Consider the following 55,090-nt stretch of genomic DNA (forward strand, 5'->3'; position numbering starts at 1 on the left):
GTCCCGGCTTTCGCGCAGAACGCGACCGCGCCGACCGATGGCTCCGGTGCCGTCACAGTCGAAAGCGCCCCCGTTATCGGCGACAGCATCGAACAGCCCTCGGCGCCCTCGGCCAGCGGCGGGACACCCGCAGCGCCTCGGACGACCGATGATGCCGCCCCCGCTGCGCCGGCTGCCAGCGACCTTCCGGCAGAGCCTTCGGCCCCGGCAAGCGGTACTGATACGCAGGCCGCGCCGGGTTCCGTCGCAGAAAATGCGACATCGGCGGAAATTGATCCCGAGACCGCTCCGGCTGATGGCGCCGCACCTGTTGCCGCAGAGGACGCCACTCCCCCGACCGAGGCGCAACCATCCGTACCGGAAGCGCCGCAAACCCTGACCGGAATGGTTTCGGATGCCTCCGATCGGGGTATGGAGTTCCTGATCAACGGCGGCCCGGCGATCTGGGCCATCGCGGCCCTGTCGGTGGTGACCGTGGCGTTGATCCTGTGGAAAGTCTGGCGCCTGGTGCTGGAAGGGGCCTGGTCGCGCCGCACCTCGCGCCGCGCCGTCGCCGCCTGGGAACAGGGCGAAGCCGCCGTGGCCATCGCCACCGTCCGCGACCGCAAGGGGGTGCGTTCCCGCATGGTCCATGCCGCGATGCGCGCCCGCCTGACTCTTGAAGAGGACGCCGCGCGCGAGGAAACCGCGCGGGTGGCCAAGCGGCTGCTTGGCGCCCAGGGGTCGGCCCTGCGGGCGCTGGAACTGATCTCGACCATCGCGCCACTGCTGGGTCTTCTGGGCACGGTCATGGGCATGATCTCGGCCTTCCAGGCCCTTCAGGCCGCAGGCTCCAACGCCGATCCCTCGCTGCTTGCCGGCGGGATCTGGGAGGCCCTGCTGACCACCGCCGCCGGCATGGCGGTGGCGATCCCGGCCTCGGCGGCACTGACCTGGTTCGAAGCCGTGGTCGAACGCCTGCGCCAGGATCTCGAGGACCTGGCGGCGCGGATCTTCATCGCCGACCTGCCGGGCGAAGGCATGGGGGCGGGCGACACCCTGTCGAAACTGGCCGCGCAATAGGCGGGGGCAGGTACCGGATAGATGAGCTTTCTTGCCACCACCCCAAGGCCGCGCCGCAAGCCGAGCCTCACGCCGATGATCGACGTGGTGTTCCTGCTGCTGGTCTTCTTCATGCTGGCCTCGCGGTTCGGCGTGGACCAGGTGTTGCCGCTGCCGCTGGCCTCTGCGGGGCAGGGCTATGAAGGGCCGCCACGACTGGTCGACATCTTGCCCGAGGGACTGCGCGTGAACGGCCGCGATATCGCTCCGGGCGCGCTGGCGACGGAGATCGGCGGGCTGACTTCCGCGCCGACCGACACGATCATCCTGCGCGGTGCCGAGGGCGCCGAACTGCAGCGCGTCGTCGATGTGGCCGCTGCCCTGCGCACGGCGGGCTATGCCAATCTCGTGCTGGTGGAGTGACCATGGCAACCGATTTTTCATCCCCCGCACGCCGACCGCAGGGCGAATCCATCGTCCCGATGATCAACGTGGTGTTCCTGCTGCTGATCTTCTTCCTGATGACTTCGCGCCTGACCCCGCCTGAACCCTTCGAGGTGGCCCCCCCCAAGGCCGCCGAAGGCGCCGAAGCCGATGAGACGGCGGTGCTGTTCGTCTCGGCCGAAGGCGAAGCGGGCTTTCGCGACCTGCGCGGCGCCGAGGCGGTCGCGGCCTATGTCGCGGACAACGACGGGCGCGAAGGCGCGCCCCAAATCCGAGCGGATGGCAAGACCGAAGCCGCCGTCGTGGCCCGTCTGCTGGGCGATCTGACAGCGGCGGGGATGCAGAACGTCGCGCTGGTGGTGGCGCCGCAATGAAACGACTTGCTGAAATCGCGGCCTTTCTGGCCCTCGCCATCGGCCTTCACGTGGCTTTCGCGATCCGCATTCCGTCGAAGGACGGCGCGGATGCAGGCGGGCAGGGCGGGGCTGCGCTGGTGACGCTGCAAGGCGCGCCTCCGGGCACGGTGGACATGGTGGAACGCTGGGAAACCCCGCCCGAGATGGTGAGCGAACCCGTGGTCGAGGAAATGGTGCAGGAGGCCGCGCTGACCCCGCCGACCCCGACCCGCCCGGTCACGCCGGTCGCCCCGCGCCCGGCCTTCCCGATGGTGACCCTGCCGGACGCGATGCCCGAAACGGCTGCCCTGCCAAAGGTTGAAACCGATGTGCCCCCGCCCCCGGAGCCTGAACCCGAGGTCGAGCCTGATCCCGAGCCAGAGCCAGAGCCAGAGGAAGTCGCCGAGCCGCTTCCAGAGCCGGAACCCGAAGTGACCCCTGAACCCGAACCCCAGGTGGCCGAAGAAGCGCCGTCGGAGATGGTGCCCGATACCTCGCGCCGTCCACAGGCGCGGCCGCGTGATTTCACGCCCAGGGTCGTCGCCCGCGAGGAGCCCCGCCCGGAAAAGGCCGAAGACGGTCCGCGCCAGCAGGCCGCCCGTGCCGGTGGCAGCGGTGGGGCGACGCAACAGGCCGCAGGCTCTGGCGGATCGCAGCAGGCGGGGCAGAACAACGGTCAGGTCCGGGCCGGTGCGGGCAAGGATGCCGCCCGGCTGGAAGCCGTCTGGGGCGGGCAGATCCGCAACCGGATCGAACGGCGCAAACGCTTTCCGGGTGGGATGCGGGGCAAGCAGGGCCGGGTGGTCGTGCGCATCACCGTGTCGCGGGACGGCAACGTGATGGGTGCCCGTGTCGTGCGTTCGTCCGGGGAGGCCGTCTTTGATCAGGAAGCGATGAAGGCGATCCAGCGGGCCGGGCGCATGCCCTCGGCGCCCGCCGGGCTGAGCCAGGCAAGTTATACCTTCACCCTGCCGATGGACTTCAGCTGAGGGTCTGTTTCAGCTGAGATTTGGCGGCGCGGGGGGCCCTTGCGCCGCGTGTGGTCAGGATCGGGCCTGCCGAAGGCCGAGGCCCCAAAGGCGGATGTTCAGAATACCGCTGTTCAGAAAACCGGGCCGAACATCGCCACCGTGTTGTGCCACAAGCGCCACCAGAAGCCCCAATGCGTGACCTCCTCGATCGTCATGACATGGGAGGCGTCGATATAGCTTTGCTGCCGGGCGCGCAGTTCGCCGGTCAGCTCGGCATCTTCGAGCAGGATGTTGTTCTCGTAGTTCAGCTCGAAACTGCGCCGGTCTAGGTTGGCCGAGCCGATCAGGGCGGCGCGCCCGTCGAAGGTCAGGCTTTTGGCGTGCAGCAGGCCCAGCGGGTATTCACAGATCTTAACGCCGGCCTTCAGCAACTCGTAGTAATAGCTGCGGCTGGCGGCGGCGACGATCCAGCTGTCGTTGCGCGCGGGCATGACCAAGGTGCAATCCACCCCGCGCCGCGCCGCGATGCAGAGCGCCGATTGCATGGCCTCGGTTGGCACGTAATAGGGCGTGGTCAGCACCAGTTCGCGGCGCGCCGCATGGATCAGCAGGTCGAAAAGTTCCGGCATGGTCTCGGCGTGGACCGTGGGGCCGGTGCCGATGACCTGCGCGAGGATGCCGCCCGTGGGGAAATCGGGCCGCGGCTGGGTCAGGATCGGACGCAGGTCGTCCTTGCGATGCGCCATCCAGTCGGAGATGAACAGCGTCTGGTTCTGCACCGCGATCGGGCCTTCGAAGCGCACCATCAGGTCGACCCAGGGGGCATATTTCGACTTTACGGCGAAAGAGGCATCGGCGCAGTTCTGGCTGCCGCAATAGGTGATGCGATTGTCGATCACCACGATCTTGCGGTGATTGCGCAGGTCGATGCGGCCCCGCACGGGATGCACCAGAGGATTGCTGACCGGCAGGGCGCGGGTCAGCTGTACCCCGGCATCCGCCATGCGCTTCCAATGGGCCGAGCGGATCAGGCGGCGCGATCCGATATCATCCGCCATGGCCCGGACGGCGACGCCGCGCCGGGCGGCGCGGATCGCAGCCTCGGCCATGCGGATGCCGCTGTTGTCGTCGAGCCAGATGTAGAACAGCAGGTGCACGTGATCTTCGGCCGCGTCGATATCGGCGGTCATGGCGTCGATGGTCGCCTCTGAATCCGCCAGCAGACGCGCCCTGTTGCCGCGCAGGGGCACCACGCCGCAGACCGCTTCGACATATTGGAACAGGTGACGCAGGTCGGGCGAGGCAAGCTCGGTCCCGGCCTCGACCTCCTTGGCCTGACGATGCGCCCCGGCGCGCATGTCCGACTGGATCTGGCGATAGCGCGCCGCACGGCGTCGCCCGATATTGGTTTCCCCGAACAGCAGGTAGCCCAGCATGCCCAGGGCCGGCAGCGCCAGCATGACCAGTACCCAGGCCACGCGGGACGAAGGCGCGCGCCCCGGCCGGATCAGCGCCCGGATCAGGAAATACCCCTGCGCCAGCAGGTAGCAGACCGCAAAGACCGCTCCGAAGGGAAAGGATTCCATTGTCTTTTACTCCGGGGTTCAGACGTTGCGTTACCTCTAGCCGCTTGGGGCGGCCCAAAGAAGACGCAAAGACCCCGGCACCAGGCCTTTGTGGGATGCGGGCCACGCCGGACGGCTTGCGAAGCCGGGTGATTTTGCGCTGGTCAGACCGCCCCCGGCTGCCTATGGAAAAGGAATGAACGACAGCTTGCCCCCATGCCCCCAATGCGCCTCGATCTATGCCTATCAGGTCGATGCGTTGCTGATCTGCCCCGAATGTGGCCATGAATGGTCTGCCGAGGCCGCGCCGGACGACGAGACGGCGGTGCGCGACAGCGTGGGCAATATCCTGGCCGATGGCGATACGGTGACGCTGATCAAGGATCTGAAGCTGAAGGGAACCTCTTCGGTCATCAAGGTCGGCACCAAGGTGCGCGGCATCCGGCTTGTGCCAGGCGATCACGACATTGACTGCAAGATCCCCGGCGTCGGTCCGATCGGGCTGAAATCCCAATTCGTCAAGAAAGTGACCGGCTAGGGCCGACACCCCACCGGCCAAGCGTTGACGACCTGACCGGGCAGCCGGTCGGGTCCTGCCATCCCCCCGATTCCCGCCTTTCTGCCCGCGACGTGGTTTCCGCTGCTTCGCAGGGGTCCCCTGCGCGCGCATGGGGTCCCCTGCTTTGCGGACAGGCAACATCTGGCGGTGTCCCCAGCTATATCCACAAGAAATCGTATTTATCCCCAAGAATTGTCTTTACAGGTCCTCCCCCGCACACCACCATATCTGGTATAGGACACGGGAAATCGCCCTGTCCTTCGAGCAGGCACCTAGCGCTTGGGGCGCTGCCAGCCCCACGCGCTACACAAAAAAGAGGTGGCGCCATGGCCTTGTCCGAATCCTTCATTTCCGAAGATCTGCACCCTATCGACATCGTCGAGACCCTTGCCGAATTCAACGACTGGGATTTCGACCGGATCGGCGACGACCAGATCGCCATGGCGGTCGAAGGGCAGTGGCGGACCTATTCCATCACGCTGGCCTGGTCGGGCTACGACGAGACGCTGCGCATGGTCTGCACCTTCGAGATGGAGCCCCCCGCCGAGACCCTGCCGGGCCTTTACGAACTGCTGAACCTCGTCAATGACCAGCTCTGGGCGGGCAGCTTTACCTACTGGGAAGAACAGAAACTGATGGTCTTCCGCTACGGCCTTGTGCTGTCGGGGGAACAGATGGCCAGCCCGGAACAGATCGACACACTGATCACCGCGGCGGTGACATCCTCGGAACGCTATTACCCCGCCTTCCAGATGAATGTCTGGGGTGGACGCTCGGCGCGGTCGTCGCTGGAGGTCGCCATTGCAGAGGCCTACGGGCGGGCGTAACACTGGCCCCCGAATGACATTGGGGGACTTATGGCACTGGAAAACGTGGCCGCGAAGGGGCTCGTGCTTCTTGGATGCGGCAAGATGGGCAGCGCGATGCTGGAAGGCTGGCTCAAGGGCGGTCTTCCGGCCGGATCGGTCTGGGTCCTTGACCCCAATCCCTCAGATTGGCTGAAGGCGACCGGCGTCCATCTGAACGAAGAGATCACCATTACACCCGCCGTCGCCATCGTCGCGGTGAAACCGCAGATGATGGGCGCCGCCCTGCCTGCGCTGCGCGCGCTTGGCGGGGGCGACACGCTGTTCATCTCCATCGCCGCGGGCACGCCAATCAGCGCCTTCGAAAAGGCCTTTGGCGCGACCAGCCCGATCATCCGCGCCATGCCCAACACGCCTGCCGCCGTCGGCCGGGGTATTTCCGCCATCATCGGCAATGCCCACGTTGGTGAGGCCGGGCTGAACCAGGCCGAGGAATTGCTGTCCGCTGTCGGGCAGGTGGTCCGACTGGAAGGCGAAGAGCAGATGGATGCGGTGACGGCCGTTTCCGGCTCGGGCCCCGCCTATGTCTTTCACCTGATCGAAACGCTGGCCGCCGCCGGTGTCGCCCAGGGCCTGCCCGAGGCGCTGGCGCTGCAACTGGCCCAGGCGACCGTCGCCGGGGCAGGGGCCCTGGCCGAAGGCGCGGCAGAGGACCCCTCGCAGTTGCGGGTCAATGTCACCAGCCCCAATGGCACCACGCAGGCCGCGCTTGAGGTCCTGATGAACGAAGACGACGGGTTTCCCGCCTTGCTGAAACGCGCCGTCGCCGCAGCGGCGGACCGGTCGCGGGAGCTGGCGAATGGCTGAGCCGATTGCCTTTGACGATTTCCTCAGGGTCGATATCCGCGCCGGGCGGGTGATCCGCGCGGAACCCTTTCCCGAGGCCCGCAAACCGGCGATCAAGCTCTGGATCGATTTTGGCCCCGAGATCGGGGAAAAGAAGACCTCGGCCCAGATCACGGCGCATTACACACCCGAATCGCTGATTGGCAGGATGGTCATGGCGGTGGTGAATTTCCCGCCCCGCCAGATCGGACCCTTCATGTCCGAGGTGCTGACGCTCGGCCTGTCCGATGGGGACGGCGGGATTGTGCTGATCGCACCGGATCAGGACGTGGCTGCAGGGGAGCGGATGCATTGAAACGGATCCTGCTCAGCCGCCCGATGCCCCCTGCCACGATCCGCGCCGCCGAGGCGCTTTTCGAGGTCGAGATCCGCAACAGCATCAAGCCGATGACCCCGGCCGAGATCCGGTCGGGTCTGGCTGTCTTCGATGGCATGATGCTGACCCTTGGGGATGTGGTCACCGCCGAAGCCCTGCAGGATTTCGGTCGCCCGCGCTGCAAGATGCTGGCCAATTTCGGCGTCGGCTACAACCATATCGACACCGAGGCCTGCCGCGCCCACGGAGTGACCGTGTCCAACACGCCGGGGGCCGTGACCGATGCCACGGCGGATGTCGCCCTGACGCTGATCCTGATGACCTGCCGCCGGGCCGGCGAGGCAGAGCGCCTTGTGCGGTCGGGCAAATGGGAGGGCTGGCACCCGACGCAGATGCTGGGCACCCACGTCTCGGGGCGCAAGCTGGGTGTGATCGGCATGGGCCGGATCGGGCAGGCCGTGGCGCAGCGCTGCCATTTCGGTTTCGGCATGGAGGTCGGCTATTTCAACCGCTCGGCCAAGGATCTGGCGCTGCCTGCGCAACGTTTCGACAGCCTGACGGATATGGCCGGTTGGGCGGATGTGCTGGTGGTCGCGGTGCCGGCCAGCGACGAGACCCATCACCTTGTCGATGCGGCGGTTCTGGGCGCGATGCAGCCCCATGGGGTGCTGGTCAATATCGCGCGCGGGGATATCGTCGAAGAAGCCGCCCTGATCGCGGCGCTGCAATCGGGGCAGATCGGCGGCGTTGGTCTGGATGTCTATGAATTCGAACCCAAGGTCCCCGCGGCGCTGATCGCGCAGGAAAACGCGGTGCTGTTGCCGCATCTCGGGACCGCCGCGCTGGATATCCGCGAGGATATGGGCGCCATGGCGGTCGAAAACCTGCGCGCCCATTTCGCCGGGGAAGCGGTTCCCAACCAGGTGAACTGAGTTTTTGTCGGGCCGATCTTCGGATTGGCCCGGCTGCGGATTGGCCCGACTGCGGATTGGCCCGGCTGCGCTTCAGGTCGGGCCGTCGCCCATTTCCTCGCGCCAGTGGCGGCGGCATAGCGAGACGTAGGTTTCGTTCCCGCCGATCTGGATCTGGTTGCCTTCGCGCTGGGCCGTGCCACCGGAATCGCGGCGCACCACCATGGTGGCCTTGCGCCCGCAGTGACAGATGGTGCGCACTTCGCGCATCTCGTCAGCCAGCGCCAGCAGGGCCGAGGAGCCCTCGAACAACGCGCCCCGGAAATCCACCCGCAGCCCGTAGCACATGATCGGCACACCCAGATCATCCACCGCGCGGGCCAGCTGCCAGACCTGGGCGCGGGTCAGGAACTGGGCCTCGTCCAGAAAGATGCAGGCACAGGGGCCGGTCTCCAGCCGGGCGTGGATCTTGGCGAAAAGGTCGTCGGTCTCATCGAAGGTATCCGCCGCGACGCCGATGCCGATGCGGCTGGCGATGCGCCCCTCGCCGGCGCGATTGTCGAAACGCGCGGTCAGCAGATAGGTCTGCATGCCCCGTTCGATGTAATTGTGCGAGGCCTGCAAGAGAACGGTGCTCTTGCCGGCGTTCATGGTGGAGTAATGAAAATAGAGCTTGGCCATGGGGCGTGAAATACCCGCGGCGGGCCGGGCGGGCAAGTCGGGGACGGGGGCTTTCAAGACAAAGGGGGCGCCCGCAAGCGCCCCCGTCAACTGGTCGAGCTTATCCGCCTCAGAAGGTCAGATGTTCATGCGATCCAAGGTCCGGGGTCGCGTCGGTTGTCACGGATTTGGCCATTTCATAAAGGAACTTGGCCCCACCATCGGTGAACCAGATCTCGGCATTTGCGGGGCGCAACCCGATCAGGCGCACATCGGGGTCCTCGCGGCCTTCTTCGAACCAGGCTGCGGCGACACGGCTCCAGATCTCGTCCAGCTTGGCGGGATCATTGACCTCGGACAGGGTGCCGCTGACATGGGCGTAGATCTTGGCATCCCGTTCGGCCACCAGGAAATGGCTGTCGCGCTTTTCCATCGCCGCCTTATGGGCGGTGGTGCCCTTCGAGGTGATGAACCAGAGCATCCCCGCCTCGGGGTCGACCTGGTGGCTCATGGGGACGAAATCATGGGCCTCGGTCAGCAGCATCCCGGCGGTGACGTCTTCCATCCGTTTCCAGAAGGTCTCGGCGGTTTCGGTGCGGGTCTGATGGTCTTTCATGTCACGATCTCCTTCGCGTTTCGCGGTGGGTCTGGTGACATAACGTGGGGCTGGCGTCCCGGTTCCTGTGCCCCTGCTCCTGCGCGGTACGGGGCCGGCCTCTATCCGCCGGGGCGGGGGCGTAGGACTGATGCGCCAAAGAAGGCGGCAGGCAGATGTGAAACCGCCGCCCCGGATGTCTTCGGCGCGGCGGTGGGGGTCAGATCAGCGGGACAAGCGGCACATTGCAGCCCGCCAGAAGCGCAAGTGTACCCAGCAGGGTGAGGCGGATCGCGAGACGGTTCATCATGGGAAAACCCCTTTGCGCGCTGCTCAGCTTACCTGCAGCGCTTCGACTTCAAGTTCGCCCTCTTCGCGCGCCTGAATGGCGCGGACCGCGGCCATGGCCCCGGCGGCTGTCGTATAATAGGGGATCTTGTCGTAAAGCGCGATGTTGCGGATCGCCCGGCTGTCATTGACGGACTGTGCGCCCTCGGTCGTGTTCAGAACCAAGGCAATGGCATCGTCCTTGAGTTGATCGACGATGTTCGGGCGCCCTTCATAGACCTTGTTGACCCGCGTGCAGCCCAGACCGGCGGCGTCGAGCCAGGCGGCCGTGCCCTTGGTCGCCGCGATCTCGAAGCCGAGGCCCAGCAGGGTGCGGGCGGCATCCAGCATCGCGTCATGCTTGTCCTCGTCACGAATCGACAGGAAGACGCGGCCCTCGCGCGGCAGTTCCGTTCCGGCGCCCAACTGGGCCTTCAGGAAGGCGCGGGCAAAGCTCTTGTCATAGCCCATGACTTCGCCGGTCGAGCGCATTTCCGGGCCAAGGATGGTGTCCACGCCGGGGAAGCGGGCGAAGGGCAGCACGGCTTCCTTCACCGCGTAGCCTTCGATCTGCGGATCGACCAGGTCGAAGGCGGTCAGCTTTTCGCCTGCCATGATCCGTGCCGCGATGGAGGCGATGGGGCTGAGCACAGCCTTGGCGACGAAGGGCACCGTGCGGCTGGCGCGCGGGTTGACCTCGATCAGGTAGATGTCGTCACCCTTGACGGCGAACTGCACGTTCATCAGGCCGACGACGCCCAGTTCCAGCGCCAGGGCGCGGGTCTGGCGTTTCAACTCGGCGATGATCTCGGGGGACAGCGAGTAGGGCGGCAGAGAACAGGCCGAGTCGCCCGAGTGCACGCCGGCTTCCTCGATGTGCTCCATGATGCCTGCGACATGCACGTCCTCGCCGTCGCAAAGGGCGTCGACGTCGACTTCGGTCGCGCCGGCCAGGTAGTTGTCGAGCAGCACGGGACTGTCCCCCGAAACCACGACGGCTTCGCGGATGTAGCGCCGCAACCCGTCCATCTCGCGCACGATTTCCATGGCGCGGCCACCCAGCACGTAGGACGGGCGGATCACCAGCGGGAAGCCGATTTCCTCGGCGATCTCCAGCGCTTCGGCGTCGCTGTGGGCGATGCCGTTGTGCGGCTGCTTCAGGCCGAGGCGGTTGACCAGGTCCTGGAACCGCTCGCGGTCCTCGGCCAGGTCGATGGCGTCGGGCGTGGTGCCAAGGATCGGGATCCCGGCCTCCTGCAGCGCGTTCGCCAGCTTCAGCGGGGTCTGCCCGCCGAACTGCACGATGACGCCGTGCAGGGTGCCGTTGGACAGCTCGACCCGCAGGATCTCCATCACGTGTTCGAAGGTCAGCGGCTCGAAGTACAGGCGGTCGCTGGTGTCGTAGTCGGTCGACACGGTCTCGGGGTTGCAGTTGACCATGATGGTTTCATAACCGACGTCGGTCAGCGCGAAACAGGCGTGGCAGCAGCAGTAGTCGAATTCGATCCCCTGGCCGATCCGGTTGGGGCCACCGCCGAGTATCACGACCTTCTTGCGGTCGGAGGGCCGTGCTTCGCATTCCACTTCGCCCATCATCGGGGCTTCGTAGGTGGAATACATGTAGGGAGTCTGGGCTTCGAATTCCGCCGCGCAGGTGTCGATGCGCTTGAAGACGGCCGTGACGCCCAGGTTGTGCCGCGCCCGGCGCACCTGGTCTTCATCGCGCGCCGACAGGGTGGCCAGGCGGGCGTCCGAGAAGCCCATCATCTTGACGCGGCGCAGGCCCTCTTCGCTGACCGGCAGGCCGGAGGTGCGGATTTCGGCTTCGGCATCGACGATCTCGCGGATGCGGGACAGGAACCATGGGTCGAAGCTGGTCGCGCCCTGGATCTGCAGGTCCGACAGCCCGTGGCGCATGGCCTGGGCGATGACGCGGATGCGGTCCGGGGTCTGCTGCGACAGGGCCTTGATGACCGAGGCTTCGTCCGGCGCGCCGGGGATCTCGATTTCGTCGAGGCCGGTCAGACCGGTTTCCATCGAGGCCAGCGCCTTTTGCAGGCTTTCGTGGAAGGTCCGGCCGATCGCCATGACTTCGCCCACGGATTTCATCGCGGTGGTGAGCTCGGGCTTGGAGCCGGGGAATTTCTCGAAGGCAAAGCGCGGGATCTTGGTGACGACATAGTCGATGGTCGGCTCGAAACTGGCGGGCGTCACCTTGGTGATGTCGTTGTCGAGCTCGTCGAGCGTGTAGCCCACGGCGAGCTTGGCGGCGATCTTGGCGATGGGGAAGCCGGTCGCCTTGGAAGCCAGCGCCGAGGAGCGCGACACCCGCGGGTTCATCTCGATCACGACCATGCGGCCGTCTTCGGGGTTCACCGCCCATTGCACGTTGGACCCGCCGGTTTCGACGCCGATTTCACGCAGCACGGCAATCGAGGCCGCGCGCATCGCCTGGTATTCCTTGTCGGTCAGGGTCAGGGCAGGGGCCACGGTGATCGAGTCGCCGGTGTGCACGCCCATCGGGTCGACGTTTTCGATCGCGCAGACGATGATCGCGTTGTCCGCCTTGTCGCGGACGACTTCCATCTCGAATTCCTTCCAGCCCAGAAGGGATTCGTCGACCAGGATCTGCGCCATCGGCGAGGCTTCCATGCCCGAGCGGCAGTAGTATTCGTAATCGTCGCGGTTGTAGGCGACGCCACCGCCGGTGCCGCCAAGGGTGAAGGCGGGGCGGATGATGGCGGGCAGGCCGATGTCGTCCAGCGCGGCCATGGCATCGGCCAGACCGGCGTTGATGTCGAAGCGCCCGTCGGCCTTCTTCGGCGCGGTGACGATGGTCGCCTTGGGGTTTTCCAGACCGATGCGGTCCATCGCTTCGCGGAACAGCTTGCGGTCCTCGGCCATCTCGATGGCCTGACGGTTGGCGCCGATCAGCTCGACGCCGAATTTCTCAAGCACGCCAAGGTCATCCAGCGCGAGGCTGGTGTTCAGCCCGGTCTGCCCGCCCATGGTGGGCAGCAGCGCGTCGGGGCGTTCCTTTTCGATGATCTTGGCGACGATCTCGGGGGTGATGGGCTCGATATAGGTCGCGTCGGCCATGTTCGGATCGGTCATGATCGTCGCGGGGTTCGAGTTCACCAGGATGACCCGGTAGCCTTCCTCGCGCAGGGCCTTGCAGGCCTGGGCGCCGGAATAGTCGAACTCGCAGGCCTGTCCGATCACGATGGGGCCTGCTCCGATGATCATGATGGATTTGATATCGGTTCTTTTGGGCATGGCAGGACCTCTTCGCGGGACAGCACGCGACGGTCATCTGACCTCGCGCAAATTGTCGCGGTTATATCCATGCGGCGCTGGGGTTCAACCCCCATTGGCGTTCAGGATGCCGGGGGCGGACCTGGGGCCCCACAGGTGCCGGACCGGGGCTGCGGAGGCGCCGCCGCTACTGCGCGGCGGTCGCCTGGGCCGCGTCTTCTGCGGCGGGGTTGTACAGGTAGTCGCGGGTCAGCGGGACGGCCTTCTGGTCGCGGGCCAGCTGGAACTGGAACACCACCTGGTCGTTCAGCCGGAAGGTCAGCTCGCTGGCGATCAGGTAGAGCCGCCACATCCGAACGAAACGCGCGTCGTACAGCGCCTCGGCCTTGTCGGCGTTCGCCATGAAGCGGTCGTACCAGGCCTTCAGGGTCTCGGCATAATGCAGGCGCCAGACCTCGACATCCGTGGTGACGAGGCGTTCCTTTTCCACCGCCGACATGGCTTCGGACATGGCGGGCACATAGCCGCCGGGGAAGATGTACTTGGTAATGAAGGCGGCGGTGGTCGTGGGCGGGTCGCTGCGCCCGATTGTATGGATCAGCGCGATGCCGTCGGGTTTCAGGCATTGCTTCACATGATGGAAGTATTCCCGGTAATGCGGCACGCCCACATGTTCGAACATCCCGACCGAGACCACACGGTCGAAGGTTTCGGTGACATGACGGTAATCCTGCAGGCGGAAGTCGACGCGATCCTCCAGCCCGGCCTGCCGGGCGCGTTCGACCGCAATGGCGTGCTGTTCCTTCGACAGGGTCACGCCGACCACCCGCGCCCCGTAATCGCGCGCCAGCGTCAGACCCATGCCGCCCCAGCCGCAACCGATGTCCAGCACGGTCATCCCCGGCTCGATCAGCAACTTGTCCGCGATATGCGCTTTCTTGGCCGCCTGCGCCTGTTCAAGGGTCATCCCGTCACGGGGGAAATAGGCGCAGGAATATTGCCGGTCCGCATCGAGGAACAGATCGTAGAGCGCCCCGGACAGGTCATAATGCCGGGCCACGTTTTCCTGTGCCTTGCCGACCGGGTTGAATTGCGCCAGCCGCCGCAACGCAAGGCGCAGCCCCTGCACCGGCTTCTGCCACCATGCGGGATCCTTGCCGCGCAGGTTCAGGATGCCCAGGCTGATCAACCCGTAGAGGTCATCGTCTTCGATGGTCAGGCGCGCGTCCATGTAGGCTTCGCAGACCGCCAGTTCGAGATCCCAGATCAGCTTGCGCGGTAACGTCGGATCATGCAGCGTGATCGCCACCTCGGGCGCCCCGGGTCCGGGGCCGAAGGTCCTGTGGCTGCCATCCGCATAGGTCACGCGCAGACGACCTTTCGTGATGGCGCGTTCAAGAAATTTGCTGAGCAGGCTTTCCCACATCGTCGTTCTCCCCACCCCGGGATCTTGTTCATCAAGCGAGGACAGGGGGCAGCGGATGCATGCGTCAGTCAGGATCCGCCATTCCCCGAACTTTCGCGTCTGGACAGAATGCCAGCACCGGACGGAAAGTAAATTGCACTGGTGCAGAGAAGGCTGTGCTTCACCGCACTTTTGGCGCTTTTGCGGTCAGGTTTCGTTGAATTTGCAGGCAATTTTTCGGTCACGCCGGTCAGATGGCGGTCTGGGGCGTGTCGAGGCCCCCGCGTGAATGTGCCCCGAACGCTCGCGACAGCGCCGCCGGCGGGGCCGCGCGGTAGCCTGTCGGACCCACAGGCGGGTGCCAGGACGGGTGTGCGCCGGACAAGCCGCGGCCCCGCTTCCCTTGACTTTCGCGCACCTCCATGTGATCCGGCGCAGGTTCACGCACCTGTCCGATCTCCAGAGGAAACGAAGTACCATGCACCAGTATCGCAGCCATTCCTGCGCAGGCCTGACCAAGGCCGATGTCGGCGACACTGTTCGCCTTTCCGGCTGGGTACATCGGGTCCGCGATCACGGCGGCATCCTGTTCATCGACCTGCGCGACCACTACGGCACAACGCAGGTCCTGTGCGACCCCGACAGCCCGGTCTTCGCCGAGGTCGAGAAGGTGCGCTCCGAATGGTGCATCCGCATCGACGGCACCGTGAAGGCCCGCGACCCCGAGCTGGTGAACGCCAAGCTGCCGACCGGCGAAATCGAGGTCTTCGTGCGCGACATCGAGGTGCTGGGCGCGTCGAAGGAACTGCCGCTGATGGTCTTCGGCGATCAGGAATACCCCGAGGAAACCCGCCTGCGCTATCGCTACCTCGATCTGCGCCGCGAGCAGATGCAGAAGAACATGATCCTGCGTTCCGACGTCGTCAGCTCGATCCGCAAGCGGATGTGGGACCTCAGCTTCAAGGAATTCCAGACGCCGATCATCACGGCCTCCAGCCCCGAAGGCGCGCGCGACTTCCTCGTGCCGTCGCGCCTGCACCCGGGCAAGTTCTATGCCCTGCCGCAGGCCCCGCAGCAGTTCAAGCAGCTGCTGATGGTCTCGGGCTTCGACAAGTATTTCCAGATCGCGCCCTGCTTCCGCGACGAGGACCCGCGCGCCGACCGTTCGCCCACCGATTTCTACCAGCTCGACATGGAGATGTCCTTCGTCACCCAGCAGGACATCTTCGACACGATCAGCCCGGTCATCGGCGGCATCTTCGAGGAATTCGGCGGCGGCAAGTCCGTCGACGCGCCGGCAAGCTGGCCGCAGATCTCCTACAAGGACGCGGCGCTGAAGTACGGTTCCGACAAGCCCGACCTGCGCAACCCGATCGAGATGCAGGTCGTGTCCGAGCATTTCGCCGGCTCCGGTTTTGCCATCTTCGCCAAGCTGCTGGAACAGGACGGTACCGAGATCCGCGCCATCCCCGCGCCCAAGGGCGGTAGCCGCAAGTTCTGCGACCGCATGAACGCCTTTGCCCAGAAGGAAGGTCTGCCCGGCATGGGCTACATCTTCTGGCGCGAGCGGCAGGAGCCGAATTCAACCGCTAGGGAGTTGAAGAAATGGATCGGCAACCGGATGGTGGATGAGGTCAAGCTGCAGGAAATCAAGGAAGCTGTGGTAAAAAATGGGTTCGAAGAGGCCGTTGAGGTAATCGAGCAGATCGCAGCGTTGATCCGCGACGGTGACCCACTGGATATCAAGATCGCGGAGGCCAAGCAGCGGCTTTATTATCCCGGTGCTGGAGAATTGGAAGCCGCCGGTCCCTTGGCCAAGAACATCGGCCCCGAGCGGACCGAGGCGATCCGCCAGCAGCTGGGTCTTGGTGTCGGCGACGCGGCCTTCTTCCTGGGCGGCAAGCCCAAGCAGTTCGAAGCCGTCGCGGGCCGTGCCCGCAACGTCATCGGCGAGGAACTGGGCCTGACCGATCAGAACCGCTTCGCCTTTGCCTGGATCGTCGATTTCCCGATCTACGAAAAGGACGAGGAAACCGGCAAGCTGGACTTCGAGCACAACCCCTTCTCCATGCCGCAGGGCGGGATGGAGGCGCTGCAAGGCGATCCGCTGGACGTGCGCGGCTACCAGTATGACCTGGCGTGCAACGGCTATGAACTTGTCAGCGGCGCGATCCGGAACCACAAGCCCGAGATCATGTTCAAGGCTTTCGAAATCGCCGGTTACGGCAAGGACGAAGTCACCAAGCGCTTTGGTGGCATGGTCAACGCCTTCCAGTACGGCGCCCCGCCGCACGGTGGCTGCGCGGCCGGTATCGACCGGATCGTCATGCTGCTGGCCGAGGAACAGAACATCCGCGAAGTGATCCTGTTCCCGATGAACCAGCGTGCCGAGGACCTGATGATGTCGGCGCCGTCCGAGCCGCTGTCCGAGCAACTGATGGAACTGCATCTGCGGGTCATCCCGCAGGAGTGATCCTGACGATTTTCGCGATTGAAACGCCCGGACCGCAAGGCTCGGGCGTTTTGCTTTGGGAAGGTCGTGCCTGCAAGCAAGGCGCGGTGGCATTGAATACGACCGTTTGCCGGGCGAGCATGGGCAGGCACAATGCTCTTGGCTGGCTGCGGATTTGAAAGGGACAATACATGGGACGGTTGGGGCGACCCTTGGCCATGGAGGCCGAGGAACGGCGCGAAAAGATCTTTGCCGTCGCCGAGGCGCTGTTCTGCGCCCATGGCTATCGCGCGGTCTCCATGGCGCAGATCGCTGCGGCGGCGGGCATGTCGAAACGCACGATCTATGGCGCCTTCATGTCGAAAGAGGACCTGCTGAACGGGTTGATCGCCTCGTCCCTTGTCTGGGATGACAGCGTCGAAAGCCTGCCTGCCGATCCCGTCGACCGCCTGCGCCTGCAGGTCCGGCGGGTGACCCGGCGCGTCTTGTCAGAGCGTCACATCAACCTTTGTCGTCTGGCGATTTCGGAAAGCATGGACAAGGAAACCCTGGCGCATAGCTTTCTGGAACATGGCATCCTTCGCAGCCGCCGCGCGGTGATCGAAACGCTGTCGCAGGTCGACCCAGCCCGCTGTCGGGTCGACCTGCCCGCTGAAACAATGGCCAGCATGTTGTTCGGGGCGGGCAGTGCAGTCAGCCTAGTAACGGCACTGATGGGCGGGCCGATGCCGGATCTCGACCATCAGGTCGCACTGGCCGAGGCCGTGGTCACGGCGCTGTTCCTGCCTGCCTGACCTGCGCCGACCTCTTTGGTGCGTGCAGGCCGAGCAGCTCAGTCTTCCAGCGCGTCGGCGCGCTTTTCCTCGATGATCCCGGCTTCCTTGTCCTTGCGGGCCAGGAACTTGTCGCCATAGGCGTCGTTTTCCTCGGCCCCGATCACTTCCTTGGCGCGGGCAAAGATGTCTTCTTCTTCTTCGTCCATGTGGTGTTCGTAATCGTGCTTCAGCACCCGGAACCGTTGCAGCCATGCGGGCGAGCTCATATCGGTGTCGCGCAATTCCTCGAGGATCTCGTCCATCTCGGCATGTTCCTGCACCGAATGGCGGGCGGCGTCCTGTCCCCAGGTCTTGCTCATCAGCTTGGAATAAAAGGTCTCTTCCTCGGCGGCCGCGTGGCTTTTCACATCGTGATAGAATGCATCCCAGGCCTCGCGACGCTCGGCGCTGTCGCCTTCGGTCCCGTCGATCTTGCCCAGAAGGGCGCGGTGGCGGTCGTGGTCCTGCTTGATGGCGTCATAGATCGAAGGCATGGGACATTCCTTTCCTGCTGTCTCGGCCGGTGCTGTGGCCTTGCTGGCTGTGCTGCCTAAACGCATCGGGGGGCTGCGGGTTCCCCACTGGACCCATGGGGTGCGCGGCTCTGGCCTTTGCGGAGGCGGGGTGGGGGCCGCTATACGGGTGTTCGGGCCCACCGTCGGCGCCCCTCCTGTTGCGAAGGAAAGATCATGACCACTTCCCGCCCCATCGGACCTGTCGTCCCGGGTTGGCGCCCGGCAATGGTGCCGCCTTCCGACCTTGTCCTGACCGGCAGGCTGATCCGTCTCGTGCCGCTGCGCGCCGACCGTCATGCGGCGGCCCTGCATGGGGCCTATGGCGGCGCGGGCTGGATCTGGGATTACATGCCGGTCGGCCCCTTCGCGACAGAGGCGGAGTACGCCGCCTGGGTCAGGTCCACGGAAACCGACCCCGCGACGGTCTTTTTCGCGATTGAATCTCTGGCGGACGGGGCCCCGGTGGGGGTGGCGAGCTATCTCAACATCGCGCCCGCCAACGGGTCGGTCGAGGTCGGCAACATCGCCTTCGCCCCGGTCCTGCAGGGCCGCCCCGAAGCGACCGAGGCCATGGTGCTGATGATGCGATGGGCCTTTTCCAACGGCTATCGGCGATATGAATGGAAATGCAATGCGCTGAACCTGCCGTCCCGGCGGGCGGCGCAACGGCTGGGTTTCAGCTTCGAAGGGGTCTTTCGTCAGCACATGGTGGTGAAGGGGCGCAATCGCGACACGGCCTGGCTGGCGATCACGGATGCGCAATGGCCTGGGCTGTCGCAACGGTTCGACGCCTGGCTGGCACCGGAGAATTTCGACGGGTCAGGGCGTCAGATCACCCGGCTAAGCGTGCTGACCTCGCCGCTGCGGGTCGCCTCCGACCCCGCGCTCTGACACCCTTGCCCACTGTGGCCGCCTGGGGTGGGCCGCCGAAAGGAAAACCCCCCGGTTCTGAGACCGGGGGGGAATTGGTGCTGAAAAGGGCTTGGGGGGAGTAATTTCCGCGCCGGTTCCGCCTTGGGGAAGTCAGTTCCGACGGCCTTCGGGGAAAACTCTAGGCCGGGTTTGAATCGCGCATGTGACCGGGGCGAAACGACTTCGTGACAAGTCCGGTTTCTGACCCGGCAGGCGGGATCCTGCACGGGTCAGGTGGTCAGCGGCGCCTCGGCCAGCAGGGCCTTCAGGTCCAACGGCGCATTGTACATCGCCAGCGACCCGTCGGGCTGGCGCGGCCAGTCCTTCATCGGGCGGTCGCGGTAAAGCTCGATCGCATTGCCATCCGGGTCGGTGAGGTAGAGCGCCTCGCTGACCCCGTGATCCGAGGCCCCGTCAAGGGCAATGTCCGCCTCGTTCAGACGGCGCAGGGCATCGGCCAGAGCGGCCCGGGTCGGGTAGAGGATGGCGGCATGGTACAGCCCGGTACAGCCCGCCGGGGCTGCGCAGCCATCGCGCGATTCCCAGGTGTTGAGGCCGATATGGTGATGATAGCCACCAGCGGACAGGAAGGCCGCCTGTTTGCCGAATTCGGCCTGAAGCTCGAACCCCAGGACGCCGACGTAGAAATCCAGCGCCCGGTCGATATCGGCGACCTTGAGATGGATGTGACCGATCGAGGTCTCGGGATGGATTGGGATACTTGGGCGCAGGGTCATTGCGGTTTCCTCCGGGTTACCTCCCCAGATAGGTTCCCCGGTTCCTGCCTGAAAGGTCAGGCTGCGCAGAGTGGCTGTGCAATCATGCTATGGCCGTCCCGTCGGGGACGGCCATCCGAAGCGGATCACCGCCCCCTTTATCAGTGCTGTCAGCTCTGGATCATGCCGACGATTTCGTAGGCGTCCTTCAGGACCGGCGCGGCGATGGCGCGGGCCTTTTCGGCGCCCTTTCCGATGATCGCGTCGATCTCGTCCGGGACCTGCATCAGCCGCGCCATCTCGGTCGAGATCGGCGACAATTTGGCCACGGCCAGGTCCGACAGCATCGGTTTGAACTCCGAGAACTGCTTGCCGCCGACATCGGCCAGCACCTGGTCGATGCTCTGATCCGACAGGGCCGCGAAGATGTTCACCAGGTTGCGCGCCTCGGGACGGTCATCGAGCCCCTTGGGTTCGCAGGGCAGGGCATCGGCATCGGTGCGGGCCTTGCGGATCTTGTTCGCGATTGTATCGGCGTCGTCGGTCATGTTGATCCGCGCCATGTCCGAGGGGTCGGATTTCGACATCTTCTTGCTGCCGTCCCGCAGCGACATGACACGGGTCGCCGCCCCTTCGATCACCGGTTCGGTCATCGGAAAGAAGTTCACCCCGTAGTCGTGGTTGAACTTGGCGGCGATGTCGCGGGTCAGTTCGACATGCTGTTTCTGATCCTCGCCCACCGGCACATGGGTGGTCTGATAGATCAGGATGTCGGCGGCCATCAGCGCGGGATAGGCAAACAGCCCCAGCGAGGCATTCTGCTGGTTCTTGCCCGCCTTGTCCTTCCACTGGGTCATCCGCTGCATCCAGCCCACGCGGGCGACGCAGTTGAAGATCCAGGCAAGCTGGGCATGTTCTGGCACCTGGCTCTGATTGAACAGGATCGACTTGGCCGGGTCGAGGCCCGAGGCGATATAGCCGGCGGCCAGTTCGCGGGTCTGGCGACGCAGGGCGTCCGGGTCCTGCCAGACGGTGATCGCATGCAGGTCGACCATGCAGAAGATCGTCTCGAAGCCTTCCTTCAGGCCCCGGTCCTGCCAGTCCACGAAGCGGCGCATAGCCCCAAGGTAATTGCCTAGGGTAAGCCCGCCCGAAGGTTGGATTCCGGAAAAGGCACGGGGTGTGAAAGCCGCCTGGGTCGCTTCGGTCGCGTCGGTCATCATTCCCTCCTCGGGACGGGTCTCTGGCAATTCGCTACGCGCTGGATTACCCATGGCCCGAAGGGGCGTCAACCGCCCCGGCAGGCGTGATACAGGCGTTGCACGCGGTTGTTGCAACAGAAAGGCCCCCGAATGCAGGACCCCAACATGACACGCCCCGAAGGGCCGGTGAATGCCGTGCCGCCGGTGATCGTGGTGATCTTCATCGCCATCATCGGGATCGAGGGGATCTTTTCCCTGGCCAATGCCGGCCTTGTCGGCGGACCGCAATCGGTCGGCTGGCGGCTGGCTGCATTGCAGGACTACGGGTTCTTCCCCGCCTATCTCGATTTCATGCTCCAGACGGGGCAATTTCCCCTGGATGGGCTGATGCGCTTTGTCACCTACCCCTTTGTCAACGGTGCCTTCACCCAGGCCGTGATCGCCGGTGTCATGCTGCTGGCCCTCGGCAAGTTCGTCGGAGAGGCGATGCGTCCGGTCGGTCTGGCGGTCCTGTTCTTTGCCAGTTCCATCGTCGGAGCCCTGGTCTTTGGCCTGATCGCCCCGCCGCAGCAGGCCCTTTTCGGAGCCTTCCCGGCGGTTTACGGTTTTATCGGCGCCTATAGCTACATGTTGTGGATCTTCTACCGCGTCGCCGGGGAACGCCAGATTGCGGCCTTCCGGCTGATCGGGCTGCTGATGGGTATCCAGCTGCTGTTCGCGATCTTCTTTGACGTCGGCCTGACCTGGGTGGCCGAGCTGGTAGGCTTTGCGGCCGGTTTCGCGCTGGCCCCGCTATTGCTGCCTGGCGGCCTGGCGCGGCTGCGGGCAAAGCTTCAGCGGCGCTAGGCCCGGCCGGTCCGCCTAACCGATCGGGCCGGCTCAGAACATCTCGGCCGGCAGGATCGGGACCGGGCGGGCAAAGCGTCGGTTGCGGGCCTCGGGCCAGGGCAGGATATAGGCCTCGCGGTCCTCGGGGTCGCGCGCGGCTTCTTCCTCTGCAATCCGGGTCCAGTCGGCGGCGCGGGTCGGGTCCATGCCCTTTTCCCGGCCACGAAGCCAGTTCGACATCAGCTTCTGACGCATCGCCTGCACGTCGCGTTCACCGTGAAACTGCAGCGATGCCTCGGTGTCCCACCGCATCGAGCGTCCGTTGAGGTTGGCCGACCCGACGATGCCGATATGGTCATCGACCAGCGTCACCTTCGAATGCAGATAGACGATGCCGGCCGAATGCAGCGGCATCGGCGTATGTTCCGGCGCACGGCGGGGCTGCGCCGGGGCGACCACCGCAAGGCGGTCCCCGAAGGCGCGGCGCAGCACCGTCAGGCAGGATAGCTGCAGCGCCTGGGCGTGGCGCACATCCATGCCGTCATGGCCATCGAAGATCACCCGCTCGGGTTCGGTCGGCAGGACCAGGATGACCTGAAGGCGGGGCGCGGATGCGGCCATGCTGGCAAGCGACCGGGCCAGCGGCAGGTGGCGAAAGAACTGGGTCTCGATATAGATCAGCCGCCCGGCGCTTTCGAAAGCCGCGATATGGGCGTCTTCGTGTTCCGTGACCTCAGGGACGGGGCCGATGCGCCAGCGTCCCTTGGCCGCATGGGACTGCGTGCGCAGCAGGCGGGGGCCGGTGGCGATGCGGCGTTGCTTGTCCAGCGCGCGGGTCTCGGCCACGGGGCTGGGCTCTGCGCCGAAGCTCACGGCATCTGCCGCGATCGAGCGATCCCAGCATTCCGCGAAATGGCGCCGCAGGTCGGGTACGGCCAGACCCGAGACCTTGATGCTGACGTCGTGCCAGGTCTCTTCGGGGCGGCGCGAATGGTCTTCGTCATCCCAGCGGCGTTCGTTGACATCGATGCCGCCGATCACGGCGGTCCGTCCATCGGCAATGGCGAATTTCTGGTGCATCGTCGCCGGGCGCAGGGTGATCTCGCCCTTCAGGGCGCGCTGTTGCAGGGGCGTCAGCTGTTCAGGGGCATAACGTTTCAGCGCCTCGATCCGTTCGTGGATCTTGTTGGCGAAGACCCGTTTCCAGACCGGGGCAGAGGCGGCCTCGTGGGGCGCGCAAAGGATCTCGGTCCCGGCGGGCTGGCGTTGCGCGAACTGCCGGGCGCAGCGCCAGGCATCCTGGTGCAGTTCTGCGGTGAACAGGGGATCGAAATCCGCGATCAGCAGCCGCACCTTGACCCCGCGCGAGGCGACATGCGCAATCAGTTCGGCCCAGTTGCTAAGCTCCAGTTCGGCCGCTTCGTCGCTGCGCAACCGGGTCAGCGGGTCGAGGATGCGGAAGGACATCAGCAGTTCCTCCCGCGCATTCAGACAAAGCCGTTCCAGCGCCGGGAACATCTCGGCAGCCGTGACAAGCGGTTCGGTCCGGGCGTGATGCGTCCTGTCCGATGGCATAAAACTGGTCCTGACCCCGTAATCGGTTTCATTGTGAGTGGCGGCGCCGCATGGTGTTGCGCGCATTGATCCCTGCCAGCCAACGCGCTGCCGGGGAAAGGGTTGCACGCTGTCCCGGCTTTCTTCGGCCTGCCCGGTCCCCTCGGGGCGCTGTCAGTGACTTTCGACCCATCGCGCGGGGCCTGCCGCGCGGCAGGCCCCCCGGATGTCATCGGCCGCGTTTCACGGCCTGGCGAAAGTCCTTCAGCGTGAAGGCCCCGACCAGCGTTCCGGCCAGGAAATACGTCAGGCAGCCCCATGCGATCAGCAAGGCCAGCGTCGGGTAGCGAATGTAGTCCGCATGCAGCCAGGCGTCCAGCCATTGCGCGGCAGGCCACAGGGCTGCCCCCATGATGAGCGCGGCCAGCAGGATGCGCCAGACCCGGGCGCTGAACCGGCTGTCGAACCGGGCGATGTCGCCCATGGACCGGGCGCCGAGCAGTAGCTGCACCACCATGATCCAGCCCGCGACCGTGGTTGCCAGGGCAGCGGCGATCCAGCCGATCACCGGGGCAAGGCCGATGGCGAAGGCGGCATTTGCGATCATCGCAACGACCGCATAATTGAACGGGCGCCGGGTATCTTCGCGGGCGAAGAACAGCGGTTGCAGCACCTTTTGCAGCACGAAGGCAGGCAGGCCGAGGCCATAGACCGCGACGGCCAGGGCGATGGCGCGGCTGTCTTCGGGCCGGGCGGCGCCACGTTCAAACAGGACCGAGACCAGCGGCAGTGGGATCACCATCAGCGCCACGGCACAGGGCAGGGTCAGCGCCAGCGCCAGTTCAGCCGCCCGCGACAAGGCATTGCGCGACCCTGCGTCGTCGCCCGCCTTCAGGCGTCGCGACAGATCCGGCAGCAGCACGATGCCGATGGCGATTCCCACCACGCCAAGCGGCAACTGATAGAGGCGGTCGGCGGTGAACAACCAGCCCACGGCGCGGTCGAAATAGCTGGCGACCTGCTGGCCGACCAGCAGGTTCACCTGTACCACGCCCCCCGCAAGGGCGGCGGGAATGGCGATGCGCACCAGGCGCTTCATGTCCGGGCTCCAGCGTGGGCGCAGCAGGCGCACCGGGAAACCGGCCTTGTGCGCCGCATGCCAGAGCAGGGCGAATTGCGCCACGCCGGCAATCGGCACCGTCCAGATCAGCGCCTTGCCATAGGCCCAGCCAAGGGCATCGGCCCCCAGCAGCATGGCGATGAACAGCAGGTTCAGCAGCACCGGCGCGGCGGCGGCGGCGGCAAAGCGCCCGGCCGCGTTCAGCACGCCCGACAGCAAGGCCGCCAGCGAGATGAACAGGATATAGGGAAAGGCGATGCGCCCGAAATGCACCGACAGGGCGAATTGTTCCTGCCCCTTGAACCCGGAGGCCAGGCCAAGGATCAGCCAGGGCATCGCGGCCATGGCGATCAGCGTCAGCAGGATCAGCACCGCCGCCAGACCGGAAAAGGCCTGGTTCATGAAATCCCTGGCATCTTCGTCCGCTTCCAGTTTCTTGGAAAACAGCGGCACGAAGGCCATGTTGAACGCCCCTTCGGCAAAGAACCTGCGGAACATGTTGGGCAGGCGGAAGGCGACGATGAAGGCTTCGTAGACCGGGCCGGTGCCCAGGGCGGCAAGGATGATGATATCCCGCGCCAGCCCAAGCACCCGGCTGAGCAGGGTCCAGAAACCAACCGTGAAGACCCCGGAGGCCAGACGGATGGGCGTCAAGATCTGGCCCTTTCCTGGCCGGCGTCGATGGCCGCGCGCAGCTTGGCGTCCAGCGCCTTCTGCTTGGCCTCGGAATATAGCTTCAGCCCGAACATGTCCTTGACATAGAAGGTATCCACCACCTGTTCGCCATAGGTGGCGATCACGGCGCTGGACAGCTGCACATGGGCGGCGGCCAGGGTGCGGGTCAGGTCATGCAGCAGGCCGGGACGGTCGCGGGTATCGACCTCGATGATGGTAAAGATCTCGGATCCCTCGTTGTCGAAGGCGACCGAGGTGCTGACCCGGAAGGCGCGTTCGCGTTTCTTGAGCTTGTCGCGGTCGTGCATGGCTTCGCGGGCGACCACTTCGCCTTTCAGGGTCTTGTTGATCATCTGCGTCAGCCGCGCCAGGCGCGAGGGTTCGTAGGGATGGCCATCCGCATCCTGGATCCAGAAGGCCGCCGTGGCATAGCCGTCCTTGGTGGTATAGGTGCGCGCATCCACGACATTGGCCCCGACCAGCGCCAACGCGCCGGACAGGCGGGCGAAGATGCCGGGATGATCGGACATGGCAAAGAGGGCGCGGGTGGCATCGCGGTCCTCGTCCTCGTGCAGGTCGATGCGGATTTCGTCCACCGGCAAGTCGCGCAGCATGCCTGCGAACAGCACGTGGGTGGTCACATGCAGCCCCTGCCAGTAGGTCGGGTAGTGGCGTCGCATCTCGCGGTCGAGATCGGCGCGGGTCCAGCCGGTGAGTTCCTTGCGCAGGTTGGATTTCGCCTCGCGCCCGCGATGGGTGCGGTTGAGATCCTCGAGCCCGTTTTCCATGCCGCGCCGGGTCTGACGATAAAGCGCGCGCAGCAGCGCGGCCTTCCAGTTGTTCCAGGTGCCGGGGCCGACGCCGCGAATATCGCAGACCGTCAGTACGGTCAGCAGGTCCAGCCGTTCGCGGGTCCGCACGGCCTTGGCGAAATCGCGCACCGTGCGGGGGTCGGCAATGTCGCGTTTCTGCGCCATGTCCGACATCAGCAGGTGATAGCGCACCAGCCATTCGACGGTCTCGCATTCCTCGGGGGTCAGGCCCAGCCGGGGGGCGACCTTGCGGGCGATCTTGGCGCCCAGGACGGAATGGTCCTCTTCCCGGCCCTTGCCGATATCATGCAGCAGCAGGGCGACGTACAGCACCCGGCGGTTCACGCCTTCCTTCAGGATGGTCGAGGCGACGGGAAGCTCTTCTTCCAGGTCGCCATGTTCGATCATCGCCAGGTTGCGGATGCACTGGATCGTATGTTCGTCGACCGTGTAGTGGTGATACATGTTGAACTGCATCATCGCCACGATGGGTTCGAATTCGGGGATGAAGGCGGCCAGCAGGCCCAATTCGTTCATCCGCCGCAGGGCGCGTTCGGGGTTGCCATGCTTCAGCAGCATCCCGAGAAAGATCTTGGCGGCCTGGGGGGCTTCGCGGGTCTTGTCGTCGATCAGGCCCAGGTTGCCGTGAATTTCCCGCATTGCGTCGGGGTGTACCAGCATGCCGATGCGCAGCGCCTCGTCAAAGATCTTCAGCATGTTGATCGGCTGGGCAAAGAATTCGGCCGCGTCGGCGATATCGAGGCGGTTGTTCACCACGCGGTACAGGCTGCCGGTCTTGGGCTTGCGCCGGATGCCGAGCGCGATGTTCGGCACGCTTTTGATATGGGCGGTTTCCATCTGGCTCAGGAAGATGCGGGTCAGTTCGCCCACGACGGTTGCATGGCGGAAGTAGGCCTGCATGAAGACCTCGACCGCGCGTTGCCCGGCCCGGTCCACATAGCCCATGCGATCGGCGACCTGAACCTGCATGTCGAAGGTCAGTTGGTCCATCGGACGGTCGGCCAGCAGGTGCAGGTGGCAGCGCACGGCCCAGAGGAATTCCTCGGCTTTTTCAAAGCGGCGGTATTCGTCGGGCCCGAAAACGCCAAGGCGCACCAGTTCGGACACCGACTGGACCCCATGCACGTATTTCCCGATCCAGTAGAGCGATTGCAGGTCGCGCAGCCCGCCCTTGCCCTCTTTCACATTGGGTTCGACGACATAGCGCTGACCGCCCTGCTTGCGGTGGCGTTCAAACCTTTCCTTCAGCTTGGCTTCGATGAATTCGCCCTCTGTGCCCTTGAACAGGTCCGACCAGAGCCGGGTGTTCAGTTCCTCCGCCATGGTCTCGGTGCCGGCAAGAAAACGGTTTTCCATCAGGGCGGTACGGATGGTGTAGTCTTCGGCGCCCAGCTTCAGGCATTCCTTGATGGTGCGGCTGGAATGGCCGACCTTCAGGTGCAGGTCCCAGAGCAGGTAGAGCATGTTCTCGATCAGCGCTTCCAGCGCGGCAGAGATCTTGCCCTTGGCCAGGAACAGCAGGTCGACATCGGAAAAGGGTGCCATTTCGCCACGGCCATAGCCGCCCACGGCGCAGACCGCGAAATCGCCAAGGGCGCGGCGCTTGTCGGTCGGCATCTGGGCGCGCGCCACGTCGAGCACGGCCAGCAGCAGTTCATCGGTCAGATAGGTATAGGCGCGGGTGGTGCGCCGGGCCTCGAAGGGCAGGGCCCGGAAGGCCTCGGCGATCTTGTCGGCACCCTCTTCACGGGCGGCCGCCAGCCGGGCGACGATGCGGGCGCGGATTTCGGTATCGGTGCCGGTCTTGCCGGCTTCGGCGATATCGCGTTCCAGCTGGGCCGGGTCGAGAATGTCGGCTGCCGGGCAGATCAGATCTCCCGGCAGCTTGAAGGCATGGGTCATGTCGGATCCCGTGGAAAATGGCGGCTCTGGGTCAGAACCCGAACCCACCGAAGCTGCTCGGGGCCGGGTCGATCACGACCACCTGATGGTTCTGAACGGTGGCAATGGCAAGGCCGCGTTCGTTGGACCCGTCGGCCAGCAGGCGGAAGATCCCCCCGGCGCCCTGGAAACCGGCACCCTGCGTCAGCGAACTTGCGCCAAGGGCATCGCTGCGCCCGGAACTGATCAGCGCGCCGATGGCGGCGATGCCGTCAAAGCCAAGCTGCCCGATGGGGTGGGGGGCGTTGCCGTAGGCGGCCTGGTAGCGGGACTGGAACTGGGCCGCGACATTCGGATCGGGCATGGCGAACCAGCCACCCTGAACACCCGGCAGGTCTAGGGTCTGTGCCGGCACGTCCCAGCGGGTCAGGCCGATATATTGCAGCGACGCCGGGTCCAGCCCCTGTTCGGGCATCAGCTGTGTCAGGATCGGCAAGGCGCCGGCGGCATTGGCCGTCAGAAAGACCGCATCGGCCCGTCCCGCCCCGGCCGCGCCACTGATGGCGGGCAGGGCGTCGATCACGCCCTGCTGCGAGAATTCGTAAGGCACGCTGGCGGTGATGGTCGCCCCGGCCTGGGCCGCTGCGTTGGAGATTGCGGCGGCCCCGGCCTGGCCCTCGGCCGTGTTGCCGTAGACGGTCACGATTCGCTGGCGCCCCTGCCGGGTGGCGTATTGCGTCAGCCGGTTCGCCGTGTTGCGGAAGGTCGGGCCGAGGATAAAGACATTGCCCCCCGCGATGTCGGAGTTGTTCGAGAAGGCCAGCACGTTGATGCCATGGCTTTTCGCAACATGGCCGGCGGCATTGGCATTGGCGGCATAGACCGGGCCAAGGATGATCTTGGCGCCCGCGCTGATCGCCTGCTCCGTCACGCTGGTCGTGGTGGCGACATCGCCGGCAGTGTCATAGACCCGCAGGTCGATCTGCACGCCGTTCAGTTGCGACATGGCCAGACGCGCGGAGTTTTCCAGGCTCGCCGCCAGGATCGCATCGCCCGAAGACCCCGATCCCTTGGGCACGAGCAGTGCCACCGGAACCGGCGCGCTTGCGTTGATCGAGGGGCCACCGCCGCCGCCGCCGCCGAAGCCGCCGGGGGTGCAGGCGGCCAGCAGGGCTGCCGCCGGCAAGCCCACGAGCAGGCCGCGCCGCGCCGCGAATCGTCCGGTTCCGGTGCGCTTCGCCGGATGTTCCGAAACGCCCCCCGAAATGCCATCCGGATCCTCGGCCCGTGGACCGGATACAGAGACGGCCTGGGTCAGAGCCTTGCGGGCAGCACTCAAAAGAGCGAACATAGGGGATCTCCTCGTCACGATCTGCGGCTGCGCCCTTCCGGGGTGAGCCTCGGCAGGTTGTTGTTACGTCGGAATAATAAACCTATCGTGCAGAGGGTCCAGCAATGAATGCCGAAAGCGTCAAACTGGCGGCGGGTCTTTACCTTGTCGCGGTCCCGATCGGGACGGCACGGGACATCACGTTGCGGGCGCTCGACGTGCTTGCCAGCGCGGATGTGCTGGCGGCCGAGGACACCAGATCGCTGCGCCGCCTGATGGATATCCATGGCATCCCGGTCGGGGATCGCCCGCTGCTGGCCTATCACGATCACAATGGCGACCGGGTGCGCCCGCGCCTGATGCAGGCCGTGGCCGAGGGGCGGTCCGTCGCCTATGCATCAGAGGCTGGCACGCCGCTGATCGCCGATCCCGGTTATGACCTCGCGCGTGAAATGCGCGGTGCGGGCCATGCGATCACCTCGGCCCCCGGCGCATCGGCGGTGATCACCGCGCTGACCCTCGGCGGGCTGCCGACCGACCGTTTTCTCTTTGCGGGTTTCCTGCCCAATGCCTCCGGCGCGCGGCGCTCGGGCCTGCTGGAGTTGCGCGACATCCAGGCGACGCTGGTCTTTTACGAATCCCCCAACCGGATCGCGGCCACGCTGGAGGCCGCCGCGGATATCCTGGGCAAGGATCGCCCCGCGGCCATCTGCCGCGAACTGACCAAGAAATTCGAAGAGATCCGGCGCGGCAGCCTTGCCGACCTGGCCGAAAGCTGCCGCGAAGACCCGCCACGGGGCGAAATCGTGTTGCTGATCGGTCGCGGAACTTCAGAGAATATTAGTGACAGCGATCTAACGTCCCGCCTCAGACAGGCCCTGGAAGGGCAGACCGTCCGGGACGCCGCCGATCAGCTTGCCGCCGAATTCGGACTGCCCCGGCGCAAGGTCTACCAGATGGCGCTGAAGCTTGAGAAAGGTGACGAATGACCAATGTGACCGCCTTGCCGATCCATCCGTCCAAAAGCCGGAAGGGCCGCATCGCCTATAGTCGGGGGCTGGCGGCTGAATTTTCGGTGGAACGGCATTACAACGCCCTTGGCTGCACCACCTCGGCCAAACGTTGGCGCGGTGCCGGGGCGGAAATCGATCTGATCTTTCGCGAAGGTGATCGCCTGGTCTTTGTCGAGGTGAAGGCAGGGCCTACCTTCGACGCCGCTGCACAGCGCGTCGCCTGGCCGCAGATCCACCGCATCATGCGCGCCGCCGAAGCCTATGCCGGCAAGGAAATGTCCGGCGAGATGCCGGAAATGCGCATCGATGTCGCCCTGGTCGATGTGACCGGCGCTGTCGAGGTGCTGGAAAATGTGAGCATGGCCGCTTGAGCGCCGTCTTGCACCTTGCCTCCGGATGGGTCATCACCTTCGGGTGACGTCTTTTTCAGGAGTTTCCGGCCATGAAAATCGCCTTTCAGATGGATCCGATCGGTCCGGTCGACATCAAAGCCGACAGTACCTTTCGTCTGGCCGAAGAAGCCCAGGCTCGTGGGCATGAGCTGTTCTACTACACCCCCGACAAGTTGAGCTATCAGGAAGGCCGCGTAACTGCGCGGGGCCAAAGCCTGCAGGTGCAGCGGGTCGAAGGCGATCATGCCATCCTCGGGCCTGAAACCGAAGTGGACCTTTCCGATTTCGATGTCGTCTGGCTGCGGCAGGACCCGCCGTTCGACATGTTCTATATCACCACCACCCATCTTCTGGACCGGATCCACCCCGGCACCCTGGTGGTAAACGATCCCTTCTGGGTCCGAAACTCTCCGGAAAAGCTGCTGGTGCTGAATTTCCCGGATCTGACCCCGCCGACCACCATCGCGCGTGATCTGGCGACCATCCGGGACTTCAAGGACCGTCATGGCGACGTGATCCTGAAGCCGCTTTACGGCAATGGTGGGGCAGGGGTGTTTCGTCTTGTCGCGGACGATCGGAACCTGTCGTCCCTGCACGAGCTTTTCACCGGCTTCTCGCGCGAACCGCTGATCGTGCAGAAATACCTGCCAGCCGTGACCAAGGGCGACAAGCGCGTGATCCTTGTCGATGGCGAAGCGGTCGGGGCCATCAATCGTGTTCCGGCGGCGGGCGAAACCCGGTCCAACATGCATGTTGGCGGGCGTCCTGAAAAGGTCGGCCTGACCGAGCGTGACTTGGAAATCTGCGCGGCCATCGGTCCGGTTCTGAAGGAAAAGGGCCAGATCTTCGTCGGCATCGACGTGATCGGCGACTACCTGACCGAGATCAACGTGACCTCGCCCACCGGCATTCAGGAGCTGGAGCGGTTCGATGGCGTCAACATCGCCGGCAAGATCTGGGATGCGATCGAGGCCAGGCGCGCCTAGCCTTTGACCGTGGTGATCCGGTAGCTCAGCGCCTCGGCGACATGCGGCTTTCGGATCTGCGTACAGCCGTCAAGATCAGCGATCGTGCGCGCAACGCGCAGGATCCGATGGTAGCCGCGCGCCGAAAGCCCGAACATGTCCGCGGCCTTCAGCAGCATGTCGCGTCCCTCGGTATCCGGCGCGGCGACCTCGTCCAGTACCTGACCTTCGATGTCGGCGTTCAGCTGCGTGTCGGCCAGATCGGCATAGCGTCCAGCCTGAATTTGGCGCGCGGCGATCACCCTGTCGCGGACTTCCGCTGACCTGTCCCCTTCTGGCGGGCGGTCGAGATCGGCATAGGGGACTGCGGGGATCTCGATCCGCAGATCGAAGCGATCCATCATCGGTCCGGAAATGCGCCCAAGGTATTTCTCGCTGCAGATCGGCGCCTGGGCGCAGCCTCGGCTGGCATCGGACAGGTAGCCGCAACGACAGGGGTTGGCGGCGGCGACCATCAGGAACCGGCAGGGATAGCGCAAATGCGCATTGGCGCGGCTGACCATGACCTCTCCGGTTTCCATCGGCTGGCGCAGGGTGTTCAGGACCGAGGGGGCGAATTCCGGCAATTCATCCATGAAAAGAACGCCGTTATGGGCCAGGCTGACCTCGCCCGGCTGGGCGCCGCGCCCCCCGCCGATGATCGCGGCCTGCGAGGCGGTGTGATGCGGTTCGCGAAAAGGGCGATCGCGGCTGATCCCGGCGCCGTCCAGTAATCCGGCGACTGAATGCACCATCGCGGTTTCCAGGGCTTCGCGCGGGGACAGATCTGGCAGTAGCCCGGGCAAGCGTTTGGCCAGCATGGATTTTCCCGCCCCCGGGGCGCCGGTCATAAGCAGGTGGTGCCGACCCGCTGCGGCGATTTCCAGCACCCGTTTGGCCCGTTCCTGCCCCTTCACATCGCGCATGTCGCGGGCTTCGCTGCGCGGGGGCAGGCGCCCGGGCTGCGCCAGTCGCAAGGGCGTCTTGCCGGTCAGGTGGCGCATGATGTCGGAAAGGCTGCGCGCACCATGCACAGCCGTGGCCTCGATCCAGGCCGCTTCGGGGGCCGAAGCCGAGGCACAGAGCAATCCGCGCCCCTCTTCTGCGGCGCAAAGCGCGGCCGGAAGGGCACCGGCGACCGCCACCAGTTTGCCGTCCAGCGACAATTCCCCCATGGAAACATAGTCTTCGACGCGGTCGGCCGGCACGGCTTTCATCGCTGCCAGAACGGCAAGGGCGATTGGAAGGTCATAGTGGCTGCCCGCCTTGGGCATGTCGGCGGGGGACAGGTTTATGGTGATCCGCTGGGTCGGCAGGGCAATCCGCAAGGCCCCGATGGCTGCGCGCACCCGTTCACGGGCCTCCGACACCGCCTTGTCCGGCAGCCCAACGATGGAAAACCCCGGTACCCCCGGCGCCATGGCGCATTGGACCTCGACCGGGGCGGCCTCGGCCCCCTGAAAGGCAATCGTATGGGTCCGCAACACGGTCGGGACTCCCCCTCTGTTCACCGCAACAAGGTTAACGGTGCGAGAGTTACCCAGTGGTTAACCTCTACGGCGCCAAGAGCGCGCGCAGGGGGGCGAAAGCGAGGGGGTCATGCAGGCTCTTGTCCCGGCAGGTGGCATTGCAAAAGCCGATGATCTTGCCGGAAACCTCCATCAAATGGGTGGGGGCCTTACCGGAATAGGGGCAAGTCGCGTTGACCGGCACGCCGGTCTGCACCGGTCTGGCGGCCAGCGGTACGGGACCGGGCCAGGGGGATGTGGGCAGATCAAGCGCATAGGGCTGGGGGTCGTATTGGATCGTCAGCCCTTCGGCCCGCCAGCGGCGAAAGGCGGGATCGGCGAGGGTCTCTTGCACGTACTCGGCCACCACGCCGTTCATCGGCAGCCCGTAGCCGGCAATCCGCGCAGCGACAGGTGCATAGAAGGCATCCGCTGCGCTGTAGGCGCCGAACAGCCATGGGCCTGATCCGGCAAAGTTTTTCCGGGCGTGGGTGAAAAGTTCGGTGATCCTGTCCAGATCCCCAAGGACGGCTTGCGAGGGCTGAAAGCCGTCGTAGCGATGCAGCAACTGCATCGGGCAATCGCTGCGCAGCGCGGCAAAACCGGCATGCATTTCTGCGGTGATCCAGCGGGCGAAGGCGCGGGCTGCCGGATCGGCGGGCCAAAGACCGGCCTCGGGGTGACGTTCGGCGAGTGTTTCAAGGATGGCAAGGCTTTCACCGATGACCTGGCCGTCGGGGGTCTTCACAACGGGGACCAGCCGGGCCGGGGCAAGTGCGGCCAGATCGCGGGCCAGCTTGCCCGAATAAAGCCCGGTCATGTGGATCCTTTTCGGCAGGTCGAATTGTTCGAACAGAAGCCAGGCGCGCAGCGACCAACTGGAAAAAGCACGGTCGCCCAAGTAAACTTCGTAAACCATTCGGTGTTTCCTTTTACCAATCAATCCAGGCCGATTTCAGCCAAGGGTCAGTCCAGCCCAAGTGCAAGGCAGCCTAGGCGCAGGGCGGGGCACAGGGAAATCTTGATTTGGCAGGCAGGGCATCAAGGTTGGTGATTTATGGCCCGCAGCACGGGCCCGTCGCGGCCAAGGTCGATCCGCGTGACCGAAAGCGGCTCGATCGGTTGGGCCAGGACTTCGGTCGGGGTCTGGCCGGTGAACCGGGCAACCTGCGACAGGATCACCGCGAAATGGACCACCGCGATCAGGTCCCGACCGGGCGGGGCATGGCGGTCGATGGCCGGTCCGACGCGGGCCGCCATCTGGTTCCAGCTTTCCCCATCGGGGGCGCAGGCCGCGCCCGGTTCGGTCCAGTAACGCCGCGACAGATCCGGGTCCGAGGCGTCTATTTCGGCAAATTGTTTCATTTCCCAGGCCCCGAAATGCAGCTCTCGCAGGGCCGGGTCATCGGGCAGGCGATGACGTCCGGGGCCGGCAAGGCAATCGGCCGTGGCGCGGCAGCGTTGCAGGTCCGAAGAAATCAGATGCGCGTCTTTCGGCAGGTAATCCGACAGGGCGTCCAGTCGGGGTTGGTCGGACAGATCGGCAGGCAGATCGGTCCAGCCGACCATGCATTTGGCATGGGTGGGCCCGTGGCGGACAAGGAAAAGCCGCGTCACGGCAGGGTGCCTTTCAGCACATTGGGCAGCCCGGCGACGACCTGAACCACGCAATCGGCCTGGCGCGCGAGCGCGATGTTCAGCCGGCCCTGAGCCTCGCGAAAGGCGCGGGCCAGGGCGTTGTCGGGTACGATGCCATTGCCGACCTCGTTGCTGACGGTGACCACCGGGCCGGGGCAATCGGCAAGGGCTGACAGCAGCGCCGCTTGCGCCGTTTCCAGGTCGGATCCGGCGCTCAGGTGATTGCTCAGCCACATGGTGGCGCAGTCGAAAAGAACAGGCTTGTCAGTGGTTAATGTATGGCTCGGGTCCAGCGGCGCCTCGACCACCTGCCAGCCTGCGCCCCGGCGCGCGGCGTGAATGTTGATCTTGTCGCGCATCTCGGCATCGCGAGCTTCGGCACTGGCAAGATACAGCCGTTCGGGCCCCAGGCGGCAGACCAGATCCTCGGCGAATTCGGATTTACCAGAGGCCGCGCCTCCCAGGACCAGGACCTTGGTGGCAGACATTTTTTCGCTCCTGCATGAAACCGGATGGGGGTCTGGCGCGTATAGTTCAAAGAGACCCGAATTCAAATGGCCGGAAATCCGGTCAGCCGGGGCTTCCATAGAAAACGATGTTCGAGAGGATGACCATGGCATTTGCGGACCCGTCCAGAAGCGCGTTGACACGGACTGCCATGAAGGCGGAACTGCTTGATGCAGAAACCGAATTGACGCTGGCCTATGCCTGGCGCGACCAGCGTGATACGGCGGCTCTGCACAGGTTGATCACCGCCTACATGCGCCTGGCAATCTCCATGGCCGGCAAGTACCGGCGGTATGGCGCCCCGATGAACGACCTGATTCAGGAGGCGGGTCTGGGCCTGATGAAGGCTGCGGACAAGTTCGACCCGGATCGCGGTGTGCGTTTTTCGACCTATGCGGTCTGGTGGATCAAGGCCTCGATTCAGGACTACGTAATGCGGAACTGGTCGATGGTTCGCACCGGCTCCACATCGTCGCAGAAATCGCTGTTCTTCAACATGCGCCGGGTTCAGGCCCGGCTGGAGCGCGAAGCCATGGGCCGGGGTGAGACCCTTGACGGGGATCAGCTGCGCCAGTTGATCGCGACCGAAGTGGGCGTGCCCCTGCGCGATGTCGAGATGATGGAGGGCCGGTTGTCCGGGTCGGATTTCTCGCTGAACGCGACGCAATCCAGCGATGACGAAGGCCGTGAATGGATCGAGACGCTGGAGGATGACAGCGACGGCGCTGCCGAGATCGTCGGGCGTGACCACGACACGGCGGCCCTGCGCGGCTGGCTGGCCGGTGCGCTGGCCGAGCTGAACGACCGTGAACGCATGATCGTGCGGGAGCGGAAGCTGCGTGATGCGCCGCGCACACTGGAAAGCCTCGGGACCGAACTCGGCCTGTCAAAGGAACGCGTCCGCCAGTTGGAGGCTGCGGCCTTCACCAAGATGCGCAAGACCCTGCAGTCGCGCGGCGTGGAGCCTTCCGCGCTGCTGCACTGACGCCCCTGCCCGAGGCATCGCTTGTACCCGGTCGCGCCGCGTTCTAGTCTTCGGGCTGAATGCGGCGGCGGAAAAGAGGGCGGCGATGCTGGCAGGCAAGCGGATCTTGTTGATCATCGGCGGCGGCATTGCTGCTTTCAAGATACCTCAACTTATCAGGCTGTTGCGGGCCGAAGGCGCGGCGGTCACTCCGGTTCTGACCGAAGGCGCCGCGCAGTTCGTCACGCCGCTGACCATCGCGGCGCTCGCGGGCGAAAAGGCCTACACATCGCTGTTCAACCTGACCGACGAGGCCGAGATGGGCCATATCCAGCTGTCCCGCGTTGCCGATCTGGTCGTGGTGGCCCCGGCGACGGCGGATCTGATGGCCAAGATGGCGGGTGGGCTGGCAGGTGATCTGGCCTCGACCCTGTTGCTGGCCACCGATACGTCGGTGCTGATTGCCCCGGCGATGAACGTCCGCATGTGGCAGCACCCGGCGACCCAACGCAATATCGCGACGCTGAAATCCGACGGGATCGGTTTTACCGGACCTGACGAGGGCGACATGGCCTGCGGCGAATACGGTCCCGGCCGGATGTCCGAACCGGACGAGATCCTGTCGGCGATCAAGGCCCGCATCGGGCAGGGTCCGCTGACCGGCAGGCGTATCCTCGTGACCTCGGGACCGACCCATGAACCCATTGATCCGGTGCGCTATATCGCCAACCGCTCCTCTGGCGCGCAAGGGACCGAAGTTGCGCGGGCGCTGGTGCGGCTGGGGGCCGAGGTGATCTTTGTCACGGGTCCCGCAGATGTCCCGCCCCCCGATGGTGTGATCCTCAAACGGGTCGAAACCGCGCAGCAGATGCTAAAGGCGGTCGAGGCCGCCTTGCCCGTCGATGCCGCCGTTTTCGCCGCCGCCGTCGCCGATTGGCGGGTCATGGGGGCCACAGATTCCAAGATCAAGAAACAGTCCGGGGCCTTGCCGGTGCTGGAATTTGCCGAAAACCCCGACATTCTGGCACGGATTTCTCAACGCAGGTCCGGGCGTCCGGGGCTGGTGGTGGGTTTTGCCGCGGAAACCGACGACGTGATCGCCAATGCAACGGCCAAGCGCGGCCGCAAGGGCTGTGACTGGATCCTGGCCAATGATGTCAGCCCGGCCACGGGCATCATGGGGGGCAGTGAAAACGCCGTGACCCTGATCCATGATGCGGGCGCCGAGGACTGGCCGCGCATGTCCAAGCAGGATGTGGCGCGCCGTCTGGCCGACCGGATCGCCCGGACGCTGACATGACGGGAACCCGCAGATGACAGAGGTGGCGATCAGGATACTATGGGAGCCGGAGGCCGACCGCACCCTTGGTCTGCCCAGCTATGAAAGCGCCGGCGCGGCGGGGGCGGACCTGCGCGCGAACCTGCCGGATCGGGGGAGCGTGACGCTGATGCCGCGGGTCCCCGCGCTGATCCCCACCGGCCTGCGTCTTGCCATTCCGACGGGGTACGAGGTGCAGATCCGCCCGCGCTCCGGCCTTGCGTTGAAGCATGGGATCACGCTGCCCAACAGCCCCGGCACCATCGACAGCGATTATCGCGGCCCGCTGGGGATCATCCTGCTGAACCTCGGGGCCGCTCCTTATGTGGTCTCGCACGGGGATCGCGTCGCCCAGATGCTGGTCGCACCGGTCTGGCAGGCGCGCTGGACGCTGGTCGACAGCCTTGATGTCACTGCACGTGGCGAGGGCGGTTTCGGATCGACGGGGCAGGGCTGAGGTGGGCTGGGTCCTGCTGTTCGCCCTTGGGCTCTGGGTCATCGGGGGGCGTTTTGGCGTATCGCGCCGGGCGCGCGGGCTGGTGCTGGGGCTGGGCTACCTGCTGATCCTCGCCCTGATGCTGCTGCTGCCCGAAGGCGACCGGTTGCGGGCCATGCTGGGCGGAGGTCCGGCACCCTGGTTGCTGCTGGGCGGGGCAGGCCTGATCGTCGGGGTTTATCGTGCGCTGCTGGGCCGTTTGAAGACCCGGGCCGATGCACCGCAGCCCGCCGAAGACCAGTCGGGTGGCGCAATGCCGCTGTTCTCGGACGCGGAACTTTCCCGCTATGCACGCCATATCACGCTGCGCGAACTGGGCGGACCGGGGCAGAAAAAACTGAAGCAGGCCCGCGTGCTGGTGATCGGGGCGGGGGGGCTTGGCTCTCCGGCGTTGATCTATCTGGCGGCGGCGGGCGTGGGGACCATCGGCGTCATCGACCCGGACACTGTTGATGCCTCGAACCTGCAACGCCAGGTGATCCACCGGGACGAGGATATCGGCCGCGCCAAGGTCCGCTCGGCTGTCGAGGCGCTGGCGGCCCAGAACCCGCATGTCGCCTTGCGCCCCTATGAACGCGCGCTGACCGCCGAAATCGCCGCCGACCTCTTCGCGGAGTACGATCTGATCCTCGACGGGACCGACAATTTCGAAACCCGCTATCTTGCCAACCGTGTGGCGGCAAAGCTTGGCCGACCGCTGGTCTCTGGCGCGCTGTCGCAATGGGAAGGGCAGGTCTCGGTCTTTCATCCCGTCTCGGGCACCCCATGTTACGCCTGTATCTTTCCGCAAGCGCCGGCCCCCGGTCTTGCACCCAGTTGCGCCGAGGCCGGGGTGCTGTCGCCGCTGCCCGGCGTCGTCGGTGCCATGATGGTGGTCGAGGCGGTCAAGCTGATCACCGGGGCCGGGGCGACGCTGCGTGGCGAGATGTTGATCTATGATGCGCTCTGGGGGGAAACCCGCAAGATCGCGCTGAAACGCCGCCCCGACTGTCCGGTCTGTGGCGCGGCTGCAAAGAAGGAAAAGGTGACCGAATGACCAATCCGCTGCTTTCCGACTGGGACACGCCGTTCGGCCTGCCGCCTTTCGACCGGATCCGCGACGAAGACTACGCCCCCGCGCTGGATATCGCGCTGGCCGAGCATGCCACCGAAATCGCGGCCATCGCGGGTGATCCGGAACCTGCGAGTTTCGACAACACGATCCGCGCCTACGAGGCATCGGGTGACGGGTTGGAAAAGGTGCTGGCGCCCTTCTATGCGCTGGCCGGGGCCGACAGCACCCCGGCGCGCGAGGCGTTGCAACGGGATTTTTCGCCCAAGCTGGCGGCGCATTTTTCCGACATCCACGCCAACAAGGCGCTTTTCGCGCGGATCTCGTCCCTGTGGGACGGGCGCGATGACCTCGGCCTTGATGAGGACGACGCGCGTCTGCTTTACCTGATCCATCGGGGGTTCGTGCGTGCCGGGGCTGCGCTGGATGGCGAAGAGGCCGCCCGGATGAAGGCGATCATGGGCCGTCTGGCGCAGCTTGGAACCCAGTTCACCCAGAACCTGCTGGCGGATGAACGCGACTGGTTCATGGACCTTGGCGACGAGGATCTGACCGGCCTGCCGGGCTTTGTGGTCAATGCCGCCCGCGCTGCCGGCGCGGAACGCGATACCGGGCCGATCGTCACCCTGTCGCGGTCCGTCATTACGCCGTTCCTGCAATTTTCGCCCAACCGCGCCCTGCGGGAAAAGGCGTTTTCCGCCTGGGCCGCGCGAGGCGAGATGGGCGGCGAGACCGACAATCGCGCCATCGTCGCCGAAACCCTGGCCCTGCGCGAAGAACGTGCGCGCCTGCTGGGCTATGAAAACTTCGCCGCCTTCAAGCTTGAAACCGAAATGGCGGGGACGCCGGACAAGGTGCGCGACCTGCTGACGGCGGTCTGGACCCCGGCCCGCGCCGCCGCCATGGAAGATCAGGCCGCCATGCAGCAGATGCTGGCCGAGGACGGCTTTAACGGCGCCTTCAAGCCCTGGGACTGGCGGTACTACGCGGAAAAGCGGCGCAAGGCGCTGCACGACGTGGATGAGGCCGCGTTGAAACCCTACCTGCAACTCGACCGGATGATCGAGGCGGCCTTCGACTGTGCCAACCGGTTGTTCGGCCTGCAATTTGCCCCCGTCACCCTGGCCGGCTACCACCCCGATTGCCGCCATTGGGAGGTGACCCGCGACGGGCGCCACGTGGCGCTTTTCATCGGCGATTACTTTGCCCGTGGCTCGAAACGTTCCGGCGCCTGGTGTTCGGCGATCCGCAGCCAGTCGCATCAGCCAAAGGAGCAGGCCCCGATCGTCATCAACGTCTGCAACTTTTCCAAGCCCGCGCCGGGCGAGGCGGCCTTGCTGTCCTATGACGATGCGCGAACCCTGTTCCACGAATTCGGCCATGCGCTGCACCAGATGCTGTCGGACGTGAAATGGGAACGGGTCTCGGGCACCTCGGTCAGCCGCGATTTCGTCGAACTGCCCAGCCAGCTTTACGAGCACTGGCTGGAAGTGCCCGAAGTGCTGCAGACTTACGCAACCCACGTCGACACCGGCGCGGCCATGCCGCAGGAGATGCTGGACAAGGTGCTGGGTGCCGCGACCTTCGACATGGGCTTTTCCACGGTGGAATATGTCGCCTCGGCGCTGGTTGATCTGGAATTCCACGACGGCCCCGCCCCCAAGGACCCGATGGCGCGTCAGGCCGAGATCCTCGCCGGGCTCGGCATGCCCGAAGCGATCACCATGCGCCATGCCACACCGCATTTCGCGCATGTCTTCTCGGGCGACGGATATTCGTCTGGCTATTACAGCTACATGTGGTCCGAGGTCATGGATGCCGACGCCTTCGAGGCCTTCACCGAGGCGGGGTCCGCCTTTGATCCGGTGACCGCCAAAGCCCTGGAGGACAACATCCTGTCGCGCGGTGGCTCGGTCGAGGCCGAGGCGCTTTACCTGCGCTTCCGCGGCCGGATGCCGGGGGTCGAGGCACTGCTGAAAGGGCGGGGTCTGATCGCCGCCGAATAGGCGGTCCACCGGGAATTCCTGAAAGGGGCGGGCGTCATTGCCCGCCCTTCTTGCCTAGTTGGACACCTGTTCCTTGAGGATGGCGGCGGTCAGCGAGAACATCAGGTAGACGCCGGACATGATGACCATCACCAGCAGCGTGTTCTCGAAGGCCCGCGGATAGCTGGGGTCCTCAGGCGTGACCGGGCGAACCGATGTGGTCAGGTAGCGCACCTGGCGGTTCGCCTCCAGCTCGGCTTGTTTCTGGTTTTCCAGCGCGGCCTGAAGGAAGATATCGGCCGAGGACAGATCGGCCTGGGCCAGCCGGACTTCGGTCGTCTTGGCTGCCAGCGAAACATCGTCGATCTGGGCATCGGTCATCTTCAGGTTCAGCTCTGCGATCACCGTTTCAAGCCGCGAGATATCGCCGTTGACCCCATCGACCCGCGCCTGGTTGGGGCGTGCATTGTCGTTCAGGGCAGCCAGTTGCAGCTTCTTTTCCTGCAATTGCACTTCGTAGGTGCTGATCTGGGTCCTGAGCGATGCGATGACCGCATCCGGGTCGACGATGGTGCCTTCCTGCAAAGTGACCAGGCGCAATTGCGCGGCACGACGGAAATCCTTGGCCTCCTCCAGCGAACTCAGCGCCGAGCCCATGGCGTCTTCGCGTTTGCGCAGCGACAGGTCGTCGACGCGCTTTTCGGCGTATTGGATCAATTGGGTGGAAAACAGCGTCGCCAGCTCGGGATCGGCTGCCATGATTTCCATGCGGATGACGCCTTCGGAGGGATCGTAGCCGATCTTCACGTAGCGCTTGTAGATCTTGTAGACCTGTTCCTGCGAGGCGTCGGCGGGCAGGCGCTGGATCGGGTCGATCCAATCCTGTTCAAAATGATCCCGGAACCCGAGATCGTCATCCAGACGCAGCATGGCATCCTTGGATTCAAGGAAGGACTGGACCGCGATGGCATCCTGGTTGGTGGCGAACTGGGTGCCGGAAAACAGGCCGCTGGCGCCGCCGATGCCAGTGCCGTCGGCTTGCAGGATCATGAACTCCGACTTGGTCGAATACATCGGCGTTGCGACGAAATAATAGTAATATCCGGCCAACAACGTTGGCAGCATGATGAAGAAGGAAAGCCGGGTGATCAGTTGCAGCGACTTGCGCCGCCGCCGCCGGGCGATGTCGCGCTGCATCGCCATGATCTCGCGCTGCCGCCGTTCGGAGGCACCATTGTCGCCGGGGGTGTAGCGGGCCGGGCTGTTGTCGCGGAAGGCCTGCGGCAGTTGCAGGTGATTGCCCTGTGACGGCTCACCCGCGCCGCCGGGCGGCACCTCCGAACCGGGGATGGTCGCCAGCGGGTCCTTGTCGAACGGGTCGATCCCGCGGGCGCGCAGGATGCGCAGGATTTCCTCATCGGTCTCTGCATCGACGCCATGTTTCTGCGCGGCCCGCCGCAGGGCGCGCAGCTGGCGTGATGTCAGCGCGGTGGCGTCGTCGGAGAGGCCGGCGGTATCGCTTTGCCCGCTGTCGAGCGGTACGAATGAAGCGGCCTGCGCCGGAGCGGGCCCGGCTGTTTCGGCAAGGGTGTCTTCCGGGCGGTCAGCGGATTCGCGGGCGGCCAGTTCGGCGTCCTTGTCCGCATTGACCCGGTCCTTGCGGCGTCCGCGCCGGGTACTGCGCAGGTCGTCATCCTCTGGCTGTTCCGGGGGGCGGCCGGCATCCGTGTCTGCGGTTGGCGCGGCGGGCGCGCTTTCGGGGGCCTCATCAGGGGGGGGGGCTTCCGGGCCTGCTTCGGTTGCGACTGGCCCGGCAATCGCGTCGGGATCCCAATCGTCCGGCATCTTCTGTTCAGGGCCATCCCTGCGGATCTGGAACCGTCTAGCCTTGGGATTCGTAGTCATACAATTGCTTCGCTTCTTCCAAGGTGTCGAACATGTATAGCTGACCGTCCCGCAGCACCGCCGCCTCACGTGCGAAACGCGCCAGGATCGCCGGTTGGTGGGACACGATCACGATCGTCGTCGTTGCCAGTCTTTCGCGCAGGATCTCTCCGGCCTTGCGATTGAATTCGACGTCGACCGAACCGGGCATGCCCTCGTCGATCAGGTAGATGTCGAAATCCAGCGCCAGCATCAAGGCAAAGCTGAACCGGGCCCGCATGCCAGAAGAATAGGTGCCGATCGGCTGGTCGAAATATTCCCCCAGCCCGCAGATCCAGCGGCAATAGGCCTCGACGTAGTCGGGATCCAGCGCATAGAGTCGCGCGATATAGCGCGAATTTTCCATCGCAGAATGCCTGCTGATCACGCCCCCCATGTAGCCCAGCGGGAAGGACACGCGGCACATTCGCCGCACGCTGCCTTCGTCGGGCTTTTCAAGCCCGGCCATCATGTTGATCAGCGTCGTCTTTCCGGTGCCATTGGGCGCCAGAATGCCCAGGGACCGGCCCAGTTCGACCCGGAACGACACCCGGTCCAGGATCACCTTGCGATGACTGCCGGTCCAGAAGGACTTGCTGACATTCGTGAATTCGAGCATCCGCGCTCCAACCCTGCTCCGCTTGAACCCTACGGGGTCACGGTTACGGCAAAATTTATCCGGTCGAAGCGATTATGTAGGATTTTCCATTCAGCGCCAATGGGCTGGCAGGAAAATGTGATGCAATGCGCAGGACCGGCAGGGCAAGCCGCCGGTCCTGGTGACTTTTTTGGGGGGCGCGTCCGACGAGGCAGGTCCTGGACGTCAGGCCCAGAGCGCCCAGGCCATCCCCGCCAGGATCGCCCCGGTGATCGCGAGGCCAAGGTAGGCGGCGAAGACCCGGGGTTTCACCAGCGCCCAGACCGCAACGGCGGCGGGGATGCAACTGACGCCCCCGGCGATGATGAAGGACATCGCCGCCCCCGGTGCCATCCCCTGTTCCATCAGGGCGCCGACCAGCGGCACGGCAGCATAGCCGTTCAGATAGGCCGGGGCCCCGACGAAGGCGCCCAGGATGATCGGACCCACGCCCGAACCGCCGAGAACCGAGGCGATCCACTCCGCCGGAAGGTATTCCAGCATCACCGCTTCCAGCAGATAGGCCAGCACCAGCCACTTGGTCAGAAACAGCGCGTTTTCCAGCACAGTCTCGCGGAAACTGTCCCGCCGCGCGGGTTCGGACCAGAAGCGCCACTGCGGTTTGCCCTGAAAGGGTTTCTTGACCCCGCAGCAGCCACCGACCTGGGGGCGTTCGCGCAGCGGATCGGCAAAAACGGGCGAGGTCTTGAAAGCCATGACCACCGTGCCGCCGAAAATGCCGAGGCCGACCGCCGCCAGCGTCTTGCCGATGGCGAAATCCAGCCCCAGCGTCCCCGTGGTGATCGAGAACATCGCCGGATCCATGATCGGAGAGCTGAGCCAGAAGGCCATGACCGCGCTCAGCGGCACACCGAGGGCCAGCAGGGCGGCGATGAAGGGGATGACTTCGCAGGAACAGAAGGGCGACAGCCCGCCCAGCAGGGCCGCCATGACGATCATCCGGGCTTCGCGACCGACAAAGGCGCGGGCCAGCAGGGTCTCGGCGCCCGTTGCCTTCAGGTAGCCGATGGCCAGCACCGCGAACAGGATAAAGGGCAGGGTGCCCCAGTAGGCCTGGCCGGTGAAGATCACCGAAGGCACCAGCCGGTCGGGATCCAACAGCGCGATGGCCAGCAGCACCAGCGCCACGGCGACCCAGGCGCCGTCCAGATGGGCGCGCAGCCCGCGATATCGGGTCAGCAGAAGCTCAGTCATCGGGGTTTCCTTCGCTTTCATGGACACAAGCGGGCGCATCGGCGCAGCAATTCTCGATCAGGAAATCGGCGAGGTCCTTCAGGTCGTCATAGGCCACCGCCGCGCAGATCACGCTGCGGCCCTGCTTTTCCTGCAGGACAAGGCCCGCCTGGGTCAGGATCTTGACGTGATGGGTCAGGGTCGACCCGCCGATGCCGGTCTTTTCCCCCAGTTCTCCGATCCGCAGGCCTTCGGGCCCGGCGCGCACCAGCAGACGCAGCACGGTCAACCGCTGTTCCGAGCCGAGGGCGGCGAAACGCGAGGCCGCAAGCGCCAGGCTGTCCACGCTGTCAAAAGTCTTCATCGCGTTGCTCCGATTCATTTAGATGATTCTAGAAATATCGAAGCGTCTCCGGTCTGGCAACATTTATTTCGATAGGTTTCGAAATGTCGTACCGCATTTGACGCCGGCCTGCCCCGTCACCAGATAAGACGCATGACCCAGCTTGCCGATGACATCCGCGCCTGCCGCCTCTGTGCGGACCGCTTTGCCGCCACCCAGACCCGGCACCGCCCGGCGCCGGTGGTCTGGCTGAACCCGGCGGCCCGCATCCTGATCGCCGGGCAGGCGCCGGGCCGTCAGGCGCATGAAAAGCAGCGCCCCTTCGATGATCGCTCCGGCGACCGGCTGCGCGACTGGATGGGCGTCACGCGAGACGAGTTCTATGACGTGACGCGGATGGCCTTCCTGTCCTCGGCCTTCTGCTTTCCGGGCTATGACGCCAAGGGATCGGATCTGCCTCCGCCGCCGATCTGCGCGCAGACCTGGGCACCTGCGGTGCTGTCCTCCCTGCCGAACCTGCGCCTGCATCTGCTGATCGGCGGCTATGCCCAGAAGATCCACCTTGGCACCCGCGCCCCGGTCACGCAGACCGTCGCGGCCTGGCGAGAGGCCCCGGCGGGCAGGATCCCCTTGCCTCATCCGTCCTGGCGCAATACGGCATGGCTGCGCCGCAACCCCTGGTTCGAGACCGAGCTTATCCCGGTGCTGCGCGCCGAAGTGCGAAAGGCGATGGAATGAGCGATGTGATACCCGACGCGGCAACCGCCCTGGATCAGGCGCATGACGCCATGCAGGCCGCCCCCCTCGACGACCAGTTGCGCCTGCGCTTCTATGAACGGCTGGCGGATTCCGAATTGTTCCTGTTGCTGGAAACCGAGGCCGCCGAAGGAAACGCCGCGCCGCAGATCTTTCCGGTCGAAGACGGCTCCTACGTCCTGCTGTTCGACCGCGAGGAACGTCTGACCGATTTCACCGGCCGTGCCGCGCCCTATGCCGCCCTGTCAGGGCGGTTGGTGGTGCAGCAACTGGCCGGGCAGGGGGTGGGCCTTGCGGTGAACCTCGAAACGCCCTCGGCCATCCTGATCCCGCCCGATGCGGTCACCTGGCTGGCCGAAACCGTCGCCCATGCCCCAAGCGAGGTCGAGGAGCGCATCGCCGCCTTCCATCCCCCCCGTGGCCTGCCCGAAGCCCTGGTCACCGCGCTGGATGCCAAGCTGGCCACGGCGCGGGGTCTCGCCGATTGTGCCTTTCTGGCCGGCAGCGAAAGCGACAGCGGCAGCCGCAGCCATATCCTGGCCTTCATTGACGCCGCGCCGGGATCCGAAGCCGCCCTGGCCCGCGCCGTGGCCGAGGCGCTGACATTTTCCGGGATCGAGGCGGGTGCGCTGGATGTCGGCTTTTTCCGGGCTTCGGACCCGTCGGCAGCGGCCCTGGCCCGCAACGGGCTGCGCTTTGACCTGCCGGCACTGCCCAAGGCGCAGCCGGCAGAGCGGCCCGCGCCGGGCTCCGACCCGACGAAACCGCCGATCCTGCGCTAGGCCCCAAGGCCAGGCGCGTGTTTGCCCGGTGCTCGCCCATCCGTGACCGTGGTGCCCTTGACGGCCCCCTTGCCTCGCGCCACCTTCTCGGCCAACCAGAACAGGAAATGACCTTGAGCAGATCCGCGCCGCCTTTCGCGCCTTTCGAATGGATGATCGCCTGGCGCTACCTGCGCGCCCGCCGTGCCGAAGGCGGCGTTTCGGTGATGACATGGATTTCCCTGATCGGCGTCGCCCTGGCGGTCTTTGCGCTGATCGCAACCCTGTCGGTACGGGCCGGGTTCCGGGCCGAATTCGTCGACACGATCCTTGGGGCCAATGCCCATGTGACGATCTATGCCCAGCCCCAGTACAGCGAAACCGGCGGGACGGACCGCAGCATCACGGAGTATGCCGCGATGGCCGGCCGCATCGCGGCGGTGCCCGGCGTCACCCATGCCGCGCCGCTGATCAAGGGGCAGGTCATGGCCTCGGCCAACAGCTACAGTTCCGGGGTCGAGGTCTTCGGGATCGAAGCCGCAGATCTGGAAGGCCTGCCGCGCATCGCCAGCCCGGATCAAAGCTTTGGCGACATCGCAGATTTCGGCAACGGTGTCGCCATCGGGTCCGGCGTGGCGCGGGAACTGGGGCTGGCCATCGGGGACCAGATCAAGCTGATCTCGCCCGAGGGGGTCAAGACGGCCTTCGGCACCTCGCCCCGCGTGTCGAGCTATCCGGTGACCTATATCTTCACCGCCGGGCGCTACGACATCGACCGCACCCGGCTTTACATGCCCTTCGCCGAGGCGCAGTCCTATTTCAACCGTGAAGGCCGCGCGGATGAGATCGAGGTCATGGTGACCGATCCCGAACGCGCCGACGTGATGGTGCCCGCCCTGCTGGATGCCGCCGAGGCCGAAGGCGGTCCGGTGGCGCTTGCCTGGACATGGCGTGACGCTTCGGGCAGCTTCCTGCGGGCGCTCGACATGGAGGACAACGTGATGTTCGTCATTCTGTCGGTGCTGGTGCTCATCGCCTCGATGAACATCGTCTCGGGGCTGATCATGCTGGTCAAGAACAAGGGTCGCGACATCGGCATCCTGCGCACCATGGGCCTGAGCGAAGGCTCGGTCCTGCGGGTCTTCTTCATCTGCGGCGCCTCGACGGGCATCATCGGCACGATTGCCGGGGTGGTGCTGGGCTGCCTCTTCGCGATCTATATCGACCCGATCTTTTCGGTGGTGAACTTCGTTTCGGGCGGCGGGGTCTGGGATCCGTCGATCCGCGGGATCTACGAACTGCCGGCGAAATTGCAGCTGGGCGATGTGCTTTCTGCCGTGTCCCTGTCACTGTTCCTGTCCTTCGTGGTGACGATCTTTCCTGCCCGCCGCGCGGCGCGCATGAACCCGGTAGAGGCCCTGCGCTATGAATGATCCCCGGCAAGACCCCGTCCTGCGCCTGTCCGGGCTTGGCAAGGGGTACAACCACGGCCAACCAAACCAGATCGACGTGCTGCGCGATGCCTCGCTCAGCCTCGAACGGGGCGAGGTCGTCGCCCTTGTCGCGCCTTCGGGCTCCGGCAAGTCGACCCTGCTGCATATCGCGGGCCTGCTCGATCAGCCCGACAGCGGCAGCGTCGCCATCGAAGGCGCCGAGATGGCAAGCCTCGGGGATCGCGCGCGCACCGCGATCCGGCGGGACAAGGTCGGCTTCATCTACCAGTTTCACCACCTGCTGCCGGAATTCAGCGCGGCGGAAAACATCATCCTGCCTCAGCTTGCCGCCGGGACCTCGCGCCGCGCGGCCGAGGCCCGTGCCGACGAACTGCTTGAGCGTGTCGGCCTGTCGGACCGGATGCGCCACCGGCCAGCGGAATTGTCGGGCGGTGAACAGCAGCGGGTCGCCTTTTGCCGCGCGCTGGCCAATGGTCCGGCGCTGTTGCTGGCGGATGAGCCGACGGGGAACCTCGATCCGGCGACCTCGGACACGGTCTTTGGCGCGCTGATGGGGCTGGTGCGCGACACCGGCCTGTCGGCGCTGATCGCTACGCACAACCTTGAACTGGCCGCGCGGATGGACCGGGTGCTGCGGATGGAAAACGGCACGCTTGTGCCCGCGACAGAGGGCGCCTGAAGTCCCGCGACAGGTCTGTCACCTGCCATGAAAAAGCCCCCGTCAGACAGTGGTCCGCGGGGGCTTTTGTCTTTGAAGGCGGATTACCTCAGCAGGTTCGCCACGATCCCGACCGTCGCGGCGACGATGGCGGTCTGGGCGGCGATGCGGAAGATCTCTCCGTTGTATTCGGCGTAGCGATAGCCGTTACCGGGGGCCGGCAGGCCGTAGTCGCGGTAATTGCCGACTTCGCGGTAGCCGTTCGGCAAGGCTTCGCCCCGGCCGATGTTCTGGGGCGCGCGCGACTGGGCCTGCCGGTTGTCCTGTGCGCGATTATCCTGTGCGCGGTTGTTCTGGCTGGCCTGCTGGTTGCGGTTGTCGTGACCCTGGCTGGATTGGTTTTGCCCGTGCTGGCTTTGCCCGTTCTGGTTCTGGTCGTTGCGGTTCTGGCTTTGGCCATCCCAGTTCTGGCTGTTGTCATCCTGCTGGCGGATGATCTGCTGGCCATTGTCGTCGGACCGGCCGGTCTGGGCATTGGCCATGCCGGACAACAGGACCGAGGCGGCGAGGACGGTGATGATGATGCGCTTCATGGCGATATTCCTTCTTGTTCGAAGGTTATACGCGCGGGCGATCATTTCCTGTCGCGGCCATCAGCGGAACACCGGCGGGAAACTGCCAGTTCTCGCGATGACCGCTTTGGGGACGCGGGGGATCAGACGTCCAGTTCTTCGACGAAGCGGGCGTTTTCCTGGATGTACTGGAAGCGCAGCTCGGGTTTCTTGCCCATCAGCCGTTCCACCAGATCGCCGGTTTCGCCCGGCTCGTCCTCGTCGATGGTGACGCGGATCAGCTTGCGGCTTTTCACGTCCATCGTGGTTTCCTTCAGATCCTTGGCATCCATCTCGCCCAGACCCTTGAAGCGGCTGACCTCGATCTTGCCCTTGCCGCCGATGCCTTTCTCCAGCCAGAGATCGCGCTCTGCCTCGTCTTCGACATACAGGCGATGCGCGCCTTGGGTCAGACGGAACAGCGGCGGGCAGGCCAGGTACAGGTGCCCCTGGTCGATCAGCGGGCGCATCTGGGTGAAGAAGAAGGTCATCAGCAGGGCCGCGATATGGGCGCCGTCGACATCGGCGTCGGTCATGATGATGATCTTGTCATAGCGCAGATCGTCGACGTTGAACTTGGAGCCCAGCCCGACACCGAGCGCCTGGCAGATGTCGGCGATTTCCTGATTGGCGCCGATCTTGTTGCTGGCGGCCCCCAGCACGTTCAGCACCTTGCCGCGCAGGGGCAGCAGGGCCTGCGTCTTGCGATCACGGCCCATCTTTGCACTGCCGCCGGCGGAATCGCCCTCGACCAGGAACAGCTCGGTGCCTTCGCGGTTGGTGGCCGAACAATCGGTCAGCTTGCCGGGCAGGCGCAGGCGCTTGGTCGCGCTTTTGCGTGCGGTTTCCTTTTCGGCCCGGCGGCGCAGGCGTTCTTCGGACCGCAGCACCAGGAAGTCGAGGATCGCCCCGGCGGATTTCGTATCCGCCGCCAGCCAGTTGTCGAAGTGGTCCCGCACCGCGCCCTCGACCAGCCTTGCGGCCTCGGTGGTGGCCAGCCGGTCCTTGGTCTGGCCGACGAATTCGGGTTCGCGGATAAAGCAGGACACCAGCGCGCCGGCCCCGGTCACCAGATCGTCGCGGTTGATCTGCGCGGCCTTCTTGTTGTTCACAAGTTCGCCGTAGGCGCGCACGCCCTTCAGGATCGCGGCCCAGAACCCGGCCTCGTGGGTGCCGCCTTCGGGGGTGGGGACGGTGTTGCAGTAGCTCTGGATGAAGCCATCCCGCGCGGGGGTCCAGTTGATCGCCCATTCGACCCGCCCCGGCACGCCGAAGCGTTCCTGAAAATCGACCCGGCCCGCAAAGGGCTGATCGGCATAGGTGGTCGCGCCTGTCAGGGTCTCGTTCAGGTAATCCGCCAGACCGCCGGGAAAGTGGAAGGAGGCCTCGGTCGGGGTTTCGCCGTCGTCGATGGCGGATTTCCAGCGGATTTCCACGCCCGAGAACAGGTAGGCCTTGGACCGGATCGACTTGAACACCCGCGCCGGCTTGAACCGGTGGCTGCCGAAGATCTCGGCATCCGGGTGGAAGGTCGTGGTGGTGCCGCGCCGGTTGGGTGCGCTGCCGATTTCCTCGACCGGGCCAAGCGGGATGCCGCGCGAAAAGCGCTGCTCGACCAGCTTGCGGTCGCGGGCCACCTGCACGACCATCGAATCCGACAGGGCGTTGACGACCGAGGCCCCGACGCCGTGCAGACCGCCCGAGGTCTCGTAGGCCTTGCCGGAAAACTTGCCGCCCGCGTGCAGGGTGCAAAGGATCACCTCGAGCGCGCTCTTGCCGGGGAACTTGGGGTGCGGGTCGAAGGGCATGCCGCGACCGTTGTCGCGGATGGTCATCGAATAATCCGCGTGCAGCTCGACTTCGATCCGGTTGGCATGCCCGGCGACGGCTTCGTCCATCGAGTTGTCGAGGATCTCGGCCACCATGTGATGCAGGGCGCGTTCATCGGTGCCGCCGATATACATGCCCGGCCGCTTGCGCACCGGTTCCAGCCCTTCAAGCACCTCGATCGAAGAGGCGTCATAGGTCTCGGGGCCGGTCCCGCTAAGTAGATCGTCTGCCATCTGCTGCTCTTTTTGATTTTGGGTCTTCGCGCCATTATGGCAGCGCGGGGCCTTGGGGGAAAGCGGTTTGGCGCAGGGCCGGGGGCCGGCAAGTGCCGGTGCAGGGAGCCGGTGCAGGGACATGTGCAGTCCCGAGGCGGGATGCGGGCCAGAGTGCGGGGTTGGCGCCCGGGTGCCGGGCGCGGGTCAGGGCCCTGTGCCGGGCGTGGGCATGGCCGGGCGCATGGGCGGGTCTGTCCATCCTTGGTTGATGCTGTGGATCACTGGCTCTTGCCAGGTCGCGCGGCGCGGCGTAAGGGCCAGCGATGATTGCCGCAATGTCATATCGTCGCCACTTCGGGGCTGTGCTGACCCTGGGCCTGCCGCTGGCCGGCAGCCAGATCGCGCAGGTCTCGCTGAGCCTGGTCGATGCGGCCATGCTGGGCTGGTATGACACCACCGCACTGGCCGGGGAAATCATCGGCTCCTCGCTGTTCTTCGTGCTGTTCATCGCCGGATCCGGCTTTTCCGCCGCGCTGGCGCCGCTGGTCGCCGCCGCCGAAGGGCGCGGAGACACCACCCAGGCGCGGCGTGTCACCCGCATGGGCCTGTGGCTGGCGATGCTGGCCGCGCTGGTCAGCCTGCCGGTGCTGCTGAACGCGGAACCGATCTTTCTGGCGCTCGGCCAGAAGCCCGAGATCGCGGCGGCGGCGGGCGATTACCTGAGCATCCTGGCCTGGGGTCTGTTCCCGGCCCATGCGGCCATGGCGCTGAAAAGCTACCTTGCCGCGCTGGAGCGCAGCCGCATGGTGCTGATCGCGACGCTGGTCTCGGTGGTGGTCAATGCGGCGGGTAATTACGCGCTGATCTTCGGCCACTGGGGCGCGCCCGAACTGGGCATTCGCGGCGCCGCCTGGTCATCGCTGATCATGCATTTCGCGACGCTGGCCTTTCTGGTGGCCTACGTGCGCCACGCCCTGCCCGGGCAGGAGGTCTTCGTGCGGCTCTGGCGGCCCGATTGGGAAGCCTTCGGCGCGGTCTTCCGCCTTGGCTGGCCGATCAGCCTGACGCTGATTTGCGAAGTCGGCCTGTTCGCCTTTTCTTCGGTCATGATGGGCTGGATCGGGGAAATCCCGCTGGTCGCCCATGGCATCGCCATGCAGATCACATCGGTCACCTTCATGGTGCACCTGGGGCTAAGCCAGGCCGCCACCGTGCGCGCCGGGCGGGCCCATGGGCGTGGCACGATGACCGATATCCGGCGCGGCGCCGTGACGGCGATCATTCTGTCGGGGATCGTCAGCCTGCTGACCATCGCCGTCTTCCTGGCCTGGCCAGAGGTGCTGATCGGGCTGTTCATCGACCCCGCATCACCCGTCCGGGCCGAGGTGCTGGCCTTCGGGACCATCCTGCTTGCGGCCTCGGCATTGTACCAGTTGACCGATGCCTATCAGGTCATCGCGCTCGGCATCCTGCGCGGCTTGCAGGATACGCAGCGCCCGATGCTGGTGGCGGCGGTCAGCTATTGGATCGTCGGCGTTCCGGTCGCCTATATCCTGACCTTCAAGCTTGGCGTGGGTGGCGTCGGGATCTGGTTCGGCATGGCCTGCGGTCTGGCGATGGCGGCGGTCTGGCTGATGTACCGTCTCTGGCGGCAGGTGATGCCGCGCATCCAGCGCGAGATTTCACTGCAATACGGGATCAAGGCCGGTACCGCCCCGACCGAGGTCTGAGCGCCGACCAGTCGGCCACCCGACCCGGCTGTCAGTCCTTGTCGGAGTCCTGGCTTGCCGCTTCCTGACGGGTCATTGCATCGGCCCGTTTGCGCACGATCAGGCCGCGCAGGTCATGCATGGCCATCAACAGATCATCGGCCACGCCATCCAGTTCCTCGGGGCTGGCCTTGGTCTGGACCCATTGTGCGGTCAGGTTGATTGATTCGATGGTTGCCCGGATCTCTTCTGCCTGACGGGCGGCGAGAAGGGCGCGCCGCCCCACCATCCACTTGCGGATCACGGCGGTTTCCTCGTCGTCCAGCACGTGATCGCCCTGCGGCTTGATCTCTCCGTTGCGGATGTTCACGGCGGCGATCTGGTCCAGGCCAAGCCGCCTTTGCCGGTCGTCGCGGCCCACCCGAAACACGAAGGCTCCATTGTCGCGGATGCGGAAATAGAAATCGGGCAGGTCACTTGGCATAGGCTGTCCTTGTGGGAAAGAGCGCCCAAGTGCGGCGCGGCTCGGGTCCATTCAAGTTACGTCAGGGCCCGGCAGAAGTCCTGGATACGCGTGCAGGCATCCGTCAGGGCCGCATCCGACGTGGCATAGGAGATGCGGAAATTCGGGCTGAGGCCGAAGGCTGCCCCGAAGACAAGCGCGACGCCGGTTTCTTCCAGCAGCGCGATGGCAAAGGCTTCGTCGGTGTCGATCAGACGTCCGCCTGCGCTGGTCTTGCCGATCAGTCCCGCGATGGATGGGTAGACGTAAAAGGCCCCTTCGGGCACCGGGCAGGTGATTCCGTCGATCTGGTTGAGCATCGTGCAGACAATGTCGCGGCGCCGGATGAACATCTGGTTATTCGGCGCGATGAAATCCTGCGGCCCGTTCAGCGCCTCCACCGCCGCCCATTGGCTGATCGAACAGGGGTTCGTGGTGCTCTGGCTCTGGATCTTGCGGATCGCGGCGATCAGCGGCTCGGGGCCACCGGCATAGCCGATCCGCCAGCCGGTCATCGCATAGGCCTTGGACACGCCGTTCACGGTCAGGGTACGGTCATGAAGCGCCGGTTCGACCTCGGCCGGGGTGCAGAAGGTGAAATCGCCGTAGGCCATGTGCTCATACATGTCGTCGGTCAGCACCCAGACATGCGGATGGCGCATCAGCACATCGGTCAGCTCCTTCAACTCGGACCGGCTATAGCCGGCGCCAGTGGGGTTGGAGGGGGAGTTGAAGATGAACCACTTGGTCTGCGGGGTGATCGCCGCCTCCAGCTGATCGGGGGTGATCTTGAAACCGGTTTCCAGCGCGGCTGGCACGGTCACGGGCGTGCCCCCGGCCAGCAGGACCATATCGGGATAGCTGACCCAATAGGGTGCGGGGATCACGACCTCGTCGCCGGGGTTCAGCGTCGCCATCAGCGTATTGTAGAGCACCTGCTTGCCGCCGGTGCCCACAGTGATCTGCGCCGGGGTGTAGTCGAGCCCGTTGTCACGTTTGAACTTGGCGCAGATCGCGGCCTTCAGTTCCGGGATGCCATCGACGGCGGTGTATTTCGTCTTGCCGGCCTCGATGGCGGCAATGGCGGCGGCCTTGATGTGATCGGGCGTGTCGAAGTCGGGTTCGCCGGCGCTCAACCCGATGATATCCCTGCCGGTAGCCTTCAGTTCCTGTGCCTTGGTCGTCATGGCGATGGTCGGCGAAGGTTTGACGCGGGACAATGTGTCGGACAGAAAGGCCATCAGCCGGGACTCCGGTTTGTGTTTGCAGCTCGACCGTCTTAGGCTGGCCCCGTCAGCCGTTCAAGACGCAACGGCCGGTCCGCGCCCGCCGCGAGGTGGGATTGCGCAAAAGGCTCAAGGGAAGGACACCCATGTCAGACGATTGGTACAGCGCCGACAGCGCCACGTTCGGGGATCGTATCGAAGCGGCTCGGCTGGCCTCTGAAATGTCCCAGGGTCTGCTGGCCAAGCGGTTGGGGGTGAAACTGTCGACGCTGAAAAGCTGGGAACAGGATCTGTCGGAACCTCGCGCCAACAAGCTTCAGATGCTTGCCGGCTTGCTGAATGTTTCCCTGACCTGGCTGCTGAACGGTGTCGGCGAAGGCGTCGCGCCACCCGAGGATGGGGACGC

General features: G+C 65.3%; 52 protein-coding genes (2 of these 52 only partly in view). 28 read left to right on the forward strand and 24 right to left on the reverse strand.

All coding sequences use genetic code 11. The features are described 5' to 3' along the window. The 4 genes in view from PSAL_RS00235 to PSAL_RS00250 are tightly spaced (at most 21 nt apart) and all read left to right on the forward strand, a layout consistent with a single transcriptional unit that may run on beyond the window. Positions 1-1,062 carry the 3' portion of a MotA/TolQ/ExbB proton channel family protein gene (locus tag PSAL_RS00235; RefSeq protein ID WP_231388561.1) on the forward strand. Its footprint begins 69 nt before the window's first position, so only the last 1,062 of its 1,131 coding nucleotides appear in the window; the start codon falls outside the window, past its left edge; its stop codon occupies positions 1,060-1,062. 21 nt (positions 1,063-1,083) lie between these two features. Continuing rightward, on the forward strand, positions 1,084-1,464 hold the full coding sequence (locus PSAL_RS00240; protein ID WP_119839175.1) for an ExbD/TolR family protein: 381 nt from the start codon (positions 1,084-1,086) through the stop codon (positions 1,462-1,464). Positions 1,465-1,466: 2 nt separating this feature from the next. Next, positions 1,467-1,859, forward strand: a complete 393-nt coding sequence (locus PSAL_RS00245; RefSeq protein WP_119839174.1) for an ExbD/TolR family protein — start codon at positions 1,467-1,469, stop codon at positions 1,857-1,859. Continuing rightward, positions 1,856-2,869 (forward strand): energy transducer TonB family protein, encoded by a 1,014-nt coding sequence (locus PSAL_RS00250; RefSeq protein ID WP_119839173.1) that lies wholly within the window; start codon positions 1,856-1,858, stop codon positions 2,867-2,869. Before PSAL_RS00245 ends, PSAL_RS00250 begins: the two co-directional genes overlap by 4 nt. A gap of 113 nt (positions 2,870-2,982) precedes the next feature. Here the strand turns inward: PSAL_RS00250 and cls are convergent, their stop codons facing one another. Beyond that, positions 2,983-4,437 (reverse strand): cardiolipin synthase, encoded by a 1,455-nt coding sequence (gene cls / locus PSAL_RS00255; RefSeq protein WP_119839172.1) that lies wholly within the window; start codon positions 4,435-4,437, stop codon positions 2,983-2,985. Between the two features lie 175 nt (positions 4,438-4,612). Here cls and PSAL_RS00260 point away from each other — a divergent pair, with 175 nt between their 5' ends. The 5 genes from PSAL_RS00260 (at position 4,613) to PSAL_RS00280 (ending at position 7,935) form a co-directional block, all read left to right on the forward strand. After that, positions 4,613-4,954 (forward strand): zinc ribbon domain-containing protein YjdM, encoded by a 342-nt coding sequence (locus PSAL_RS00260; protein ID WP_119839171.1) that lies wholly within the window; start codon positions 4,613-4,615, stop codon positions 4,952-4,954. 347 nt (positions 4,955-5,301) lie between these two features. Then, positions 5,302-5,802, forward strand: a complete 501-nt coding sequence (locus PSAL_RS00265; protein WP_119839170.1) for a type III secretion system chaperone family protein — start codon at positions 5,302-5,304, stop codon at positions 5,800-5,802. A 30-nt stretch (positions 5,803-5,832) separates the two neighbouring features. After that, positions 5,833-6,648, forward strand: coding sequence for a pyrroline-5-carboxylate reductase (gene proC, locus PSAL_RS00270; protein WP_119839169.1), 816 nt, complete (start codon positions 5,833-5,835; stop codon positions 6,646-6,648). Further along, complete coding sequence (locus tag PSAL_RS00275; RefSeq protein ID WP_119839168.1) at positions 6,641-6,982, forward strand: tRNA-binding protein; 342 nt, start codon at positions 6,641-6,643, stop codon at positions 6,980-6,982. Before proC ends, PSAL_RS00275 begins: the two co-directional genes overlap by 8 nt. Then, positions 6,979-7,935, forward strand: a complete 957-nt coding sequence (locus PSAL_RS00280; RefSeq protein WP_119839167.1) for a 2-hydroxyacid dehydrogenase — start codon at positions 6,979-6,981, stop codon at positions 7,933-7,935. The genes PSAL_RS00275 and PSAL_RS00280 overlap by 4 nt, the downstream gene beginning before the upstream one ends. 72 nt (positions 7,936-8,007) lie before the next feature. Here PSAL_RS00280 and PSAL_RS00285 read toward each other — a convergent pair whose 3' ends face one another. The 4 genes from PSAL_RS00285 to PSAL_RS00300 form a co-directional block, all read right to left on the reverse strand. Next, the gene (locus tag PSAL_RS00285) at positions 8,008-8,595 is read right to left on the reverse strand and encodes a thymidine kinase (protein WP_119839166.1); all 588 of its coding nucleotides are present in this window, start codon (positions 8,593-8,595) and stop codon (positions 8,008-8,010) included. Between the two features lie 109 nt (positions 8,596-8,704). After that, entirely contained in the window at positions 8,705-9,190 is a 486-nt protein-coding gene (locus tag PSAL_RS00290) for a pyridoxamine 5'-phosphate oxidase family protein (RefSeq protein ID WP_119839165.1), read from the reverse strand. 312 nt (positions 9,191-9,502) lie between these two features. After that, entirely contained in the window at positions 9,503-12,772 is a 3,270-nt protein-coding gene (gene carB / locus PSAL_RS00295) for a carbamoyl-phosphate synthase large subunit (protein WP_119839164.1), read from the reverse strand. A 166-nt stretch (positions 12,773-12,938) separates the two neighbouring features. Further along, positions 12,939-14,177 (reverse strand): SAM-dependent methyltransferase, encoded by a 1,239-nt coding sequence (locus PSAL_RS00300; protein WP_119839163.1) that lies wholly within the window; start codon positions 14,175-14,177, stop codon positions 12,939-12,941. 457 nt (positions 14,178-14,634) lie between these two features. Between PSAL_RS00300 and aspS the strand changes: the two genes are divergently transcribed. The 3 genes from aspS to PSAL_RS00315 are packed head-to-tail and all read left to right on the forward strand — an operon-like array spanning position 14,635 to position 17,402. Continuing rightward, positions 14,635-16,629, forward strand: a complete 1,995-nt coding sequence (gene aspS / locus PSAL_RS00305) for an aspartate--tRNA ligase (RefSeq protein ID WP_119839162.1) — start codon at positions 14,635-14,637, stop codon at positions 16,627-16,629. After that, a complete protein-coding gene (locus PSAL_RS00310) occupies positions 16,626-16,787 on the forward strand; it encodes a hypothetical protein (RefSeq protein ID WP_196222781.1) in 162 nt (53 codons plus the stop codon). Before aspS ends, PSAL_RS00310 begins: the two co-directional genes overlap by 4 nt. A gap of 12 nt (positions 16,788-16,799) precedes the next feature. Further along, positions 16,800-17,402 (forward strand): TetR/AcrR family transcriptional regulator, encoded by a 603-nt coding sequence (locus PSAL_RS00315; RefSeq protein WP_119839161.1) that lies wholly within the window; start codon positions 16,800-16,802, stop codon positions 17,400-17,402. Positions 17,403-17,440: 38 nt separating this feature from the next. Here PSAL_RS00315 and PSAL_RS00320 read toward each other — a convergent pair whose 3' ends face one another. Further along, positions 17,441-17,917 carry a hemerythrin domain-containing protein gene (locus tag PSAL_RS00320; protein ID WP_119839160.1) on the reverse strand — a complete coding sequence of 159 codons (477 nt, stop codon included), beginning with the start codon at positions 17,915-17,917 and terminating at the stop codon, positions 17,441-17,443. Between the two features lie 195 nt (positions 17,918-18,112). Here PSAL_RS00320 and PSAL_RS00325 point away from each other — a divergent pair, with 195 nt between their 5' ends. Then, a complete protein-coding gene (locus PSAL_RS00325; RefSeq protein ID WP_119839159.1) occupies positions 18,113-18,829 on the forward strand; it encodes a GNAT family N-acetyltransferase in 717 nt (238 codons plus the stop codon). Between the two features lie 251 nt (positions 18,830-19,080). On the opposite strand, the gene PSAL_RS00330 is transcribed toward PSAL_RS00325, so the two are convergent. Both PSAL_RS00330 and trpS read right to left on the reverse strand, forming a co-directional pair. Beyond that, a complete protein-coding gene (locus PSAL_RS00330) occupies positions 19,081-19,587 on the reverse strand; it encodes a VOC family protein (protein WP_119839158.1) in 507 nt (168 codons plus the stop codon). A 149-nt stretch (positions 19,588-19,736) separates the two neighbouring features. Continuing rightward, positions 19,737-20,786 (reverse strand): tryptophan--tRNA ligase, encoded by a 1,050-nt coding sequence (gene trpS / locus PSAL_RS00335; protein ID WP_119839200.1) that lies wholly within the window; start codon positions 20,784-20,786, stop codon positions 19,737-19,739. A 132-nt stretch (positions 20,787-20,918) separates the two neighbouring features. Between trpS and PSAL_RS00340 the strand changes: the two genes are divergently transcribed. Beyond that, a complete protein-coding gene (locus tag PSAL_RS00340; protein ID WP_231388562.1) occupies positions 20,919-21,614 on the forward strand; it encodes a rhomboid family intramembrane serine protease in 696 nt (231 codons plus the stop codon). Positions 21,615-21,647: 33 nt separating this feature from the next. Here the strand turns inward: PSAL_RS00340 and PSAL_RS00345 are convergent, their stop codons facing one another. The 4 genes from PSAL_RS00345 to PSAL_RS00360 form a co-directional block, all read right to left on the reverse strand. Beyond that, complete coding sequence (locus PSAL_RS00345; RefSeq protein WP_119839157.1) at positions 21,648-23,171, reverse strand: phospholipase D family protein; 1,524 nt, start codon at positions 23,169-23,171, stop codon at positions 21,648-21,650. Positions 23,172-23,379: 208 nt separating this feature from the next. After that, the gene (murJ, locus tag PSAL_RS00350) at positions 23,380-24,924 is read right to left on the reverse strand and encodes a murein biosynthesis integral membrane protein MurJ (protein ID WP_119839156.1); all 1,545 of its coding nucleotides are present in this window, start codon (positions 24,922-24,924) and stop codon (positions 23,380-23,382) included. Further along, positions 24,921-27,680 carry a [protein-PII] uridylyltransferase gene (locus tag PSAL_RS00355; RefSeq protein ID WP_119839155.1) on the reverse strand — a complete coding sequence of 920 codons (2,760 nt, stop codon included), beginning with the start codon at positions 27,678-27,680 and terminating at the stop codon, positions 24,921-24,923. The genes murJ and PSAL_RS00355 overlap by 4 nt, the downstream gene beginning before the upstream one ends. Before the next feature lie 31 nt (positions 27,681-27,711). Beyond that, positions 27,712-29,010: a penicillin-binding protein activator gene (locus PSAL_RS00360; protein WP_119839154.1), complete on the reverse strand. Its 1,299-nt coding sequence runs from the start codon at positions 29,008-29,010 to the stop codon at positions 27,712-27,714. A 104-nt stretch (positions 29,011-29,114) separates the two neighbouring features. Here PSAL_RS00360 and rsmI point away from each other — a divergent pair, with 104 nt between their 5' ends. The 3 genes from rsmI (at position 29,115) to gshB (ending at position 31,380) form a co-directional block, all read left to right on the forward strand. Continuing rightward, positions 29,115-29,978: a 16S rRNA (cytidine(1402)-2'-O)-methyltransferase gene (gene rsmI / locus PSAL_RS00365; RefSeq protein WP_119839153.1), complete on the forward strand. Its 864-nt coding sequence runs from the start codon at positions 29,115-29,117 to the stop codon at positions 29,976-29,978. Continuing rightward, the gene (locus PSAL_RS00370; protein ID WP_119839152.1) at positions 29,975-30,373 is read left to right on the forward strand and encodes a YraN family protein; all 399 of its coding nucleotides are present in this window, start codon (positions 29,975-29,977) and stop codon (positions 30,371-30,373) included. Before rsmI ends, PSAL_RS00370 begins: the two co-directional genes overlap by 4 nt. A gap of 71 nt (positions 30,374-30,444) precedes the next feature. Next, complete coding sequence (gene gshB, locus PSAL_RS00375) at positions 30,445-31,380, forward strand: glutathione synthase (RefSeq protein WP_119839151.1); 936 nt, start codon at positions 30,445-30,447, stop codon at positions 31,378-31,380. Here gshB and PSAL_RS00380 read toward each other — a convergent pair. From PSAL_RS00380 to PSAL_RS00395, 4 genes are all read right to left on the reverse strand, one after another. Continuing rightward, positions 31,377-32,885 carry a YifB family Mg chelatase-like AAA ATPase gene (locus PSAL_RS00380; RefSeq protein ID WP_119839150.1) on the reverse strand — a complete coding sequence of 503 codons (1,509 nt, stop codon included), beginning with the start codon at positions 32,883-32,885 and terminating at the stop codon, positions 31,377-31,379. The genes gshB and PSAL_RS00380 overlap by 4 nt on opposite strands. Before the next feature lie 67 nt (positions 32,886-32,952). Continuing rightward, positions 32,953-33,825, reverse strand: a complete 873-nt coding sequence (locus PSAL_RS00385) for a glutathione S-transferase (RefSeq protein ID WP_119839149.1) — start codon at positions 33,823-33,825, stop codon at positions 32,953-32,955. A gap of 122 nt (positions 33,826-33,947) precedes the next feature. Next, positions 33,948-34,523 (reverse strand): histidine phosphatase family protein, encoded by a 576-nt coding sequence (locus PSAL_RS00390; RefSeq protein ID WP_119839148.1) that lies wholly within the window; start codon positions 34,521-34,523, stop codon positions 33,948-33,950. Beyond that, on the reverse strand, positions 34,520-35,032 hold the full coding sequence (locus tag PSAL_RS00395) for a bifunctional adenosylcobinamide kinase/adenosylcobinamide-phosphate guanylyltransferase (protein WP_119839147.1): 513 nt from the start codon (positions 35,030-35,032) through the stop codon (positions 34,520-34,522). The genes PSAL_RS00390 and PSAL_RS00395 overlap by 4 nt, the downstream gene beginning before the upstream one ends. 170 nt (positions 35,033-35,202) lie before the next feature. Here PSAL_RS00395 and PSAL_RS00400 point away from each other — a divergent pair, with 170 nt between their 5' ends. The 5 genes from PSAL_RS00400 (at position 35,203) to PSAL_RS00420 (ending at position 40,886) form a co-directional block, all read left to right on the forward strand. Continuing rightward, positions 35,203-36,036: an RNA polymerase factor sigma-32 gene (locus PSAL_RS00400; protein ID WP_231388563.1), complete on the forward strand. Its 834-nt coding sequence runs from the start codon at positions 35,203-35,205 to the stop codon at positions 36,034-36,036. Positions 36,037-36,121: 85 nt separating this feature from the next. Next, entirely contained in the window at positions 36,122-37,315 is a 1,194-nt protein-coding gene (gene coaBC / locus PSAL_RS00405; RefSeq protein ID WP_119839146.1) for a bifunctional phosphopantothenoylcysteine decarboxylase/phosphopantothenate--cysteine ligase CoaBC, read from the forward strand. Between the two features lie 13 nt (positions 37,316-37,328). Next, positions 37,329-37,790: a dUTP diphosphatase gene (dut, locus tag PSAL_RS00410; protein WP_119839145.1), complete on the forward strand. Its 462-nt coding sequence runs from the start codon at positions 37,329-37,331 to the stop codon at positions 37,788-37,790. A 1-nt stretch (position 37,791) separates the two neighbouring features. Next, complete coding sequence (locus tag PSAL_RS00415; protein WP_231388564.1) at positions 37,792-38,865, forward strand: HesA/MoeB/ThiF family protein; 1,074 nt, start codon at positions 37,792-37,794, stop codon at positions 38,863-38,865. After that, positions 38,862-40,886 (forward strand): M3 family metallopeptidase, encoded by a 2,025-nt coding sequence (locus tag PSAL_RS00420; RefSeq protein WP_119839143.1) that lies wholly within the window; start codon positions 38,862-38,864, stop codon positions 40,884-40,886. The genes PSAL_RS00415 and PSAL_RS00420 overlap by 4 nt, the downstream gene beginning before the upstream one ends. A gap of 54 nt (positions 40,887-40,940) precedes the next feature. On the opposite strand, the gene PSAL_RS00425 is transcribed toward PSAL_RS00420, so the two are convergent. The 4 genes from PSAL_RS00425 to PSAL_RS00440 all read right to left on the reverse strand — a co-directional run bounded on the left by PSAL_RS00425 (position 40,941) and on the right by PSAL_RS00440 (position 44,983). Further along, positions 40,941-42,710 carry a capsule biosynthesis protein gene (locus tag PSAL_RS00425; protein ID WP_231388565.1) on the reverse strand — a complete coding sequence of 590 codons (1,770 nt, stop codon included), beginning with the start codon at positions 42,708-42,710 and terminating at the stop codon, positions 40,941-40,943. 37 nt (positions 42,711-42,747) lie between these two features. Next, complete coding sequence (locus tag PSAL_RS00430) at positions 42,748-43,407, reverse strand: ABC transporter ATP-binding protein (RefSeq protein ID WP_119839141.1); 660 nt, start codon at positions 43,405-43,407, stop codon at positions 42,748-42,750. A gap of 204 nt (positions 43,408-43,611) precedes the next feature. After that, positions 43,612-44,640: a permease gene (locus tag PSAL_RS00435; RefSeq protein WP_119839140.1), complete on the reverse strand. Its 1,029-nt coding sequence runs from the start codon at positions 44,638-44,640 to the stop codon at positions 43,612-43,614. Then, complete coding sequence (locus PSAL_RS00440; protein WP_119839139.1) at positions 44,633-44,983, reverse strand: ArsR/SmtB family transcription factor; 351 nt, start codon at positions 44,981-44,983, stop codon at positions 44,633-44,635. The genes PSAL_RS00435 and PSAL_RS00440 overlap by 8 nt, the downstream gene beginning before the upstream one ends. A gap of 132 nt (positions 44,984-45,115) precedes the next feature. Between PSAL_RS00440 and PSAL_RS00445 the strand changes: the two genes are divergently transcribed. The 4 genes from PSAL_RS00445 to PSAL_RS00460 all read left to right on the forward strand — a co-directional run bounded on the left by PSAL_RS00445 (position 45,116) and on the right by PSAL_RS00460 (position 48,612). Beyond that, on the forward strand, positions 45,116-45,700 hold the full coding sequence (locus PSAL_RS00445) for a uracil-DNA glycosylase family protein (RefSeq protein ID WP_119839138.1): 585 nt from the start codon (positions 45,116-45,118) through the stop codon (positions 45,698-45,700). Next, entirely contained in the window at positions 45,697-46,500 is an 804-nt protein-coding gene (locus PSAL_RS00450) for an SseB family protein (protein ID WP_119839137.1), read from the forward strand. The genes PSAL_RS00445 and PSAL_RS00450 overlap by 4 nt, the downstream gene beginning before the upstream one ends. A 107-nt stretch (positions 46,501-46,607) precedes the next feature. Beyond that, positions 46,608-47,912 (forward strand): lipoprotein-releasing ABC transporter permease subunit, encoded by a 1,305-nt coding sequence (locus PSAL_RS00455; RefSeq protein WP_119839136.1) that lies wholly within the window; start codon positions 46,608-46,610, stop codon positions 47,910-47,912. Further along, positions 47,905-48,612, forward strand: coding sequence for an ABC transporter ATP-binding protein (locus tag PSAL_RS00460; RefSeq protein ID WP_119839135.1), 708 nt, complete (start codon positions 47,905-47,907; stop codon positions 48,610-48,612). The genes PSAL_RS00455 and PSAL_RS00460 overlap by 8 nt, the downstream gene beginning before the upstream one ends. A gap of 83 nt (positions 48,613-48,695) precedes the next feature. Here PSAL_RS00460 and PSAL_RS00465 read toward each other — a convergent pair whose 3' ends face one another. After that, positions 48,696-49,184: an RcnB family protein gene (locus tag PSAL_RS00465; protein ID WP_119839134.1), complete on the reverse strand. Its 489-nt coding sequence runs from the start codon at positions 49,182-49,184 to the stop codon at positions 48,696-48,698. Between the two features lie 122 nt (positions 49,185-49,306). Next, on the reverse strand, positions 49,307-51,265 hold the full coding sequence (parE, locus tag PSAL_RS00470) for a DNA topoisomerase IV subunit B (RefSeq protein WP_119839133.1): 1,959 nt from the start codon (positions 51,263-51,265) through the stop codon (positions 49,307-49,309). Between the two features lie 317 nt (positions 51,266-51,582). Between parE and PSAL_RS00475 the strand changes: the two genes are divergently transcribed. Beyond that, positions 51,583-52,977: an MATE family efflux transporter gene (locus PSAL_RS00475; protein ID WP_231388566.1), complete on the forward strand. Its 1,395-nt coding sequence runs from the start codon at positions 51,583-51,585 to the stop codon at positions 52,975-52,977. A 31-nt stretch (positions 52,978-53,008) separates the two neighbouring features. Here the strand turns inward: PSAL_RS00475 and PSAL_RS00480 are convergent, their stop codons facing one another. Together PSAL_RS00480 and PSAL_RS00485 are read right to left on the reverse strand one after the other, a co-directional pair. Next, positions 53,009-53,440 (reverse strand): hypothetical protein, encoded by a 432-nt coding sequence (locus tag PSAL_RS00480; RefSeq protein WP_119839131.1) that lies wholly within the window; start codon positions 53,438-53,440, stop codon positions 53,009-53,011. Between the two features lie 56 nt (positions 53,441-53,496). After that, on the reverse strand, positions 53,497-54,699 hold the full coding sequence (locus tag PSAL_RS00485; RefSeq protein WP_119839130.1) for a pyridoxal phosphate-dependent aminotransferase: 1,203 nt from the start codon (positions 54,697-54,699) through the stop codon (positions 53,497-53,499). A 131-nt stretch (positions 54,700-54,830) separates the two neighbouring features. Between PSAL_RS00485 and PSAL_RS00490 the strand changes: the two genes are divergently transcribed. Continuing rightward, positions 54,831-55,090: the 5' portion of a helix-turn-helix domain-containing protein gene (locus PSAL_RS00490; RefSeq protein WP_119839129.1), read on the forward strand. 136 nt of this gene lie beyond the right edge of the window; the window shows 260 of its 396 coding nt (coding positions 1-260); it begins with the start codon at positions 54,831-54,833; the stop codon falls past the right edge of the window.

The sequence above is a fragment of the Pseudooceanicola algae genome (assembly GCF_003590145.2).
GTDB lineage: Bacteria > Pseudomonadota > Alphaproteobacteria > Rhodobacterales > Rhodobacteraceae > Pseudooceanicola > Pseudooceanicola algae.

What these genes read in the sequence shown, in the direction of transcription:
- PSAL_RS00240 (WP_119839175.1), top strand. Translation starts at nt 1,084, where the DNA reads ATGAGCTTTCTTGCCACCACCCCAAGGCCGCGCCGCAAGCCGAGCCTC.
- PSAL_RS00245 (WP_119839174.1), top strand. Translation starts at nt 1,467, where the DNA reads ATGGCAACCGATTTTTCATCCCCCGCACGCCGACCGCAGGGCGAATCC.
- PSAL_RS00250 (WP_119839173.1), top strand. Translation starts at nt 1,856, where the DNA reads ATGAAACGACTTGCTGAAATCGCGGCCTTTCTGGCCCTCGCCATCGGC.
- cls (WP_119839172.1), bottom strand. Translation starts at nt 4,437, where the DNA reads ATGGAATCCTTTCCCTTCGGAGCGGTCTTTGCGGTCTGCTACCTGCTG.
- PSAL_RS00260 (WP_119839171.1), top strand. Translation starts at nt 4,613, where the DNA reads ATGAACGACAGCTTGCCCCCATGCCCCCAATGCGCCTCGATCTATGCC.
- PSAL_RS00265 (WP_119839170.1), top strand. Translation starts at nt 5,302, where the DNA reads ATGGCCTTGTCCGAATCCTTCATTTCCGAAGATCTGCACCCTATCGAC.
- proC (WP_119839169.1), top strand. Translation starts at nt 5,833, where the DNA reads ATGGCACTGGAAAACGTGGCCGCGAAGGGGCTCGTGCTTCTTGGATGC.
- PSAL_RS00275 (WP_119839168.1), top strand. Translation starts at nt 6,641, where the DNA reads ATGGCTGAGCCGATTGCCTTTGACGATTTCCTCAGGGTCGATATCCGC.
- PSAL_RS00285 (WP_119839166.1), bottom strand. Translation starts at nt 8,595, where the DNA reads ATGGCCAAGCTCTATTTTCATTACTCCACCATGAACGCCGGCAAGAGC.
- PSAL_RS00290 (WP_119839165.1), bottom strand. Translation starts at nt 9,190, where the DNA reads ATGAAAGACCATCAGACCCGCACCGAAACCGCCGAGACCTTCTGGAAA.
- carB (WP_119839164.1), bottom strand. Translation starts at nt 12,772, where the DNA reads ATGCCCAAAAGAACCGATATCAAATCCATCATGATCATCGGAGCAGGC.
- PSAL_RS00300 (WP_119839163.1), bottom strand. Translation starts at nt 14,177, where the DNA reads ATGTGGGAAAGCCTGCTCAGCAAATTTCTTGAACGCGCCATCACGAAA.
- aspS (WP_119839162.1), top strand. Translation starts at nt 14,635, where the DNA reads ATGCACCAGTATCGCAGCCATTCCTGCGCAGGCCTGACCAAGGCCGAT.
- PSAL_RS00315 (WP_119839161.1), top strand. Translation starts at nt 16,800, where the DNA reads ATGGGACGGTTGGGGCGACCCTTGGCCATGGAGGCCGAGGAACGGCGC.
- PSAL_RS00320 (WP_119839160.1), bottom strand. Translation starts at nt 17,917, where the DNA reads ATGCCTTCGATCTATGACGCCATCAAGCAGGACCACGACCGCCACCGC.
- PSAL_RS00325 (WP_119839159.1), top strand. Translation starts at nt 18,113, where the DNA reads ATGACCACTTCCCGCCCCATCGGACCTGTCGTCCCGGGTTGGCGCCCG.
- PSAL_RS00330 (WP_119839158.1), bottom strand. Translation starts at nt 19,587, where the DNA reads ATGACCCTGCGCCCAAGTATCCCAATCCATCCCGAGACCTCGATCGGT.
- trpS (WP_119839200.1), bottom strand. Translation starts at nt 20,786, where the DNA reads ATGACCGACGCGACCGAAGCGACCCAGGCGGCTTTCACACCCCGTGCC.
- PSAL_RS00340 (WP_231388562.1), top strand. Translation starts at nt 20,919, where the DNA reads ATGCAGGACCCCAACATGACACGCCCCGAAGGGCCGGTGAATGCCGTG.
- PSAL_RS00345 (WP_119839157.1), bottom strand. Translation starts at nt 23,171, where the DNA reads ATGCCATCGGACAGGACGCATCACGCCCGGACCGAACCGCTTGTCACG.
- PSAL_RS00355 (WP_119839155.1), bottom strand. Translation starts at nt 27,680, where the DNA reads ATGACCCATGCCTTCAAGCTGCCGGGAGATCTGATCTGCCCGGCAGCC.
- PSAL_RS00360 (WP_119839154.1), bottom strand. Translation starts at nt 29,010, where the DNA reads ATGTTCGCTCTTTTGAGTGCTGCCCGCAAGGCTCTGACCCAGGCCGTC.
- rsmI (WP_119839153.1), top strand. Translation starts at nt 29,115, where the DNA reads ATGAATGCCGAAAGCGTCAAACTGGCGGCGGGTCTTTACCTTGTCGCG.
- PSAL_RS00370 (WP_119839152.1), top strand. Translation starts at nt 29,975, where the DNA reads ATGACCAATGTGACCGCCTTGCCGATCCATCCGTCCAAAAGCCGGAAG.
- gshB (WP_119839151.1), top strand. Translation starts at nt 30,445, where the DNA reads ATGAAAATCGCCTTTCAGATGGATCCGATCGGTCCGGTCGACATCAAA.
- PSAL_RS00385 (WP_119839149.1), bottom strand. Translation starts at nt 33,825, where the DNA reads ATGGTTTACGAAGTTTACTTGGGCGACCGTGCTTTTTCCAGTTGGTCG.
- PSAL_RS00395 (WP_119839147.1), bottom strand. Translation starts at nt 35,032, where the DNA reads ATGTCTGCCACCAAGGTCCTGGTCCTGGGAGGCGCGGCCTCTGGTAAA.
- PSAL_RS00400 (WP_231388563.1), top strand. Translation starts at nt 35,203, where the DNA reads ATGAAGGCGGAACTGCTTGATGCAGAAACCGAATTGACGCTGGCCTAT.
- coaBC (WP_119839146.1), top strand. Translation starts at nt 36,122, where the DNA reads ATGCTGGCAGGCAAGCGGATCTTGTTGATCATCGGCGGCGGCATTGCT.
- dut (WP_119839145.1), top strand. Translation starts at nt 37,329, where the DNA reads ATGACAGAGGTGGCGATCAGGATACTATGGGAGCCGGAGGCCGACCGC.
- PSAL_RS00420 (WP_119839143.1), top strand. Translation starts at nt 38,862, where the DNA reads ATGACCAATCCGCTGCTTTCCGACTGGGACACGCCGTTCGGCCTGCCG.
- PSAL_RS00425 (WP_231388565.1), bottom strand. Translation starts at nt 42,710, where the DNA reads ATGCCGGACGATTGGGATCCCGACGCGATTGCCGGGCCAGTCGCAACC.
- PSAL_RS00430 (WP_119839141.1), bottom strand. Translation starts at nt 43,407, where the DNA reads ATGCTCGAATTCACGAATGTCAGCAAGTCCTTCTGGACCGGCAGTCAT.
- PSAL_RS00435 (WP_119839140.1), bottom strand. Translation starts at nt 44,640, where the DNA reads ATGACTGAGCTTCTGCTGACCCGATATCGCGGGCTGCGCGCCCATCTG.
- PSAL_RS00440 (WP_119839139.1), bottom strand. Translation starts at nt 44,983, where the DNA reads ATGAAGACTTTTGACAGCGTGGACAGCCTGGCGCTTGCGGCCTCGCGT.
- PSAL_RS00445 (WP_119839138.1), top strand. Translation starts at nt 45,116, where the DNA reads ATGACCCAGCTTGCCGATGACATCCGCGCCTGCCGCCTCTGTGCGGAC.
- PSAL_RS00450 (WP_119839137.1), top strand. Translation starts at nt 45,697, where the DNA reads ATGAGCGATGTGATACCCGACGCGGCAACCGCCCTGGATCAGGCGCAT.
- PSAL_RS00455 (WP_119839136.1), top strand. Translation starts at nt 46,608, where the DNA reads ATGACCTTGAGCAGATCCGCGCCGCCTTTCGCGCCTTTCGAATGGATG.
- PSAL_RS00460 (WP_119839135.1), top strand. Translation starts at nt 47,905, where the DNA reads ATGAATGATCCCCGGCAAGACCCCGTCCTGCGCCTGTCCGGGCTTGGC.
- PSAL_RS00465 (WP_119839134.1), bottom strand. Translation starts at nt 49,184, where the DNA reads ATGAAGCGCATCATCATCACCGTCCTCGCCGCCTCGGTCCTGTTGTCC.
- parE (WP_119839133.1), bottom strand. Translation starts at nt 51,265, where the DNA reads ATGGCAGACGATCTACTTAGCGGGACCGGCCCCGAGACCTATGACGCC.
- PSAL_RS00475 (WP_231388566.1), top strand. Translation starts at nt 51,583, where the DNA reads ATGTCATATCGTCGCCACTTCGGGGCTGTGCTGACCCTGGGCCTGCCG.
- PSAL_RS00480 (WP_119839131.1), bottom strand. Translation starts at nt 53,440, where the DNA reads ATGCCAAGTGACCTGCCCGATTTCTATTTCCGCATCCGCGACAATGGA.
- PSAL_RS00485 (WP_119839130.1), bottom strand. Translation starts at nt 54,699, where the DNA reads ATGGCCTTTCTGTCCGACACATTGTCCCGCGTCAAACCTTCGCCGACC.